This window comes from Nonomuraea spiralis (assembly GCF_014648435.1).
In the GTDB taxonomy this organism is placed as follows: domain Bacteria; phylum Actinomycetota; class Actinomycetes; order Streptosporangiales; family Streptosporangiaceae; genus Nonomuraea; species Nonomuraea spiralis.
Map to the genome: position 1 here is coordinate 1 of NZ_BMRC01000038.1, position 56,753 is coordinate 56,753.

The 56,753-nt window shown below is 72.1% G+C and carries 49 protein-coding genes and 1 rRNA gene (1 of these 50 running past the window's edge); 24 read left to right on the plus strand and 26 right to left on the minus strand.

Going from position 1 to position 56,753, the window contains the following annotated elements; translation table 11 throughout:
- The first annotated feature begins 118 nt into the window (after positions 1–118).
- A 5S ribosomal RNA gene (gene rrf / locus IEZ27_RS47280) occupies positions 119–235 on the plus strand.
- An 868-nt stretch (positions 236–1,103) separates the two neighbouring features.
- On the plus strand, positions 1,104–2,918 hold the full coding sequence (locus IEZ27_RS47285; RefSeq protein WP_189653234.1) for a tetratricopeptide repeat protein: 1,815 nt from the start codon (positions 1,104–1,106) through the stop codon (positions 2,916–2,918).
- Positions 2,919–2,996: 78 nt separating this feature from the next.
- Here IEZ27_RS47285 and IEZ27_RS47290 read toward each other — a convergent pair whose 3' ends face one another.
- From IEZ27_RS47290 to IEZ27_RS47315, 6 genes are all read right to left on the minus strand, one after another.
- On the minus strand, positions 2,997–4,469 hold the full coding sequence (locus IEZ27_RS47290) for a phosphodiester glycosidase family protein (RefSeq protein ID WP_189653235.1): 1,473 nt from the start codon (positions 4,467–4,469) through the stop codon (positions 2,997–2,999).
- Between the two features lie 190 nt (positions 4,470–4,659).
- Positions 4,660–5,043, minus strand: coding sequence for a cupin domain-containing protein (locus IEZ27_RS47295; RefSeq protein WP_189653236.1), 384 nt, complete (start codon positions 5,041–5,043; stop codon positions 4,660–4,662).
- Between the two features lie 5 nt (positions 5,044–5,048).
- Positions 5,049–6,080 (minus strand): DmpA family aminopeptidase, encoded by a 1,032-nt coding sequence (locus IEZ27_RS47300; protein WP_189653237.1) that lies wholly within the window; start codon positions 6,078–6,080, stop codon positions 5,049–5,051.
- Positions 6,077–7,693: a PucR family transcriptional regulator gene (locus IEZ27_RS47305; protein ID WP_189653238.1), complete on the minus strand. Its 1,617-nt coding sequence runs from the start codon at positions 7,691–7,693 to the stop codon at positions 6,077–6,079. The genes IEZ27_RS47300 and IEZ27_RS47305 overlap by 4 nt, the downstream gene beginning before the upstream one ends.
- A gap of 56 nt (positions 7,694–7,749) precedes the next feature.
- Positions 7,750–9,378, minus strand: coding sequence for an AMP-binding protein (locus tag IEZ27_RS47310; protein ID WP_189653239.1), 1,629 nt, complete (start codon positions 9,376–9,378; stop codon positions 7,750–7,752).
- A gap of 13 nt (positions 9,379–9,391) precedes the next feature.
- Positions 9,392–10,093 (minus strand): TetR/AcrR family transcriptional regulator C-terminal domain-containing protein, encoded by a 702-nt coding sequence (locus IEZ27_RS47315; protein ID WP_189653240.1) that lies wholly within the window; start codon positions 10,091–10,093, stop codon positions 9,392–9,394.
- Between the two features lie 55 nt (positions 10,094–10,148).
- On the opposite strand from IEZ27_RS47315, the gene IEZ27_RS47320 reads away from it, so the two are divergent.
- Positions 10,149–11,600: an MFS transporter gene (locus IEZ27_RS47320; protein WP_229824992.1), complete on the plus strand. Its 1,452-nt coding sequence runs from the start codon at positions 10,149–10,151 to the stop codon at positions 11,598–11,600.
- Here IEZ27_RS47320 and IEZ27_RS47325 read toward each other — a convergent pair.
- Positions 11,597–12,295, minus strand: a complete 699-nt coding sequence (locus tag IEZ27_RS47325) for an alternative oxidase (protein WP_189653242.1) — start codon at positions 12,293–12,295, stop codon at positions 11,597–11,599. The genes IEZ27_RS47320 and IEZ27_RS47325 overlap by 4 nt on opposite strands.
- 235 nt (positions 12,296–12,530) lie before the next feature.
- On the opposite strand from IEZ27_RS47325, the gene IEZ27_RS47330 reads away from it, so the two are divergent.
- From IEZ27_RS47330 to IEZ27_RS47345, 4 genes are all read left to right on the plus strand, one after another.
- A complete protein-coding gene (locus tag IEZ27_RS47330; protein WP_125649796.1) occupies positions 12,531–13,811 on the plus strand; it encodes an aspartate aminotransferase family protein in 1,281 nt (426 codons plus the stop codon).
- On the plus strand, positions 13,808–15,301 hold the full coding sequence (locus IEZ27_RS47335; RefSeq protein WP_189653243.1) for a CoA-acylating methylmalonate-semialdehyde dehydrogenase: 1,494 nt from the start codon (positions 13,808–13,810) through the stop codon (positions 15,299–15,301). Before IEZ27_RS47330 ends, IEZ27_RS47335 begins: the two co-directional genes overlap by 4 nt.
- 84 nt (positions 15,302–15,385) lie before the next feature.
- On the plus strand, positions 15,386–16,495 hold the full coding sequence (locus IEZ27_RS47340; protein WP_189653244.1) for an extracellular solute-binding protein: 1,110 nt from the start codon (positions 15,386–15,388) through the stop codon (positions 16,493–16,495).
- A 181-nt stretch (positions 16,496–16,676) separates the two neighbouring features.
- On the plus strand, positions 16,677–17,891 hold the full coding sequence (locus IEZ27_RS47345) for a saccharopine dehydrogenase family protein (RefSeq protein ID WP_189653245.1): 1,215 nt from the start codon (positions 16,677–16,679) through the stop codon (positions 17,889–17,891).
- A gap of 34 nt (positions 17,892–17,925) precedes the next feature.
- Here the strand turns inward: IEZ27_RS47345 and IEZ27_RS47350 are convergent, their stop codons facing one another.
- Both IEZ27_RS47350 and gabT read right to left on the minus strand, forming a co-directional pair.
- Positions 17,926–18,126: a hypothetical protein gene (locus IEZ27_RS47350; RefSeq protein ID WP_189653246.1), complete on the minus strand. Its 201-nt coding sequence runs from the start codon at positions 18,124–18,126 to the stop codon at positions 17,926–17,928.
- A 210-nt stretch (positions 18,127–18,336) separates the two neighbouring features.
- Positions 18,337–19,665, minus strand: coding sequence for a 4-aminobutyrate--2-oxoglutarate transaminase (gabT, locus tag IEZ27_RS47355; protein WP_189653247.1), 1,329 nt, complete (start codon positions 19,663–19,665; stop codon positions 18,337–18,339).
- 124 nt (positions 19,666–19,789) lie between these two features.
- Here gabT and IEZ27_RS47360 point away from each other — a divergent pair, with 124 nt between their 5' ends.
- On the plus strand, positions 19,790–21,418 hold the full coding sequence (locus IEZ27_RS47360) for a PucR family transcriptional regulator (protein WP_407672953.1): 1,629 nt from the start codon (positions 19,790–19,792) through the stop codon (positions 21,416–21,418).
- A 23-nt stretch (positions 21,419–21,441) separates the two neighbouring features.
- Here the strand turns inward: IEZ27_RS47360 and IEZ27_RS47365 are convergent, their stop codons facing one another.
- Positions 21,442–22,089, minus strand: coding sequence for a TetR/AcrR family transcriptional regulator (locus tag IEZ27_RS47365; protein WP_125647346.1), 648 nt, complete (start codon positions 22,087–22,089; stop codon positions 21,442–21,444).
- A gap of 313 nt (positions 22,090–22,402) precedes the next feature.
- Between IEZ27_RS47365 and IEZ27_RS47370 the strand changes: the two genes are divergently transcribed.
- Positions 22,403–23,830 carry an aldehyde dehydrogenase family protein gene (locus IEZ27_RS47370; protein WP_189653249.1) on the plus strand — a complete coding sequence of 476 codons (1,428 nt, stop codon included), beginning with the start codon at positions 22,403–22,405 and terminating at the stop codon, positions 23,828–23,830.
- A gap of 73 nt (positions 23,831–23,903) precedes the next feature.
- On the opposite strand, the gene IEZ27_RS47375 is transcribed toward IEZ27_RS47370, so the two are convergent.
- On the minus strand, positions 23,904–24,995 hold the full coding sequence (locus tag IEZ27_RS47375) for a trypsin-like serine peptidase (RefSeq protein ID WP_189653250.1): 1,092 nt from the start codon (positions 24,993–24,995) through the stop codon (positions 23,904–23,906).
- A 55-nt stretch (positions 24,996–25,050) separates the two neighbouring features.
- A complete protein-coding gene (locus IEZ27_RS47380) occupies positions 25,051–25,281 on the minus strand; it encodes a hypothetical protein (RefSeq protein ID WP_229824993.1) in 231 nt (76 codons plus the stop codon).
- A 472-nt stretch (positions 25,282–25,753) separates the two neighbouring features.
- Here IEZ27_RS47380 and dxr point away from each other — a divergent pair, with 472 nt between their 5' ends.
- From dxr to IEZ27_RS47400, 4 genes are all read left to right on the plus strand, one after another.
- Complete coding sequence (gene dxr / locus IEZ27_RS47385) at positions 25,754–26,944, plus strand: 1-deoxy-D-xylulose-5-phosphate reductoisomerase (RefSeq protein ID WP_189653251.1); 1,191 nt, start codon at positions 25,754–25,756, stop codon at positions 26,942–26,944.
- A gap of 40 nt (positions 26,945–26,984) precedes the next feature.
- Positions 26,985–28,154, plus strand: a complete 1,170-nt coding sequence (gene ispG / locus IEZ27_RS47390) for a flavodoxin-dependent (E)-4-hydroxy-3-methylbut-2-enyl-diphosphate synthase (RefSeq protein ID WP_189653252.1) — start codon at positions 26,985–26,987, stop codon at positions 28,152–28,154.
- Positions 28,155–28,283: 129 nt separating this feature from the next.
- On the plus strand, positions 28,284–29,864 hold the full coding sequence (locus IEZ27_RS47395; protein WP_229824994.1) for an alpha/beta hydrolase: 1,581 nt from the start codon (positions 28,284–28,286) through the stop codon (positions 29,862–29,864).
- Between the two features lie 36 nt (positions 29,865–29,900).
- Complete coding sequence (locus tag IEZ27_RS47400; protein ID WP_125647406.1) at positions 29,901–30,743, plus strand: GNAT family N-acetyltransferase; 843 nt, start codon at positions 29,901–29,903, stop codon at positions 30,741–30,743.
- Positions 30,744–30,786: 43 nt separating this feature from the next.
- Here IEZ27_RS47400 and IEZ27_RS47405 read toward each other — a convergent pair whose 3' ends face one another.
- Genes IEZ27_RS47405 through IEZ27_RS47410 form a run of 3 tightly spaced genes read right to left on the minus strand, consistent with a single transcriptional unit; the run spans position 30,787 to position 33,201 of the window.
- Complete coding sequence (locus IEZ27_RS47405; RefSeq protein ID WP_229824995.1) at positions 30,787–31,164, minus strand: DUF3037 domain-containing protein; 378 nt, start codon at positions 31,162–31,164, stop codon at positions 30,787–30,789.
- Positions 31,161–31,973, minus strand: a complete 813-nt coding sequence (locus IEZ27_RS54570; RefSeq protein ID WP_229824996.1) for a HipA family kinase — start codon at positions 31,971–31,973, stop codon at positions 31,161–31,163. Before IEZ27_RS54570 ends, IEZ27_RS47405 begins: the two co-directional genes overlap by 4 nt.
- A 49-nt stretch (positions 31,974–32,022) precedes the next feature.
- A complete protein-coding gene (locus IEZ27_RS47410) occupies positions 32,023–33,201 on the minus strand; it encodes an FAD-dependent oxidoreductase (RefSeq protein ID WP_189653255.1) in 1,179 nt (392 codons plus the stop codon).
- A 62-nt stretch (positions 33,202–33,263) separates the two neighbouring features.
- On the opposite strand from IEZ27_RS47410, the gene IEZ27_RS47415 reads away from it, so the two are divergent.
- Entirely contained in the window at positions 33,264–33,737 is a 474-nt protein-coding gene (locus tag IEZ27_RS47415) for a MarR family winged helix-turn-helix transcriptional regulator (RefSeq protein ID WP_189653256.1), read from the plus strand.
- 50 nt (positions 33,738–33,787) lie between these two features.
- Here IEZ27_RS47415 and IEZ27_RS47420 read toward each other — a convergent pair whose 3' ends face one another.
- Positions 33,788–34,657, minus strand: a complete 870-nt coding sequence (locus IEZ27_RS47420) for a TIGR03619 family F420-dependent LLM class oxidoreductase (protein ID WP_189653257.1) — start codon at positions 34,655–34,657, stop codon at positions 33,788–33,790.
- Entirely contained in the window at positions 34,654–35,901 is a 1,248-nt protein-coding gene (locus tag IEZ27_RS47425) for an LLM class flavin-dependent oxidoreductase (RefSeq protein WP_125647318.1), read from the minus strand. The genes IEZ27_RS47420 and IEZ27_RS47425 overlap by 4 nt, the downstream gene beginning before the upstream one ends.
- An 86-nt stretch (positions 35,902–35,987) precedes the next feature.
- Here IEZ27_RS47425 and IEZ27_RS47430 point away from each other — a divergent pair, with 86 nt between their 5' ends.
- The 3 genes from IEZ27_RS47430 (at position 35,988) to IEZ27_RS47440 (ending at position 40,496) form a co-directional block, all read left to right on the plus strand.
- Positions 35,988–36,812, plus strand: coding sequence for a TIGR03619 family F420-dependent LLM class oxidoreductase (locus IEZ27_RS47430; RefSeq protein ID WP_189653258.1), 825 nt, complete (start codon positions 35,988–35,990; stop codon positions 36,810–36,812).
- 9 nt (positions 36,813–36,821) lie between these two features.
- Positions 36,822–38,333 carry a serine/threonine-protein kinase gene (locus tag IEZ27_RS47435; RefSeq protein ID WP_189653259.1) on the plus strand — a complete coding sequence of 504 codons (1,512 nt, stop codon included), beginning with the start codon at positions 36,822–36,824 and terminating at the stop codon, positions 38,331–38,333.
- A 108-nt stretch (positions 38,334–38,441) separates the two neighbouring features.
- Positions 38,442–40,496: a serine/threonine-protein kinase gene (locus IEZ27_RS47440; RefSeq protein ID WP_189653260.1), complete on the plus strand. Its 2,055-nt coding sequence runs from the start codon at positions 38,442–38,444 to the stop codon at positions 40,494–40,496.
- A 15-nt stretch (positions 40,497–40,511) separates the two neighbouring features.
- Here the strand turns inward: IEZ27_RS47440 and IEZ27_RS47445 are convergent, their stop codons facing one another.
- Together IEZ27_RS47445 and IEZ27_RS47450 are read right to left on the minus strand one after the other, a co-directional pair.
- Positions 40,512–41,642: a Gfo/Idh/MocA family protein gene (locus IEZ27_RS47445; RefSeq protein ID WP_189653287.1), complete on the minus strand. Its 1,131-nt coding sequence runs from the start codon at positions 41,640–41,642 to the stop codon at positions 40,512–40,514.
- A 3-nt stretch (positions 41,643–41,645) separates the two neighbouring features.
- A complete protein-coding gene (locus tag IEZ27_RS47450; protein WP_125647300.1) occupies positions 41,646–42,167 on the minus strand; it encodes a TetR/AcrR family transcriptional regulator in 522 nt (173 codons plus the stop codon).
- Positions 42,168–42,265: 98 nt separating this feature from the next.
- Between IEZ27_RS47450 and IEZ27_RS47455 the strand changes: the two genes are divergently transcribed.
- Positions 42,266–44,497 (plus strand): MMPL family transporter, encoded by a 2,232-nt coding sequence (locus IEZ27_RS47455; protein WP_189653261.1) that lies wholly within the window; start codon positions 42,266–42,268, stop codon positions 44,495–44,497.
- Positions 44,498–44,540: 43 nt separating this feature from the next.
- On the opposite strand, the gene IEZ27_RS47460 is transcribed toward IEZ27_RS47455, so the two are convergent.
- The 4 genes from IEZ27_RS47460 to IEZ27_RS47475 all read right to left on the minus strand — a co-directional run bounded on the left by IEZ27_RS47460 (position 44,541) and on the right by IEZ27_RS47475 (position 47,177).
- Positions 44,541–44,873, minus strand: a complete 333-nt coding sequence (locus IEZ27_RS47460) for a hypothetical protein (RefSeq protein ID WP_125647294.1) — start codon at positions 44,871–44,873, stop codon at positions 44,541–44,543.
- A 17-nt stretch (positions 44,874–44,890) separates the two neighbouring features.
- The gene (locus IEZ27_RS47465; RefSeq protein ID WP_189653262.1) at positions 44,891–45,535 is read right to left on the minus strand and encodes an ArsR/SmtB family transcription factor; all 645 of its coding nucleotides are present in this window, start codon (positions 45,533–45,535) and stop codon (positions 44,891–44,893) included.
- Positions 45,535–46,026 (minus strand): cupin domain-containing protein, encoded by a 492-nt coding sequence (locus IEZ27_RS47470; protein WP_189653263.1) that lies wholly within the window; start codon positions 46,024–46,026, stop codon positions 45,535–45,537. The genes IEZ27_RS47465 and IEZ27_RS47470 overlap by 1 nt, the downstream gene beginning before the upstream one ends.
- Before the next feature lie 62 nt (positions 46,027–46,088).
- Positions 46,089–47,177 carry an alcohol dehydrogenase catalytic domain-containing protein gene (locus tag IEZ27_RS47475; RefSeq protein WP_189653264.1) on the minus strand — a complete coding sequence of 363 codons (1,089 nt, stop codon included), beginning with the start codon at positions 47,175–47,177 and terminating at the stop codon, positions 46,089–46,091.
- A 130-nt stretch (positions 47,178–47,307) separates the two neighbouring features.
- Between IEZ27_RS47475 and IEZ27_RS47480 the strand changes: the two genes are divergently transcribed.
- The 3 genes from IEZ27_RS47480 to IEZ27_RS47490 are packed head-to-tail and all read left to right on the plus strand — an operon-like array spanning position 47,308 to position 51,926.
- Positions 47,308–48,540, plus strand: coding sequence for an ABC transporter substrate-binding protein (locus IEZ27_RS47480; protein WP_189653265.1), 1,233 nt, complete (start codon positions 47,308–47,310; stop codon positions 48,538–48,540).
- A complete protein-coding gene (locus tag IEZ27_RS47485) occupies positions 48,537–51,185 on the plus strand; it encodes an ABC transporter permease subunit (RefSeq protein ID WP_189653266.1) in 2,649 nt (882 codons plus the stop codon). The genes IEZ27_RS47480 and IEZ27_RS47485 overlap by 4 nt, the downstream gene beginning before the upstream one ends.
- Positions 51,186–51,926 (plus strand): ABC transporter ATP-binding protein, encoded by a 741-nt coding sequence (locus IEZ27_RS47490; protein WP_189653267.1) that lies wholly within the window; start codon positions 51,186–51,188, stop codon positions 51,924–51,926.
- On the opposite strand, the gene IEZ27_RS47495 is transcribed toward IEZ27_RS47490, so the two are convergent.
- The gene (locus IEZ27_RS47495) at positions 51,918–52,646 is read right to left on the minus strand and encodes a dienelactone hydrolase family protein (RefSeq protein ID WP_189653268.1); all 729 of its coding nucleotides are present in this window, start codon (positions 52,644–52,646) and stop codon (positions 51,918–51,920) included. The two genes, IEZ27_RS47490 and IEZ27_RS47495, sit on opposite strands and share 9 nt — an antisense overlap.
- 46 nt (positions 52,647–52,692) lie before the next feature.
- A complete protein-coding gene (locus tag IEZ27_RS47500; protein ID WP_189653269.1) occupies positions 52,693–53,586 on the minus strand; it encodes a LysR family transcriptional regulator in 894 nt (297 codons plus the stop codon).
- A gap of 72 nt (positions 53,587–53,658) precedes the next feature.
- Between IEZ27_RS47500 and IEZ27_RS47505 the strand changes: the two genes are divergently transcribed.
- Both IEZ27_RS47505 and IEZ27_RS47510 read left to right on the plus strand, forming a co-directional pair.
- A complete protein-coding gene (locus tag IEZ27_RS47505) occupies positions 53,659–54,315 on the plus strand; it encodes a type 1 glutamine amidotransferase domain-containing protein (protein WP_189653270.1) in 657 nt (218 codons plus the stop codon).
- 119 nt (positions 54,316–54,434) lie between these two features.
- Positions 54,435–55,400 carry an alpha/beta hydrolase gene (locus IEZ27_RS47510; protein WP_189653271.1) on the plus strand — a complete coding sequence of 322 codons (966 nt, stop codon included), beginning with the start codon at positions 54,435–54,437 and terminating at the stop codon, positions 55,398–55,400.
- Here the strand turns inward: IEZ27_RS47510 and IEZ27_RS47515 are convergent.
- The gene (locus IEZ27_RS47515; RefSeq protein ID WP_189653272.1) at positions 55,378–56,469 is read right to left on the minus strand and encodes a helix-turn-helix domain-containing protein; all 1,092 of its coding nucleotides are present in this window, start codon (positions 56,467–56,469) and stop codon (positions 55,378–55,380) included. The genes IEZ27_RS47510 and IEZ27_RS47515 overlap by 23 nt on opposite strands.
- Before the next feature lie 66 nt (positions 56,470–56,535).
- Between IEZ27_RS47515 and IEZ27_RS47520 the strand changes: the two genes are divergently transcribed.
- Positions 56,536–56,753 carry the start of an acyl-CoA dehydrogenase family protein gene (locus tag IEZ27_RS47520; RefSeq protein ID WP_189653273.1) on the plus strand. The gene runs 883 nt beyond the window's last position, so only the first 218 of its 1,101 coding nucleotides appear in the window; its start codon is at positions 56,536–56,538; its stop codon lies beyond the right edge, outside the window.

The window sequence follows — 56,753 nt, forward strand, 5'->3', positions numbered from 1 at the left end:
GTGTGGAGCTGACCGGTACTAATAGGCCGAGGACTTGACCTCAAAGCTTTCTTGCTCGCGTCCACTAGGCAATTCTGAGACAGCAAACGGCGTTGTTCGTTTGACAGTTTCATAGGGTTACGGCGGTTATGGCGGGAAGGAAACACCCGGTTACATTCCGAACCCGGAAGTTAAGCTTCTCTGCGCCGATGGTACTGCACTCGGGAGGGTGTGGGAGAGTAGGTCACCGCCGGACAATCTTTTGGGAAGGGCTCCGACTTCGGTCGGGGCCCTTTCTGCGTTTACGGGGAATTCTGTGGCGGTGTGCTGCGATGAGGTGCCACACGCGAACAGGGTCGTTGCCAGTGGCCGAGGCGGCCTTCGCTCTGCTCCGCCCTCGACCGTCCGGCGGCCGATGGCCGAGGGGCCGGTGGCGGGTAGCACGTACTGCGCGGCACTCTGAGGCCCTCGGCGACGCCGGGGGTGCCGAACGTTCTGGCCCTGAGGGGGCGGTGCTCTGCTGTGGGTGTTGGGCGAGGTCAGGGTTGGTCATGGACCTTCCAATCTCGCTAGGATACTCAACGTAATCGCGTCACTCTGTATGGGTGACCGCTTCTCCCCCTTCCAAGCAGTCAGCGCGCCGTAGTCGCCGGCTACTGGTGTGGACGTTCACGTCGATCTCCGTCGGGTTGGTGGCCGCGGGGGTCGTGGGGATCTTCGCTGAGCCGTTACAGCTGGAGCTTCTGGACAAGCGGGCCAGCGTCGTCAGCATGTTCGTGGGTGTGGCGGGGTTGTTCATCGCGGGGGTCGGGCTGTGGGCGCAGCTGCGGGCCGCGGTGGTGGCTTCCGATGACGGTGATCCTGCCGGGGGTGCCGGGCGGGCCGGGGGCGGTTCGGGGCAGGTGGGCGCTGGTCACGGCGGTTCGGGGCCGGCGGATGCGCGTCGGGGTGGTGCCGGTGGCGGTGGTTCCGGGGAAAGTGGGGCCGGGCGCGGTGGTCTGGTTCCGCCGGGGGCTGCTGAGGGCGCCAAAGCGGATGGGGGTGGGGGGCAGGCGTCCGGGACGGCCGTCAGTGGCGACAGGTCCACGGCGGTGACCGGGGGGCATGTCGAGGTCATCGGTGATGTGCATCTGCCGTCTCGGCCGCGGGTGGCGACGCGGCCGGTGCAGCTCGCGCCGCGGCCACCGCAACTGGTGGGACGCGACGAGACCGTGGCGGAGCTGCGGGAGCGGCTGCTGGGGAGCGACGTACGGCCGGCGGTGGTGGCCGTGCACGGGCTCGGCGGCGTCGGCAAGACCAGCCTGACGCTGGAGTACGCCTACCGCCTCCAGCAGGAGTACGACCTCGTCTGGCAGTTGCCGGCGGCCGAACCGGCGGTGTTGTCGGCGGCGTTCGCCCGGCTGGCGGCGCTCATGGGCTTACGGGAGCTGGGCGCGGACGCGGCGGACCCGGTCGACCAGGTGCATGCCGCGCTGGCGGCGCGTACGGACCCGTGGTTGTTGATCTTTGACAACGTGCCGGAGGCCGAGGCGTTGTTGCCGTTCCTGCCTCCGGTGGGGCCCGGGCATGTGCTGGTCACGAGTCGTTCCGGGCGGTGGCCGCGGGATCAGGGGCTGGAGCTGCCGGTGCTCGATCTGGTGAGCGCGGCGCGGCTGCTGCTGTCGAGTTCGGGGCAGGACGACGAGGTGGCGGCGGCCGACGTGGTGTCGGAGCTCGGGGCGTTGCCGCTGGCGCTGGAGCAGGCCGCGGCCTACATGTCGGAGACCGGGCTGGCGCTGTCGGAGTACCTGGATCTGCTGCATCATCAGCGGGCCGAGTTGCTCGCGCAGGGGCAGGCGTGGGGGTATCGGGAGCGGGTGGCGTCCACCTGGCAGTTCGCGTTCGAGCGGCTGGCCAGGACGAGTCCGCAGGCCATCGCGCTGCTGCGGCTGCTGTCCTGCTACGCGCACGAGGCGATTCCGTCCCATCTGTTGTTGTCGCCGTTGGAGCGGTGGGCGCCGCGCGAGCTGTTCCGGGCGGACGTGCAGCGGCGGCGGGCCTACGGGCGCATTCCCGGGCCGCCGGCGCGGTTGCTGCGTGACGTGCATCCGAGCGTGCTGGTGATGATGCGGGCGCTGCCGCGTGACACGCTCAGGATCAACGCGGCGTTGACCGCGTTGCGGCGGCACAGCCTCATCGGGCCGCCCGTGGACGGCGCGGTCACGGTGCACCGGCTGGTGCAGGCCGTCACGCTCGACCAGCTCTCGCGGCGGGTGCAGCGTCGTTGGCGAGAGGTGGCGGCGGTGCTGGTGGAGGCCGTGCTGCCGGACGATCCGGGGCAGAAGGCACGCTGGCCACGGTACGCGAGGTTGCTGCCGCACATCCGGACGGTGCTCGGCCCGACCTCGCCCGGCATGGACAAGACGGCCCGGTATCTGGGGGCGAGTGGCGATTACCGTACGGCGAGGTCGTTGTTTCAGGAGATCGCCGCCGCGCTCGCGGCGGCGCTGGGCCCGGAGGAGGGGGCCACGCTGACGGCCCGGCACGAGCTGGCGCTCTGGACGGGCGAGGCGGGCGATCCGACGGCGGCCCGCGACCAGTATGTAGCGTTGCTGCCTGTCTATGAACGGGTGCTCGGTCCCAGACACCCGCACACCCTGACAACCCGGCACAACCTCGCCCAGTGGACAGGCCGGGCGGGCGATCCGGTGGCGGCCCGCGACCAGTACGCGGCCCTGATCCCCATACGGCGCTGGGTGTCGGGCCCCGAGCATCCGGACACGCTGACCACGCAGGCCAACCTCGCCCAGTGGACCGGCCAGGCGGGGGACGCGGCCGCGGCCCGCGACCAGTACGCGACGTTGCTTCCGGTACGTGAGCGGGTGCTCGGGGCCGGGCATCCGGCGACGGTCACCACGCGGGAACAGCTTGCCCACTGGACGGCCCGTGCCCGCCCTTAAGGGGCGAGGGACCGCCGCAAGGGCCGGTCCGGGGAGCCGGGGCGCGAGGGGGCGAGCCTGCCCCTCGCGCCCCGGCCGCTACTGGGGAAGGACGAGGAGGGCGTCGCCGACGCCGCGCTCCACGCCGTCCGAGGGCCGGTTGACCAGCTTGTTCGACACCACCATCGCGGAGGAGCCGCCGCCGTCCAGGTTGATGGCCTGGACCGCGCCGAGCCAGCGCATGAACTGGGCGGCTTCGTGGAAGTTCGCGCCGATGGTCACGCCGGGCTGGCGGCCGTCGATGGTGGCCAGGATGAGGCTGCCGTTCCTGGTGACGCCGAGCAGGGTGCGCGGGTGGCGGCGGAGGATCATGTTCACGGAGTCGTGGCCGTCGCGCTTGGCGGTGATCTTCACGCGGCCGTTGCGCACCAGGCCGACGCCGCCCGCGATCACGTTCAGGTCGGGGGTCAGCTTGAGGGCTTTCCTGGTACGCAGGTCGGTGACCTTCGTGTCGATCTTGACCGTCCAGCCTTCCCAGGCGTGCTCGTCGAGCCATTCGGCGGACGTGCCCTGGCCGTGCAGGACGCGGGTGCCCTTGGCGATGGCAGCGCCGCTGGTGCGCACGGCGACCGCCTTGCCGTTGGCGTCGAGGACGATGTCGGTGCCGCCGGCGGGGGTCTTGGCGCCGTACTCCTCGGTGTAGAGGACGGCCTCGTCGGTGGCGGCGGCGCGGTTGACGCCGTTGAGGACGAGCTTGTCGCCGTCCTGGGAGATCGCGGTGACGTCGGTCTTCAGCTCGGTGATGCGGGCGGTACGGCCCTGGAGCACGACGGCCGAGCGGCCCGGTACGGCCTCGCTGAGCAGCCGGCCGGCGACCACGGAGGCGCCGACGGGCTCGCCGCGCAGGTTCTTGGCGGTGTGGATGTTGAAGAAGCCGCCGTTGACGCCGACCACCGCGTTGCGCGCCTTGGCCATCGAGGAGACCGTCTCGCGCTTGGCGACGCTGGTGCCGAGCGAGGCGGCGTACGAGCCGCGGAACGTCCCGGCGTCGATCATGACGACCTTGGCGTCCCAGGGGCCGGTGGTCTTCAGGCCGTCGTCGCCGAGGTAGTCGACCTTGACCTTCAGGCCCGCGTCCTTGAGCGTCTTGGCGGTCTCGTCGGCCTTCGCCTTGTCCTTGAAGGACCACAGGCCCACGCGGACCATGTAGACCGTCTGGGAGGGGGCGTCGGCCACGCTGGGCCGGATCACCTTCTGCAGGCTGGGCGCCTCCCCGGCCGCCTCGACCTCGGCGACCTTGGCCTGGGCGGTCTCCAGCGCGCCGTAGTCGCGGCCGCTCGGCATCAGCACGGTCACCGTGTAGCCGTCGGTGGAGCTGCCGGCCTTCACGTCGTACAGGTCGATGCCCTGCGTCACGGCGGTCAGCGTCTTGGTGGCGGCAGGCTGGGCGCCCAGCGGGAAGTTGGCCGACGGGAACTTCACCGCGAGCCGGCCCGCCGAGGCGGGCAGTGTGGTGATGACCGTGAGCGTGGCGGCTATGGCCAGGCCGCCGGCGAGGGTGCGTCGCGACATGAACTCTCCAGAGGGCGGAAAAGGGACCGAACTATCCTGGCGAGATCAAGGTCCCGAAGTCAGCCGAACGCGCCAAACGGCTCAAGAGGTTACGAGATTGACACCCATCTCAGATGATATTGAGTTATGACACGTACTCGCGTGCGGAGGTCTCCCCGCTGCCGGGGGAGATGCGGACGGTGATGGGGTTCTAGGCGGACTGCCGGGACTGGTACACCTTGCGCAGCGTCTCGTGCACGATCCACGTCGTACGCGCGCCCTCGGCCAGCAGGCAGACGTCTCCCGGGCCGACCTCGATCGTGGTGCCGCCCTCGACGGCGATCGTGGCGCGGCCGGACAGCACCACGAAGATCTCGTCGGTCTCGACGTCGGTGACGACGCCGGGCGTGATCTCCCAGATGCCCCGGCCGCCGCCGAGCTCCAGCGACGACGTGGCGGGGTCGCCGGCGACGATCTGCTCGGGGGCGAGCTCGTCGGGGGTCAGCCGTACGTCGTGCACGGGCACGGAGAACGCGCCCGCGGCCGCGATCATGCGGCCGAGGTCTTCGAGGTCGGGCATCAGGACATCGGACATGTTGCTCATTTCACCAGGTCGGCGAGGCGGGCGCCGTCGATTGCGCGGGCTGTGAAGCCGTTCGCGCCGGTCATCGTACCGGCGGCGACCATCGCGTTGACGATGGCCTCCTCCGTTGCCTCGATCGCGGCGTGGTAGAGCGGGTCGAGGCGGGCGTCGGCCAGCACCTTGACCTCGAACACGCCGGGGCCGCCGGCGTCCACGGCGTTGGAGGGCAGGCCGCGGTTGCCGGTGGCGAAGCAGATGAAGCCGTCGCCGCTGGAGCTCTCGCCCGCGCCGCCCGTCCTGGCCACGCCGAGGCCGGCGCGCTGGGCCAGCTTGCGGCACTGGTGGGGCAGCAGCGGCGCGTCGGTGGCGACCACGGCGATGATCGACCCCGCGCCCTCGGGGCCGCCGGGTACGGGCACGTCGTCCATGACGATCGGGCGGCCGTTGACGGTGAGCCGGTCGCGGCGGCCGTGGTTGGCCTGGACGAGCACGCCGACCGTGTAGCCCCCGGCCACGCGGGACGCGGTGCCGATGCCGCCCTTGAAGCCGTGGCAGATCATCCCGGTGCCGCCGCCGACCGAGCCTTCGGGCACCGGGCCGGACGAGGCGTCGTGGTAGGCGCGTTCGACATGCTCGGGGCGTACGTGCTGGGCGTCGATGTCGTTGAGCAGGCCGTCCCAGGTCTCGGCCACGACCGGCAGCGACCAGGCGCCCGCGCCCCGGCCGCCGATCTCCAGGGAAACCAGCGCGTCGCGTACCACGCCGACGGAGAACGTGTTGGTCAGGCCGATCGGCGAGTGCAACTGCCCGAAGTCGGTCAGGTAGGGCAGGCCGGTCATCTCGCCGTTGCCGTTGAGCCAGTGGTGGCCGGCGTAGACGGGGGAATCGTAGGCCGACCCCGGGCCGGGACGTACGACGGTGACGCCCGTACGGGCGGTGCCCTCGGTGAGCGTGGTGTGGCCGACGAGGACGCCGGGCACGTCGGTGATCGCGTTCAGCGGACCGGGGGTGCCGGCGCCGACGACGATCCCGTGATCGCGAGCTCTCAACGGTTCTCCCTGCGGAAGGATTCCAGCGCCAGCAGCGCGACGTGCAGTGACAGGCACGACTCGACGTCGTCGAGGTCGGTGTCGAGGATGCGTTCGAGGCGGCGCAGGCGGTCGTAGAAGGCGGGCCTGGACAGGTGGGCCTTCTGCGCGGCCACGGCCTTGTTGCGGCCGGCGTCGAGGTAGGTGCGCAGGATCCGGGTCAGGTCGCCGCCGCGCTGGGCGTCGTGGGCCAGCAGCGGGCCCAGCTCGCGTTCGGCGAACGTCTGCAGCCGGGCGTCGTCGCGCAGCAGGTGGAGCAGGCCACGCAGGCGCAGGTCGGGCAGGCGGTAGAAGGCACGGCCGTCCGGCTGGCGGACGGCCACGTCCGCGACCTGCTCGGCTTCGAGGAAGCTGCGCCGTACGTCGCGGATGGACTCCACCACCGACCCCGCGGCCAGCACGAACGCCGAGCCGGGCCGCCACAGCACGCGCAGCCGCTCGGCGAGCGCGGTGAGGGCGGGCTCGGCGTGGGTGCGCGGCGGGAGCGGCAGCAGGACGCCGATCCGTTCCTGGTCGAGCGCGCCGACCAGGGCGGGCAGGCGGGCGTCGCGGCACGCGGCGGCGGTGGCCTCGGCCAGCTCGCCGAGCTGTGCCTGGCCGTCGAGCGCTTGGTCGGCGGGTTCGGTCGGGCGGATGACGACGCTGATCAGCTTGCGTCCGGTCAGCGGCACGCCGACGGCGCGGGCGCGGGCCGCGGCCTCGTCGGGGTCGGCGTAGGCGTGGGTGAGGATGCCGGTGATGATCGTGCCGTGGGCCTGGCGTTCCAGGGACTCCTGGTGGCGTTCGAGCAGGCGGCCGAGGGCGAGCGTGGTGGCGGCGCGTTCGGCCAGCACCATCTCACGCGGTGTCGGTGGGGTCTCGCAGAGCAGGATGAGCCGTCCCCAGTCCTGGCCGCGCGCGCCCACGGTGGTGACCAGCCAGCCCGAGGCCGGGTCGTACGCCGTGCGCTCGGCCGGCGCCACGCCCCGCGACCTGCTCTCCCACCCGGCCAGCAGCGCGCCCGCGTCGCGCCCGGCGGACTCGCAGGCCAGCACCTGGTGGGCCAGGTTCTCCAGCAGCACCGGGCGGCCGGACAGCCGGGCGACCTGGGCGAGCACCTCGGCCGGCGAGGCGCCCTCGACCGACAGCTCGGTGAAGACCTCGTGCAGCTGTTCGGAGGCGCGCAGCTCCTCAAGCTGGATGTCGATGATCCGGGCGTGCACGGACTCGGTGATCTGCACGAACGGCGTCTCGCGGGCCAGCACGATGACCGGCAGGCCGTGTTCCTCGGCCGACTTGACCACCGCCGGCGGCAGCTCGCTCAGGAACCTGCGGCCGAGCTCGACGATCAGCCCGGAGGCGCCGACGGAGGCGAGCTCGCCGATGTAGTCGGCGAGCTTCTCCGGGTCGTCGGGCAGCGCGACGCCCGTGGTGAGCACCAGCTCGCCGCCGCGCAGCAGGTGGGCGATGTCGGCGATCTCGCCGACGTGCACCCACCGCACCTTGCTGTCGAGCCGGTCGGCGCCCGCGACCACGCGCGGGCTGCCCCGGCGTACGGTCTCCAGGGCGAGGACGTCGGCGATGGTGGGCAGCACGGGCCGAGCCTAGCCGATCAGGCTGTAAAAACGGTCATACGACCATATACACACTGTCACAGGTTGAACTCCTCCTCGCGGTACTCGCCCTGAGGTTCGCGCACCCGCAGCTCCACCCGCCGGATCTTGCCGGAGATCGTCTTCGGCAGGTCGGCGAACTCCAGCCGCCGCACCCGCTTGTACGGCGCCAGTTCCCTGCGGCAGTGCTCGAAGATCGACCGCGCGGTGTCGGCGCCGGCCTCGTACCCGGGCGCGAGCATCACGTACGCCTTCGGCACGGACAGGCGTACCGGGTCGGGGGCGGGCACGACGGCCGCCTCGGCCACGGCCGGGTGCTCCAGCAGCACGCTCTCCAGCTCGAACGGCGAGATGCGGTAGTCGGAGGCCTTGAAGACGTCGTCGGTCCGGCCGACGTAGGTGATGTAGCCGTCCTGGTCGCGGGTGGCGACGTCGCCCGTGTGGTAGAAACCGTCGCGCATGGCCTCGCCGGTGCCGCCGACGTACCCGGCCATGAGGCCCAGGGGGCGCGGGTCGAGCGGCAGGCAGATCTCCCCGTCGTCGCCGGGCTCGCCGGAGATGGGGTCGACGAGCACGATGTCGTAGCCGGGCAGCGGGCGTCCCATCGATCCGGGCTTGACCGGCTCGTCCGGTACGTTGCCGATCTGGGCGGTGGTCTCGGTCTGGCCGTATCCGTCGCGGATGGTGATGCCCCACGCCTTGGCGACCTGGTCGATGATCTCGGGGTTGAGCGGCTCGCCCGCGGCCACGGCGGTGCGCAGCGGCAGCTTCCAGGCCGCCAGGTCCTCCTGGATGAGCATGCGCCAGACGGTCGGCGGCGCGCAGAACGTGGTGACGCGCTCGTCGCGCAGCACCTCCAGCAGGGCTCGGGCGGAGAAGCGTTCGTAGTTGTGGATGAGCACGGTCGCGCCGGCGTTCCAGGGGGCGAACACGTTGCTCCAGGCGTGCTTGGCCCAGCCGGGCGAGGAGACGTTGAGGTGCACGTCGCCGGGGCGCAGGCCGATCCAGAACATGGTGGACAGGTGGCCGGCCGGGTAGGAGGCGTGAGTGTGCTCGACCAGCTTGGGCTGGGAGGTCGTGCCGGAGGTGAAGTAGAGCAGCAGGGTGTCCTGCGCCCTGGTGGGGGCGTCGGGGGTGAAGTGCTCGTCCGACTCGTACGCCTCGTGGTAGGGCAGCCAGCCGTACGCGTCGCCGACCGCGATCCTCGTGAACTCGCCGGCCCCGAACTTGCCCGCGTCGGCGGCGTTGGCGATCACGTGGGCCACTCCGCCGCGTTCGAGGCGTTCGCCGATGTCCTTGGCCGTCAGCAGGGTCGTGGCCGGGATGATCACCGCCCCGAGTTTCATGGCCGCCAGCAGGGACTCCCACAGCTCGGTCTGGTTGCCCAGCATGAGCAGGACGCGGTCGCCCCGGCGTACGCCCTGCTCGTGCAGCCAGTTGGCGACCCGGTTGGAACGGGCGGACAGCTCGGCGAAGGTGTAGGAGACCCGGCCGCCGGGACTGACGATGGTCAGGGCCGCGGCCTGCGGCGTCTCGGCGGCCAGCACACCGTCGAACCAGTCGAGCGCCCAGTTGAACTCCTCGGCCCGCGGCCAGCGGAAGTCGCGGCGGGCCGTGGCGTAGTCGGCGTTCAGGAGAAGGTCGCGGGCGGCGCGGAAATCGCTCATGCCACGGATCCTGCTACGTCACCAGCCGCCGCTCAAGGCCGTCGAGCACCGACACGAGCCCGAAGTCGAACGCCGTGGCGCGGACGACCGCCGGATCCTCGTACGCCTCCATGGCCAGGCTCTCCAGCATGTCGGGGAAGTCGGCCGCGGCCTTGGCGACCAGGCCGCGCATCTCCTCGGCGTCGTAGTCGTAGTCGCCGACGGTGACGTCCCAGGCGATCTCGGGGAGGGTCATGCCGTAGACGAAGGCGGTGACGGCGGCCACGGCGTAGTCGACGTCGAGGCCGCGGAAGCCGGCCGCCTTGAACACCTTGCGCATCCGGTCGGAGGCCGTCAGGGCATGGGGGCCGAGCGCGGGCACGTGGCCGAGCAGACTGGCCGACCAGGGGTGGCGCAGCATGACAGCGCGCATGCTGTAGGCCCAGGAGGAGGAGGCGTCGCGCCAGCCCACCTCGTGGGCGTCGGGGACGGTCATCTCGGCCCAGATCTGGTCGTAGGCGAGTTCGAGCAGTTCGTCCTTGTTGGCGACGTACCAGTAGAGGCTGGTGGCGCCGGCGCTCAGCTTCGCGCCGAGCTTGCGCATGCTCAGACCGGTCAGGCCCTCCTCGTCGAGCAACTCCATCGCCGCCCTGACGATCTCCTCGCGGCTGCGGGCCGGGGTGGCGGCCTTGCGGGGCTCGCGGAACCAGACGGAGGTGAACTGCTTGCCGGTCATGCCTCAAGGATAAATGCTCTCGCACAGTGTGCGAGAGTTGTCGTACGCTGTGCGGGTGACCTCGAACACTGTACGAGACCCCCGACGCTGGTGGGTCCTTGTCGTTCTCTGCCTGTCCTTGCTGGTGCTGACCGTGGACGGCACCGTGCTGAACCTGGCGATCCCGTCCCTGATCGAGGAGCTGGGCGCGACCCCGTCCGACATCCAGTGGATCCTGGACGCCTACGTGCTGGTCTTCGCCGGGTTGCTGCTGACCGCCGGCAGCCTGTCCGACCGGTACGGCCGCCGCCGCTTCCTCGTCATCGGCCTGGCCTTCTTCGGCGGCGCGTCGCTGCTGGCCGTGCTGGCCGCCGAGCCCTGGCAGGTGATCGGCGCGCGGGCGCTGATGGGGGTCGGCGGCTCGATCCTGATGCCCTCGACGCTCTCCATCCTGATGACCGTCTTCGAGGAGGACGAGCGGCGCAAGGCCATGGCCATCTGGGGAAGCGTGGCGATGCTCGGCGTGATCGCCGGGCCGACGCTGGGCGGTTTCCTGCTGGAGCACTACTGGTGGGGCTCGGTCTTCCTGCTCAACATCCCGATCGCGGTGCTGGCCATCGTGGCCGCCTTCGTCCTGATGCCCGAGACCCGCAGCACCGGACGCAAGGTCGACCCGGTGGGCGTGGTGCTCTCGATCGTGGGCCTGACCTCGGCCGTCTACGTGATCATCGAACGGGAGTGGAACATCGCCTTCATCGCGCTGGCGGTGGTGTCGCTGGCCGCGTTCGTGATCTGGGAGCGGCGGGCCGAGCACCCGATGTTGCCGCTGCAACTGTTCAGGAACCGCAACTTCAGCGGCGCGTCCTTCTCGATCCTGCTGATGTCGTTCGGCGCGGGCGCCGTGATGCTGATGCTGACCCAGTACCTGCAGTTCGTGCTGGGCTACGGTGAGCTCCAGGCCGGTCTGGCCATGCTGCCCCAGGCGGCGGCGGCCGTCATCTTCAACGGCGTCGGCGCGGCGCTGGGCAAGAAGGTGTCCAACCGGGTGCTGATCTCGGCCGGACTGGTGGTCATGTCCGTCGGTTTCGTGGTGATGGCGCTCACCACCGGCTACCTGCCGCTCATGGGCGGGCTGGTGCTGATGGGCGCGGGGGCCGGCCTGGCCGGGCCGTCCGCCTACGCCTCGCTGATGGGGGCGATCCCCCTGGAGCACGCCGGCGTCGGATCCGCGCTCAACGACACCGTGCAGCAGGTGGGGCTGGCCATGAGCATCGCCGTGCTCGGCAGTGTGCTGGCCGGCGTCTACACCTCGGAGATGCCGCTCGACGCGCCCGCGGCGGCCCGCGAGTCGATCGGCGTCGCGGAGCGGCTCGGGCTCGGCGAGGTGGCCGACCAGGCCTTCACCACGGCCGTGCACTTCGGGTCGTGGGTCGGGGCCGGGTTCAGTGTCGCCGCCGCGCTGCTCGCGCTGGTCGTGCTGCGCCCGGCCGCCCCCGTCGCGGCCGCTCCCGAGCTCGCCGAGGTCTAGCGGACGCGGGGCTCACGCATGCTCTCCAGGCTGTCGAGCTTGTGCACGCGCTCGTCGTGGCCGATCTGCCGGAGCAGGTCGGCCACCGAGCGGTAGCGGCCGTACTCGTCGGCGTACGTGCCGGGGTCGGGGACGAAGTCCAGGTCCGGGTTCTCGGCCACGAACGTCATGTACTCGTGCTCGGCGTGGTCCTCGAACTCGGCGTTGAGCCGGTAGCTCCAGTCCGGCCGGACCAGGAACAACATCCACGACACGTGGTAGTAGAAGAACGCGATCAGCCAGGGCGCCGCCTTGTGCAGCAGCAGGCTCTGACGCTGCCCGGCGCGCTGCACGAGGTCCTGCACGATCAGCAGGTGCCACTGCTCGTTGTCCTGGTCGGCACGGGCCTCCACGATGCGCTCGAAGACCCTCCTGGCCAGGGCCGAGCGGCCCGCGTGCCGGTGGACGGCCCAGTAGCCCATCCGCTCCCACGCCTGGTACGGCACCCGGGCGATGATCTCCAGCATGGCGAACTTCGTGTACGAGCCCTTCTTGCCGTACAGGAGGTCGACGGGCTTGAACATCATCCGCGCCAGCAGGCTGTAGTTCATGCGCGGTGTGTCGAGGGTGTCCTGCTGGGCGCGGCGGAGCTGGTCGCGGTCGAGCTTGGGCGGCCCGGCGGGCGCCTCGGGGCGATGGTCGATGGTGACGGTCATGTCGGTCTCCTCGGTTCGTCGATGATCCGATGGTGGCCGAGCGGGCCCCGCCGGGTCGTCGCCCGTGAGTGGTCAATCGCCGTGCCTCTGGGGGCGTACCGAGGGTCCGGCGCGTACGCCGCCAGGCGCACGGGAGATCCCCTAGGGGGAGGACTTACAGCTTGTAAGGTGATTTGACCGTGTTCCGACAGCCTGCCGCTGGGAGGATGAGCAGGAGAACGGGATACTCGGTACCATGTCGGAGCTACTCGCGCGCCACCGGGCGGTCATGCCCAACTGGCTGGCCCTCAACTACAACGAGCCCATCGAGATCGTCAGCGGCAAGGGCAACCGCGTCATCGACGCCGACGGCAAGAGTTACCTCGACTTCTTCGCCGGGATCCTGACGAACATGATCGGGTACGACGTGCCCGAGGTGCGCGACGCCGTCGAGCGCCAGCTCTCGACCGGCGTGGTCCACACCAGCACCGTCTACCTGCTGCGCGGCCAGGTCGAGCTGGCCGAGAAGATCGCGCGGCTCTCCGGCATCCCCGACGCCAAGGTGTTCTTCACCAACTCCGGGACGGAGGCCAACGAGACCGCCCTCCTCCTCGCGACGTACGCCCGAAAGACCGACCAGGTCCTCGCCATGCGCCAGAGCTACCACGGGCGCAGCTTCGGCGCGGTCAGCGTCACCTCCAACCGGGCCTGGAAGAACAACTCGCTGTCCCCGCTCAACGTGCACTTCCTGCACGGCGCCGACCGGCACCTCACCCAGTTCAAGGGCCTGTCCGACGCCGACTACATCAAGGCGTGCGTGGACGACCTGCGCCACGTGCTGGCCACCTCGGTCTCCAACGACGTGGCGGCGCTGATCGCCGAGCCGATCCAGGGCGTGGGCGGGTTCACGATGGCCCCCGACGGCCTGTTCGCCGCGTACAAGGAGGTCTTGGACGAGCAGGGCATCTACCTCATCTCAGACGAGGTGCAGACGGGCTGGGGCCGTACGGGCAGCGCGTTCTTCGGCATCCAGAACCACGGCGTCACCCCCGACATGATCACCTTCGCCAAGGGCCTGGGCAACGGCTTCGCGGTCGGCGGCATCGTGGCCCGCGGCGACCTGATGGACGGCCCGCACGCCGTGGGCCTGTCCACGTTCGGCGGCAACCCCATCTCCATGGCCGCCGCGAACGCCACCCTCGACTACGTGCTCGACCACGACCTCCAGGCCAACGCGGCGCGGACCGGCGACATCATCATCGGCGGCCTCAGGAAGGCGGCCGAGCGCCTGCCCATCGTCAAGGACGTACGCGGCAAGGGCCTGATGTTCGCCGTAGAGCTGGAGAGCCCGGCCCAGGCCGTCCGCTTCATGGAGGAGACCAAGAAGGCGGGCCTGCTCGCGGGCAAGGGCGGCCTGTACGGCACCGCCATCCGCATGGCCCCGCCCCTCACCCTCACGGTCGAGGAGGCCACCGAGGGACTCGGCATCATCGTCAACGCACTCGAAGTCATCAACGCAGAGGCAGCAGCTCAGTGAAGTCGGTCAAGCATTGGATCAACGGCGCCCTGACGGACGGGGGTGGCCGGACCGCGGAGATCTTCAACCCGGCCACCGGCGAGGTCAGCGGGCACGTCGCGCTGGCGTCGGCGGCCGACGTGGACGCGGCGGTGGCGGCCGCGGCGGCGGCGTTCCCGGCCTGGCGCGACGCCTCGCTGGTCAAGCGGGCGCAGGTGCTGTTCCGTTTCCGTGAGCTGATGGACGCCCATCGGGACGAGCTGGCCGCGCTGATCTCGGCCGAGCACGGCAAGGTGCACGCCGACGCGCTGGGGGAGGTGGCGCGCGGGCTGGAGGTGGTGGAGTTCGCGTGCGGGATCCCGCATCTGCTCAAGGGCGGGTTCTCCGAAGGGGTCTCCTCACGGGTGGACTCGTACTCGATGCGGCAGCCGCTCGGGGTGGTGGCGGGGATCACGCCGTTCAACTTCCCGGCGATGGTGCCGATGTGGATGTTCCCGGTGGCGATCGCGTGCGGGAACGCGTTCGTGCTGAAGCCTTCGGAGCGGGACCCGTCGGCGTCCCTGCTGATGGCCCGGCTGTGGCAGGAGGCGGGGTTGCCGGACGGCGTGTTCAGCGTCGTGCAGGGCGACAAGGTGGCCGTGGACCGGCTGCTGGAGCATCCGGACGTGGCCGCGGTCTCGTTCGTGGGGTCGACGCCGATCGCGCGGTACGTGTACGAGACCGGCGCCGCGCACGGCAAGCGGGTGCAGGCGCTGGGCGGGGCGAAGAACCACATGCTGGTGCTGCCGGACGCGGATCTGGACCTGGTGGCCGACGCCGCGGTGTCGGCCGGGTTCGGGTCGGCGGGTGAGCGGTGCATGGCGATCTCGGTGGTGCTGGCGGTGGACCCGGTCGGGGACGAGCTGGTACGCAAGATCGTCGAGCGGGTGGAACGGCTCGTGGTCGGTCCCGGCGACGATCCCCGCTCGGAGATGGGACCGCTGGTCACCCAGGCCCACCGCGACAAGGTCGCCTCCTACCTCGACCTCGGTGTCGAGGAGGGCGCCAAGCTGGTGGTGGACGGCCGGGAGACGGCGGTGCTCGGCGGCCGGGGCTCGGGGTTCTGGCTGGGGCCGACGGTGCTGGACCACGTGCCGGTGGGATCGCGGACGCACACCGAGGAGATCTTCGGCCCGGTGTTGTCGGTGGTGCGGGTGTCCTCCTACGAGGAGGGCCTGCGGGTGATCAACGAGGGCGTGTACGGCAACGGCACGGCCATCTTCACCAACGACGGGGGCGCCGCGCGGCGTTTCCAGCACGAGGTGGAGGTCGGGATGGTCGGGATCAACGTGCCGATCCCGGTGCCGATGGCGTTCTACAGCTTCGGCGGGTGGAAGTCGTCGTTGTTCGGCGACACGCATGTGCACGGCAGTGAGGGCGTGCACTTCTACACGCGGGGGAAGGTGGTGACCTCGCGCTGGCTGGATCCCTCGCACGGCGGCGTGAACCTCGGCTTCCCCACGAACGGGTAACTCGTCCTCACGGCCGGGAGGGACCGGCGTCCCTCCCGGTCCCGTCCCCGGTAAGCTCCAGCACACCGGACAAGGGGGGACATCGTGAAACGCCGTCGCACATCCGCCATGGCGCTGGCCGTGGCGGCGCTGGTCACCGGCACGGGCGCGACGTCCCCGACCCCCAAGGCGACGCCGTCCCCCACGCCCACGGCCACCCAGAGCGACGGCACGCTGCAGATCCTCACCTACCGCGGCTACGCCGAGTACGGCGGCGTCAGCCCCAAGGCCAACTGGGTCGGCTCCTTCGAGAAGGAGACCGGCTGCCGCATCGCCCGGCTCGACACCGTGCGCACCGCCGAGGAGATGGCCGCCAAGGTCGGCGAGCGCCCCTACGACGTGATCTCGGCCGGCCCGGTGCTGGCCGGCGACCTGATCGCGCGTAAGCAGGTGCAGCCGGTCGACCCGGCCAAGGTGGCCGGCTACGACGACCTCGACGAGCGCTTCCGCGAGATGGGTGAGGTGTCCGGCAAGGTCTACGGAGTGCCGTATTTGTGGGGTTACCACGAGTTCGTCTACGACGCGGCCAAGGTCAAGGGCGCGAGCCTGGATCGGGCGTTCGCCTCCGACCGGGTCGCGTTGCGCGACAGCCCGATGACGATCGCCGACGCCGCGCTGACCGACAACACGGTCAAGGACCCGTACGAGCTGAGCCGGGCGCAGTTCGACCGGGCCGTGGCGCTGCTCGGGCAGCACAAGGACCGCACCTACTGGAAGAAGCCGATCGACCTGGTCAAGGGCTTCGCCACCGGGTCGCTGGATTACGCGCAGGCCACACCGTACTATCGCCTGCTGCTGGAGAAGGCCGGGAAACCGGTCAAGGCGGTTGCCGCCAAGAAGACCACCGGCTGGCTCGACTCCTGGATGCTCGGCGCCAACCTGCCCGACACCACCTGCGCCTACCGCTGGCTGACCTGGATGACCTCGGCCGACGCCCAGCGTGACGCCGCCTCCTGGGTGGGCCTCGCCCCGGCCAACGACAAGGCGTGCAAGGGCCGGGGCAAGTCGATCTGCGACGTCTACGGGGTCGGCGACGCCAAGCGGCTGGCCCGCGTCGCCTTCGCCGTCCGCCCGCCGGGGGATTGCCGCGGCGAGGACGGGGAATGCACTGATTACGCCGTCTGGGCCAAACAGTGGGACGCGCTTGCCGGATAGGTGAGATCGCAGCCCCCCGCTTGACCCCATCGCGGGCGCGCTCTTCCCCCGGGTGCGCCTGCCGAGACGCCCCGGGCCTTCCCCCCGTCCCGGGGCGTCTCGCTGTTCTCCGGAGCTTCTTCCTGCATGTTCTCGGCCCAAAAATTCGACTGAATGACCAGTCAGTGAGTATGGTCTCTTCATGAGAATCATGCTCGTCGGCGCCGGAGGCGTCGGCTCCGCCGTTGTCCCCATCGCCGCCCGCCGACATTTCTTTGAACACATCGTGGTGGCCGACTCCCAACAGAGCCGGGCGGCCCGCGCGGTCGCCGCCGTGGACGACCCGCGGTTCACCGCCATCCAGCTCGACGCCTCCGACCGGGACCAGGTCGCCGCGGCGCTCCGGGAGCACCGCTGTGACGTGTTGTTCAACGCGGTCGACCCGCGCTTCACCATGCCGCTGTTCGAGGCCGCGCTGGAGGCCGGGGCCCACTACCTGGACATGGCGATGTCGTTGTCCAAGCCGCATCCGCGCGAGCCGTACCGCAAGCCCGGGGTGAAGCTCGGCGACCGGCAGTTCGAGCGCGACGGCGAGTGGCGCGGCGCGGGCCGGCTCGCGCTGGTCGGGATGGGCGTCGAGCCGGGGCTCGCCGACGTGTTCGCCCGCTACGCCGCCGACCACCTGTTCGAGGAGATCGACGAGATCGGCATCCGGGACGGCGCCAACCTCGTGGTGGACGGCTACGACTTCGCGCCCACGTTCTCCATCTGGACCACGATCGAGGAGTGCCTGAACCCGCCCGTCGTCTGGGAGGACGGCCAGTGGCGCACCACCGAGCCGTTCAGCGAGCCGGAGGTGTTCGACTTCCCCGACGGCATCGGGCCCGTGGAGTGCGTGAACGTCGAGCACGAGGAGGTGCTGCTGGTCCCGAGGTGGATCCCGGCCCGGCGGGTGACGTTCAAGTACGGGCTCGGCGAGGAGTTCATCGGCGTGCTCAAGACGCTGCGCAAGCTGGGCCTCGACAGCGCCGACAAGATCAGGGTGGGCGGCGCGGAGGTGGCGCCGCGCGACATGGTGGCCGCGAGCCTGCCCGACCCGGCGACGCTGGGCGCCCGCATGCGCGGCAAGACCTGCGCGGGCACGTGGGTCAAGGGCACCGGCAAGGACGGCTCGCCGCGCGAGGTGTACCTGTACCACGTGGTGGACAACGAGTGGTCGATGCGGGAGTACGGCTCCCAGGCCGTCGTGTGGCAGACGGCGATCCACCCGGTCGTCGCGCTGGAGCTGGTCGCGACCGGGGTGTGGAAGGGCGAGGGCGTGCTCGGCCCCGAGGCGTTCGACGCGGTGCCGTTCCTCGACCTGCTGCGCGAGTACGGCTCGCCGTGGGGCCTGCGCGAGGCCGCGGCGGCGGCCTGACGGCCGGGCATCGGCTGACGGCCGGGGGCCGCGGCTAGCGGCTCGGGAAGGCCACCACGGTCGCCATGGGAGCGGGCAGGAGCGCCTCGGCGCATTCGGTGCAGGCGAGCACGGAGGAGTTGTCGGGCAGCTTGCCGACGCGGACCCGGGGCCGCGGCCACCGCTTGTGACAGACCACGCAGGCGTCGCCGTCGCGCTGGGCCAGGCTCAGGCCCTCAGGGTCGAACGTCAACATACTCCGTGCCGTTCTGGTGGGACCCCAGTTCATCACGCTCCCAGCTGCCATCGCCCCTCCGCATGTCCGGATCCGTTATAACCCTGACCGAGGCCGTGATCGTCTAGCTGAGCGTCAAGCCAGGGTGAATTCTCTACCCGAGTGACATCTGTTACACACACAAAATCGGGCATCCAGCCGCAAGCTGGATGCCCGATTTTTCGGTCTTTGCTACAGAGCGGAGATGGCCTTCTCCAAGATCCCCAGGCCCTCCTCAAGCAGGTGCTCGGGCATGACGAGCGGGGGCAGGAAACGCAGCACGTTGCCGTACGTGCCGGCGGTCAGGACCACCAGGCCCTCGGCGTGGCATCGCTTGACGATCTCCTGGACGGCGGCCGGGTCGGGGTTCTTCGTCCCGGGCTCGACCAGCTCGATCGCGATCATCGCGCCGCGCCCGCGCACGTCGCCGATCACCGGGAACCGCTCCTGGAGCGCCCGGAGGCGGGGGAGCATGATCTCGCCGATGCGGCGGGCCTTGGCGACCAGGTCCTCCGACTCGATCGTCTCCAGGACGCCGAGCGCGGCCTCGCAGGCCAGCGGGTTGCCGCCGTACGTGCCGCCCAGGCCGCCGACGTGCACCATGTCCATCAGGTCGGCGCGGCCGGTCACGGCGGCCAGCGGCAGGCCGCCCGCGATGCCCTTGGCGGTGCAGATGATGTCGGGCACGACGCCCTCGTCCTCGCAGGCGAACAGGTCACCGGTGCGCGCGAACCCGGTCTGGACCTCGTCGGCCACGAACACGATGCCGTTCGCCCGGCAGAACTCGGCGATCCTCGGCAGGAAACCCCGCGCCGGGACGATGAAGCCGCCCTCGCCGGCGATCGGCTCGATCACCACGGCGGCCACGTTCTCGGCGCCGACCTGCTTGTTGATCTGGTCGATGGCCTGCGCGGCGGCCTCCTCCGCGCAGTTCTCCGCGCCCGTCGGCCAGCGGAACGGGTAGGCCAGCGGCACCCGGTACACCTCGGGCGCGTACGGGCCGAAGCCCTGCTTGTACGGCATGTTCTTGGCGGTCATGGTCATCGAGAGCAGCGTGCGGCCGTGGTAGCCGTGGTCGAACACCACGACGGCCTGCCTGCTGGTGGCGCTGCGGGCGACCTTAACCGCGTTCTCGACGGCCTCGGCGCCCGAGTTCACCAGGAACGTACGCTTCTCGTGGTCGCCGGGGGTCAGCTCGTTGAGCTTCTCGCAGACCTGCACGTACGACTCGTACGGGGTGACCATGAAACAGGTGTGCGTGAAGTCGGCCACCTGCTTCTGGACGCGCTCGACGACCTTCGGCGCGGAGTTGCCCACGTTGGTCACGGCGATGCCGGAGCCGAAGTCGATCAGAGAGTTCCCGTCGGCGTCCTGCACGATGCCGCCGCCGGCGCGGGTGACGAAAACCGGCAGCGTGGTGCCGATGCCGGACGGGACGGCGGCCTGCTTGCGGGCCAGCAGCTCCTGCGACTTGGGGCCTGGGATCGCGGTCACGAGGCGCCGCTCCTGGGGAATGCTCATGTGCTCGACGCTACGTCGGCCTCCCACCTGCGCCGATACGTCGATATGGCACACTGGGGGTGCTCGCCTTTGCCGGAATGGACAAACTCGTATGGCACCTTCGCTGCGCACCGTGGTGCGACGGATGGGTTTGCGTCCGCTGGCCGGCGCGGCGGCCCCCGACGCGCTCGACGTGGCGGTGCGCTGGGTGGCGGTCAGCGAGCTGGAGGACCCGACCCCGTTCCTGGAGGGGGCGGAGCTGCTGCTGACGACGGGCATCCGCCTCGAAGGCGACCTGACTGGATATGTCGCCCGGCTGGTGGGCCGTGGGGTGGCCGGGCTCGGCTTCGGCGTCGGGCTCTCCCACGAGCACGTGCCCGACGCCCTGGTCCGGGCTGCCGACGCGGCCGGGCTGCCGCTGTTCGAGGTGCCGCGCGAGACGCCGTTCATCGCGATCGGCAAGGTGGTCAGCGAGTTGCTGGCGGCCGAGCAGTACGACGAGATCACCCGGGCCTTCGCCGCGCAGGGACGGCTCACGCGGGCGGCGCTGCGGCCGGAGGGCATGCACGCGGTCATCGACCGGGTGGCCAAGGAGATCGACGGCTGGGCCGCCCTGCTCGACGAGACGGGCGAGGTCCGCCATGCCACCCGGGGCGCGGACGTGCCGGTGGTGGCGGCCGAACTGCGCCGCCTGCGCTCCGGCGGCCGCGGTGGTCCCGGTGGTCCTGAGGGTCCCGGTGGTCCCGGGCGGCCTCAGCCCGAGGCGGCCGGCGACGGTGAGCGTCCGCAGGCCGGTGCCCAGCCCGGGGAACGGGCTCGCGGGGGTGCGCAGGCGGGGGAGCGGGCTCGCGGGGCTGTGCAGGCGGGGGAGCGGGCCCGTGGGGGTGCGCAGGCGGGGGAGCGCATGCCGGCCAGCCTCTCGTTGTCCGGGCCCGGTGAGCACATCGTGATCCAGCCGCTCGGCGGCGGTCCCCGGCCGCGCGGCTTCTTCGCGGTCGGCGCCCGCAGGCCCTTCTCGCCGGTGACCCACACGGTGATCAACGCCGCCGGCTCGCTGCTCACGCTCGCCATGGAGCAGGGCAGGGCCCAGCGGGAGGCCGGGCGGCTGCTGCGTTCGGCCGTCCTTGAGCTGCTGCTCGGCGGGGCCGTGGAGCAGGCGCGCACGGTGGTCGGGCCGCTCGGCGCCCGGCTGCCCGGCGAGCCGCTGGTGGTCCTGGCGGCGGGCGCGGGAGCGCTGGAGACCCTGGAACCCCACGGCTTCACGGCGCTGCTCGACAACGGCGACCAGGGTGCTGGCCAAGGCGAGGGTGGGCCGGTGGTTGTCTGTCTGGTGGCAGAGGCGCAGGCGGAGAAGGTGGCGCGGGAGGTGGAGGGGGCGGTCGGTCTCAGCTCACCCTGCCGGTACGACGGCCTGCGCTCCGGGCTCGACCAGGCCCGCCGCGCGCTGGCCCGCAGCGACGGCGGCCCGGTGCGCTTCGCCGACCTGGCCGGACAGGGCCTGCTCGAACTGCTGGACGCCGACGCCCTGCGCGCGTTCTCCGGCGCGCTGCTGGCCCCCCTGACCGCCTACGGCTCCCGCGCCGACCTCATCGAGTCGTTGCGCGCCTACCTCGACAGCAACGGCCACTGGGACGCCGCCGCCCAGCGCCTCGGCATCCACCGGCACACCCTGCGCTACCGCATGCGCCGCGTCGCCGAACTCCTCGGCCGCGACCTCGACGACCCGGGCGTGCGCGCCGAACTCTGGCTCGCCCTGGAGGCGGCCCGCCGCTGACCCGGGCGCCGGCCCGGGTACGGTCAGCGGCCGGGAGCGGACGGCAGGCTGTCCTTGTCCACCAGGTAGCAGCAGATCGTGGCCAGCGTGACCGCCTCGTACGTGCGATCGTCCCGCAGGTGGCCGGCCCGTTCGAGGCTGATCGCGCCCTGCGCGGCGGCCCACAGCGCGTCGGCGATCTTGCGCGGCTGGGTCGGCACGAGGTAACCGGCCGAGATGCAGTCGGCGATCACCCGGTCGAGGATGTTCAGCGCGGCGCGGGCGAGGGTCCTGGCCCGTTCGCTGGGCTCGAAGCCGGGGATGGCCCGTTCGAACATCAGGCTGTAGTAACCCGGCTCGGTCAGGCACGCCTGGCGGTAGGCGGGGCCGAGCGCGGTCAGGTACTCCAGGGGGTTGCGCCGCTGCGGGACCGCCTCCAGAAACCGGCGGAAACGCTCGAAACCCTCCAGGTACAACGCCTCGGCCAGGCCCTCCCGGTTGCCGAACATCGTGTAGATGACCGTCGTGGTGCAGCCGGCCTCGGCCGCGATCCGGCGCATGGTCAGGCTGTCGGGCCCCTCGCTCCGGAGCAGGTTGACGGCCACGTCGAGCAGGCGGGAGCGGAGTTCGTCGTGAGTGGCGCGTTCGCCGAGCAGGTAGGCGCCCTGAAGACCCAGCGGCGTCGAGGTCATGCGACCTCCCCAGCGACCAAGGAGCTCTCCCCAGCGACCAAGGAGCTCAGCGTCCTTGTGACCTCACGCTGTTCGGTCACGGGGCCCACGCCTTTCTGAGTCGGGGGCCCACCGCGCTGGAGACCCGCACCCGATGACTTAGCCATGGCGGAGATCGCTCAAACCACTCCGCATGGTAAACATCCCGAATTGGGTCTACTTCCGTTACATCATGGGTATACACCAGAGCTTGTACTTAACGGTGAGCGCTCATGGGAGTCTTGTGCACCGTGGTGTAAATCCCCGGTCTCCCGCTTGGCATAACGTCGTGGGTATGGACGTGCGTACCTTCTGGCTTGCCGGCCGGCCCGCCACCGGCGAAACCGATCTCACCGTGACCAATCCCCATGACGGTCGTGCGGTCGGCCGGTACTCCGTACCGACCGATGCCCAGGTCGAGGAGGCCGTCGCGGCCGCGCACGCGGTCTCGCGCGAGGCCGCCGCGCTGCCCGTGCACGTACGTGCCGAGGCCCTGGCCCACGTCTCGCGCCGGCTGGCCGAGCGGGCCGACGAGATCGCCCACCTGATCACCGCCGAGAACGGCAAGCCGATCTTCTGGGCCCGCGGCGAGGTCAACCGGGCCGTCTCCACGTTCCGCTTCGCCGCCGAGGAGGCCCGCCGCTGGTCGGGCCAGGCGCAGCGGCTCGACACCGAGCCGGCCGCCGCGGGCCGCCTCGCCTACGTCTCCCGCGTGCCCAAGGGGCCGGTGCTGGCGATCACCCCGTTCAACTTCCCGCTGAACCTGGTCGCCCACAAGGTCGCGCCCGCCATCGCCGTCGGCGCCCCGATCATCGTCAAGCCCGCCCCCGCCACGCCGCTGTCCTCGCTGGTCCTCGGCGAGATCCTGGCCGAGACCGACCTGCCCGCGGGCATGTTCTCGGTGCTGCCCGTCCAGAACGAGCGCGCCGCCGCCCTCGTGGACGACCCCCGCCTGCCCGTGGTCTCCTTCACCGGCTCCGCGCCCGTCGGCTACTCCATCGCCGACCAGGTGCCGCGCAAGCACGTGACCTTGGAGCTGGGCGGCAACGCGGCGGCCGTCGTGCTCGCCGACGCCGACCTCGACTGGGCCGCGCAGCGCGTCGCCCTGTTCTCCAACTACCAGGCCGGTCAGAGCTGCATCGCCGTCCAGCGGGTGATCGTCGAGCAGCCGGTCTACGACGCGTTCGTCGAGCGGCTGCTGCCGGCCGTGGCCGGGCTCGTGACGGGTGACCCCGCCGACGAGAAGACGCAGGTGGGGCCGCTGGTGTCGGAGGCCGCCGCCGAGCGCGTCGAGCAGTGGGTCAAGGAGGCGGTCGCCGGCGGCGCCCGCGTCCTGGCCGGGGGCACCCGCGAGGGCGCCACGGTCGCGCCGACGGTGCTGGCCGACGTCCCGCACGACGCCAAGGTGGCCTGCGAAGAGGTCTTCGGCCCGGTCATGATCCTCCAGCCGGCCGCCTCGATCGACGAGGCGTACGCGATGGTGAACGACTCCAAGTACGGCCTTCAGGCCGGCGTGTTCACCCGTTCCCTCGACGCCGCGTTCCGGGCCAACCGGGAGCTGGAGGTCGGCGGCGTGATCATCGGTGACGTGCCGTCGTACCGGGCCGACCAGATGCCGTACGGCGGGGTGAAGGACTCCGGCATCGGCCGCGAGGGTGTGCACTCGGCCATGGAGGACCTGACCTACGAGAAGGTCATGGTGCTGACCGGCCTGTCGCTCTGAAACCCGGGAACCCCCGGGCCAGGAGGGCACGGGGGTTCCGTGAAACGCCGTGGCGGGCCGCCGGGCGCCGGTCTCAGGCGCGTTCGGCGGTCGCGTAGACCGCCTTGGCGGCCTCGCCGAAGTACGGGCCGTACATGGTGTGCTGGTCGTCGCTGTACTTGAAGCTGCTCAGCGACGTGATCGTGCCGCGTCCGGTCATCGGGTCGAAGTCGGACATCCAGGGGCCGCCGCTCGACCCGGCCGTCATGGCGCAGCCGAGCCCCTGGTCGTGCGTCTGCTTGTACGGATCGTCGCGCAGCCGCCCCGCGCAGTAGACCAGCCGGTCGCCGTCGTAGGGCGGGTCGGCCGGGTAGCCGAAGCCGTAGGTCTGGCCGCCGCGCCGGGCGTTGAAGGCGATGTCCTGGGTGCCCACCACGTCGGCGACGTGCCGGCCGCCCGAGGTGGTCAGGGCGACCATGCCCACGTCGTGGTTGTCGTCGGCGGAACGCGACCAGGGCGCGGCGACGAACATGCGGCGGGCCGCGTACTGGCCGTAGGGCTGCTCGCCGCCCCTGCCGTAGCCGGGGACGAACGTCCAGTTCTCGGCCCATTCGCCCTGGCCGTCCTTGACGCAGTGGCCGGCGGTGACGACGAGGTCCTTGCTGGCGCTGCTGACCGTGCTGGCCGAGCAGACGAAGTCGGCGCCCGCCAGCGTCAGGAACACCCGGCCGGTGGTCCTGGTCACGGCCCCGCCGGTGCTCCAGCGCGAGCCGATCGTGCTGGCCTGCGGCCTGGACGACGCCTGATGCCGGCGGCCCAGGTTGATCTCGGTGTGGCCACCGGACACGTCCGGCCTCGCCTGTACGCCGCCGTGCCGGGTCATGCCGCTGAGCAGGTCGCCGGTGACGGGGTCGAGCAGGCCGCGGCCGTCGGTCACGGTGTCGAGCAGGCCGATGGGAAGGGCCGCCGCCATGCGCTGCGGGGTCCAGTAGCCGAGCACGCGCCGCTGCTCGGCGTCGCCGCGGGCGGCCTCGTGCTCGACCACCAAGGCCTCCCGGGCCGCGGAGTGCTGCACGGCGGCGGGACGATCAACCTGCTGCTGGCCTGGGACCGCGCCGAGGATCGTCGGTCCCATCAACCCCGCGATCAGCGGAGCGGCCGCGAGCAGGGGGTTGCTCAGAGTCATGGCCCCCGAGTGTGCACCACGAGATGTGTTCTTGTGGCTACTTTCCGTAAATTGATCAGACTGCGTTGGTGTTTTGCGCGGCTTGGTAGACGGCCTGGGCTTCGTTTCCGAAATATGGGCCGAACATCCAGTTGAGGGCGAAGTTGTATGTGAAACTGTTGACGGAATTCTGCGTGCCGAGACCGGTCGACTCGTTGAGGTTCGGCATCCAGGCGCCGCCGCTCGCGCCGCCCATCTTGACGCAGTGGCCGGCGGTCAGCACCACGCTCTTGTTCGCGCTGGTCACCGCCGAGCCCGAGCACGAGGCGCCGCGCCCCTGATAGGTGAAGAAGACACGGCCGGTGGTCCGTACGACGGCGCCGCCGCCGTTCCAGGGGGCGCCGGAGCTCGCGGCCGCCCGGGACTGCCGTCCGCCGCTCCGGCCGCCCGTGGGCGGGGCCTGCCATGGGGTGCCAGCGACGGGTTCGCCGGGTTCGGCCGCTGCGCCGCGGGGTCGGGGAGCGGGGCGAGGCCCCCGGCGGCCAGGGCGAGGAGGGGGAGCAGGGCAAATCTGCGGTGCATTACGTAACCTCCCGAAACCGGATCCGGGGTTGGAAGGTAGCCGCACGATTATCGGGATTTCTCAAGAAATGCGCATTCCGATATAGCGATATTCAGGCATAAATGGCTTGCATTATCTCGCGTCACATAAGAAGCGAGATCGGGCTCTTGGGCCCCTCACGTGCCCGGCAGCCCCCGGCAGCGGGGACAATGGACGGGTGCATGCAAAGACCCTCCGCTCCGTCGTCGTGCTCGGCTCCACCGGCTCGGTCGGCACTCAGGCCCTCGACGTCATCGCCGCCAACCCTGGCGGGTTCAAGGTCGCCGGGCTCGCGGCCGGGGGCGGCCGGGTCGACGTGCTGGCCGCGCAGGCGGCCGCGTTCGACGTGGAGGTCGTCGCGGTGGCCGACGCCGCCGCCGTCCCGGCGCTGAAGGAGGCGCTGGCCGCGCGCGGGGCGTCCCCCGTCGTGCTGGGCGGCCACGAGGGCGTCGCCGAGGTCGCGGCCTGGCAGTGCGACACCGTGCTCAACGCCATCACCGGCGCCCTGGGCCTGACCTCGACGCTGGTCGCGCTGGAGGCGGGCCGCGCACTCGCGCTGGCCAACAAGGAGTCCCTGATCATCGGCGGGCCGCTGGTCAAGCGGCTGGCCAGGCCGGGCCAGATCCTCCCGGTCGACTCCGAGCACTCGGCGCTGCAACAGTGCCTGTGGGCCGCCGGCCCCGGCGGTTACGACCCGTCCGGCGTCCGGCAGCTCGTGATCACCGCCAGCGGCGGCCCGTTCAGGGGCATGAAGCGCGAGGAGATGGCCGACGTCACGCCCGAGATGGCGCTGGCCCACCCCACCTGGTCCATGGGCCCCGTCATCACCATCAACTCCGCCACCCTGGTCAACAAGGGGCTTGAGGTCATCGAGGCCCACCTGCTGTTCGACCTCGGCTTCGACCGTATCGAGGTGGTGGTCCACCCGCAGTCCGTGATCCACTCCATGGTCGAGTACGTCGACGGCTCCACCATCGCCCAGGCCAGCCCGCCCGACATGCGCCTGCCGATCGCGCTCGCGCTGGCCCACCCGGCCCGCGTGCCGGGCGCGGCCAGGCCCGTCGACTGGACCAAGGCCCACACCTGGACCTTCGAGCCGCTCGACGACACCGCCTTCCCGGCCGTCGCGCTGGCCAGGCACGTCGGCGCCGAGGGCGGCACCGCGCCCGCCGTCTACAACGCCGCCAACGAGACCTGCGTCGAGGCGTTCAGCAGGGGCGGCCTGCGCTTCCCCGCGATCGTCGACACCGTCGCCAAGGTCGTCGAGGAGCACCGCGTCACCCCGGCCTCCAGCGTGGAGGAGGTGCTGGCCGCCGACGCCTGGGCCCGGGCACGTGCGGCCGAACTCACAGCCGGGCAGTCCTTCTAGCTACCTAGACTGGGTAGCGTCGTCACACCTAAGGGTAGAAATGTCTTCTGTAGCACTTGGCATCCCGACGGTCCGCCCCAAGCCGCTCGCCGAACGCCGGCACTCCCGCCAGATCATGGTCGGCAGCGTTCCCGTGGGCGGCGACGCGCCCGTCTCCGTCCAGTCGATGACGACGACGGTCACCGCCGACATCAACGCGACGTTGCAGCAGATCGCCGAGCTGACCGCGTCCGGCTGCCAGATCGTGCGCGTGGCCGTCCCGTCGCAGGACGACGCGGACGCGCTGCCGATCATCGCGAAGAAGTCGCAGATCCCGGTCATCGCCGACATCCACTTCCAGCCGAAGTACGTGTTCGCGGCCATCGAGGCAGGCTGCGCGGCGGTCCGCGTCAACCCCGGCAACATCAAGAAGTTCGACGACAAGGTGGGCGAGATCGCCAGGGCGGCCGCCGACCATGGCGTGCCGATCAGGATCGGCGTCAACGCCGGCTCGCTCGACCCCCGCCTGCTCCAGAAGTACGGCAAGGCCACGCCCGAGGCGCTGGTGGAGTCCGCGCTGTGGGAGTGCTCACTGTTCGAGGAGCACGGGTTCAGGGACATCAAGATCTCGGTCAAGCACAACGACCCGGTCGTGATGATCAACGCCTACCGGCTGCTCGCCGCCAAGTGCGACTACCCGCTCCACCTCGGCGTCACCGAGGCCGGCCCCGCCTTCCAGGGCACGGTCAAGTCGGCCGTGGCGTTCGGCGCGCTGCTGGCCGAGGGCATCGGCGACACCATCCGCGTCTCGCTGTCCGCGCCTCCGGTCGAGGAGGTCAAGGTCGGCGCCCAGATCCTGGAGTCACTGGGGTTGCGCGAGCGGGGGCTGGAGATCGTCTCCTGCCCGTCGTGCGGCCGGGCCCAGGTAGACGTCTACACGCTGGCCGAGCAGGTCCAGGCGGGCCTGGAGGGGCTCAAGGTCCCGCTGCGGGTGGCCGTCATGGGCTGCGTGGTCAACGGCCCCGGTGAGGCCCGGGAGGCCGACCTCGGCGTCGCGTCCGGCAACGGCAAGGGCCAGATCTTCGTCAAGGGCGAGGTCATCAAGACCGTGCCCGAGTCGCAGATCGTCGAGACGCTGATCGAGGAGGCGCTGCGGCTGGCCGACGAGATGGGCGTCGAGGTCGACCTCGACGACGACGACGTCTCCGGCCCGCAGGTGACCGTGGGCTGAGTGCCCCGACGGCCCGGTCACCCGTAGCAATGGGCCCATTACAAAGTGGCAAGTGTTTCCCCATACCCAGAGTCATGACCCGGTTGCTCGCGGGAGCATCGCAGGGCCATGACATGGGGGAGGGGCTGGGTGAAGCGGGTATTCAGTGTTGCCGTCGGCATCGCGGTGCTGGTCGCCGGGGTGGTCAGCGCGGACGGTGTGGCGTCGGCCGGCAGGGGCGTGGCTCTGGGGGCGCAGGAGGTGGACTGGGGGCCCTGCCAGGCGAAGGAGGGCAAGACGCTCCCGGCGAACCTGGAGTGCGCCACCGTACGCGTGCCGCTCGACTACCACGACCCCTGGGGGCAGTCGATCAAGCTGGCGATCAACCGCATCAAGGCCAAGGTGTCCAGGGACGGCAACCATCTCGGCACGCTGCTGATCAATCCGGGCGGGCCGGGGGCCTCGGGCCGGGACCTGACCGAGTTCGTCTCGAACGGGTTGCCGAACCGGCTGGGTGAACGCTACGACGTCGTCGGGTTCGACCCGCGCGGGGTCGGCGGCAGCGAGCCGTCCCTCCACTGCGTGGACCCCGGCACCTACTACCGCGCGCCGCGGCCGGACGCGGTGCCGCACTCGGCGGCCGACGAGACCAGGCTCCTGGCCAGGGCGAACGAGTACGCCGCAAGCTGCGGTGACTTCTGGGCCTGGATGTTGCCCCACCTGACGACCGAGAACTCGGCCAGGGACATGGACACCATCAGGGCGGCGCTGGGCGAGGAGAAGATCAGCTACCTGGGCTACTCGTACGGCACCTACCTCGGCGCCGTCTACGCGACCCTGTTCCCGCAGCGGGTCAGACGGCTCGTCATGGACAGCACGGTCGACCCCGGAGGCGTCTGGTACCGGTCGAACCTGGGCCAGGACGTCGCCTTCGAACGCCGCCACCGCGCCTTCCTGGCCTGGACGGCCCGCCACAACGACGTCTACCGGCTGGGCGGCACGCTGAAGCAGACCTCGTTCGCCTACTACGCCATGCGCGACCGCCTGCGCACCCGCGCGGCCGGCGGCGTGGTCGGGCCGAGCGAGCTCGACGACACCTTCACCCTGGCCGGGTACACCGACCGGGTGTGGCCGGAGTTCGCGCGGGCCTGGTCCGCCTACGTCCGCAAGGGCGACGTGAAGCCGCTGGTCGACTCCTACAACCGGCGCGGCAAGAACGACGCCGACGACGAGAACGGCTACGCCGTCTACCTCGGCGTGCAGTGCCGCGACGCGGCCTGGCCGCGCGACTGGACCAGGTGGCGGACCGACATGACCGCGCTGCACCGCCGGGCGCCGTTCCTGACCTGGCCGAACGCCTGGTTCAACGCGCCCTGCGCGTTCTGGAGGGTGAGGGGCGGGACGCCGGTCGCGGTGCACGCCTCGCCGAAGTTGCCGCCGGTCCTGATGTTGCAGTCGCGCGACGACGCGGCGACGCCGTTGCGGGGGGCGCTGGCCATGCACCGGAGATTCCCGCGGGCGGGCATGGTGATCGACGAGGGCGGCAACCACGGCGTGTCGCTGGCCGGCAACCGGTGCGTGGACGGCTACCTCGCGGCGTACCTGGCCGACGGCACGCTTCCGGCGCGGACCGTGTCCTGCGCGGCCCTTCCGGACCCGAGTCCGGCCGCCCACATGGCGTCAGGAGGCGTGCCGGGTCACGATCGGCTCACCGACGTGCTCACCCGTTGAGCTAATCGGGGGTCGTTCGCGTAGTCTGACCATGTGATGCTGCGTACATCGGCGTCGCGCGTGCTCGACGACAGCGACCGGGACGAAGTTCTCGCCCTGCTTGACTGCGATCCGGTCGCCAACGTCTTCGTCTCCTCCCGGGTGCGGGCCGTCGGACTCAACCCGGCGCGTCTCGGCGGGCAGATGTGGGGGTTCGGGCCGCGCGGCGGGCTCGTGTCGCTCTGTTACGCCGGAGCCAACATGGTGCCGGTCAACGCCGGCCCCGAGGCCGTGCACGCCTTCGCGGACCGTGCGCGCAAGCAGGGGCGCAGGTGCTCGTCCATCGTGGGGCCGGTCGAGGCGGTGTCCCTGCTGTGGGAGCGGCTGGAGCCGCACTGGGGCAGGGCGCGCGCCATCCGGTGGGCGCAGCCGGTCATGGCGACCTCCGCCAAGCCGCCCGTACCGGCCGATCCGCTGGTGCGTCGGGTGCGGCCGGAGGAGTTCGAGATCGTGTTGCCGGCGTGCGTGGCGATGTTCACCGAGGAGGTGGGCGTCTCGCCCAATCTCGGCGACGGAGGCGCGCTCTACCGCACCCGGGTGGCCGAGCTGATCCGCATCGGCCGCTCCTACGCGCGCATCGACGACGGCCGGGTGGTGTTCAAGGCGGAGGTCGGGGCGGTCACGCCACAGGCCTGCCAGATCCAGGGTGTGTGGGTGGCCCCCGAGCTGCGCGGCAAGGGCCACGCGGTGGCGGGCATGGCGGCGGTCGTGGAGGCGGCGATGAGCTGCTTCGCCCCCGTGGTGTCGCTCTACGTCAACGACTTCAACCATTCGGCGCGGGCCGTCTACCGCAAGGTGGGGTTCCGCGAGGTCGACACCTTCATGTCCGTGTTGTTCTAGCGGAGCGCCGTCCCGCCCGCGCGGACGGGCGGCGGGCGTGCGGTCAGAGGCGTACCAGCTTGTCGAAGAGCCGGGCCAGCTCGGTGTCGGGGTCGGCGGTGAGCCCCGCGTGCACCGGGCCGGTCTGGACGATCGTGCTGCGCGGCGCGGTCAGCCAGCGGAACCGGCCGCCCAGCGGCTCGGCGGCGAGAGGGCCCGGCCGGTCGCCGCAGGCCAGCTCGTACGCGCTGAGCGCGTTGCGCACCCCGTCGACGTCGGCACCCGGGTCGAGGGCGCGCAGGCGGGCGGGGTCGAGCTGGACGCGGGCACACAGGTAGTCGCGCGGCTGGCAGTAGAGCAACACGCCGGCGTTGATCAGCTCGCCGCGCTCGACCTTGGGCATGACGCGGATCACCGCGTACTCGTAGACGTCTCTGGTCACCGGCTGCCTCCCCGCCAGAACTGGCCGACCGACCCGGGCCCGGACGTGCCGCGATCCTTCGCCGGGCCGCGTTTCAGCCACTCGCGCGGCCCGTGCGCGCGCCGCAGCAGATGGTCGGCGTAAGCCTCGCGCACGGCCCCCGCCGAGTCGAACCCCGGCTCGTCGTCGAGCCATTCGTCCGGCACCAGGGCCGTCACCTCGTCGAGCAGCTCGCGGGTGATCCGCCCGGCCAGGTCGTCGCCCGCGCCCTCCACGTCGGGCGCGAACGGCGCGAGCACGTGGTCGCCGGCGTCGAACACGCGCTGCGGGTCGGCCGTGCGCCAGTTGTGGTGGAACCACAGGGCCGCGCCGTGGTCGATGAGCCAGGTGTCGCGGTGCCAGACCAGGAGGTTGGGGTTGCGCCAGCTCCGGTCGACGTTGTGGATCAGGCCGTCGAACCACACCACCCTGGAGGCGAACACCGGGTCGGGGATCCAGCCGAGCGGGTCGAACCCGAGCGCGCCGGGCAGGAAGTCGATCGCCAGGTTGAGGCCGGTGCTGGCCTTGAGCAGGTCTTGGACCTCCTCGTCGGGCTCCCGGATGCCCAGCTGCGGGTCGAGGTCGATGAGCTTGAGCTCGGGGGTGCGCAGCCCGAGCCGGCGGCCCAGCTCGGCGGCGATGATCTCCGCGACGAGCACACGACGGCCCTGGCCCGCCTCGCGGAACTTCACGACGTACGTGCCGAGGTCATCGGCCTCGACGACTCCGGGCAGCGACCCGCCCTCCCGCAGCGGGGTCACATATCGGGTGGCTGCGATCTTTTCCAGCACGGCACGAGGCTATCGTCCTCGCGACCCCGTTCCGTAACCCCGGCCCGGTTCAGCCCGCCGGGGGACGGCCGGGGCGGGCGAAGGGGGCGAAGGGCTGCCGCAACGAGGCTTCGACGGCGGTGAACGCGTAGTCGAGCATGGCGCGTTCGTAGGCCGACTTCGCCTCGGCGAGCGGGCGGCCCTCGGCGGCGGCCGCGGCCAGGCGCGCGGTCAGGGTGTGGGCGTCGCGCAGCGCGACGTTCGCGCCCTCGCCGCGTCCCGGGCTCATGCTGTGGACGGCGTCGCCGAGCAGGGTCACCGCTGGCTCGTCCCAGGGGCGTACGCGTCTGGCCGAGTGGGTGCGGACCAGGAACGTCGCCTCGGGGTCGGCCTGCTCGACGATCCGGCGTACACCCTCGTGCCAGCCGGCGACCGTGGCGAGGGCGAGCCGGTGCAGGTCGGCGGGCGTGGTGTGCTCGGGCTGGGGGCCCGGGGCGGTCAGCGTCCAGGAGAAGTAGCCGGGGACGTCGGTCAGCTCCAGGCCGGGGGCGTGGCGGGCGGCGGCCTCGTCCACGGGGGTGAAGGGGCGGCAGGTGGCGACGGACAGAGCGGTGTGGTCGCCGGCGGTGACGCGGTTGAAGCTGTCGACCAGGTCCGGGGGTGTGGCGGCCAGCAGGGCGGGGGTGAGGTCGGTCCGGCCGTACAGGGCCCAGTCGAGCCGGTCCACGACGGCTTCGGGGAGGAGCTGGGCGCGTACGCGGGAGGCGACGCCGTCCGCGCCGGCCAGCAGGTCGCCGTCGGTCGTGGAGCCGTCGGCGAAGCGGGCGCGGACGGCCGCGCCGGGCAGCGGTTCGTACCGGGTGAACTCGGTGCCGAAGCGTACGTCGAGGCCGGACAGGAGGATCTCGCGCAGGGTGAGCCTGTTGACGCCGAGGCCGTCCACGCCGGGGAGCTGCGGAGGGATGTCCTTGGAGAATTTGGGGACCAGGCGGGTGTCCATGAAGGTCATGCGGGTGGCCGGGCGGATGGAGGTGGCCACGGCCAGGTCGTGGAGGTGTGCGGGCAGGCACGCCCGCAGCGCCCGCGCGCCGGTCTCCTTGAGGCTGATGCGGTAGCCCTGGGGGCGGTGGCCGGGCGAGGGGTCGCGTTCGAACACGGTGACCTCGAAGCCGGCCTGGCGCAGGCCCTGGGCCAGGGATAACCCGCCGATGCCGCCTCCCACGACGATGATGTGAGCAGAAGTGTCCATGGGTTCGACGATAAGTGATAGCTGTCGCGACAGTAAATGCCTTTGCCAGCTATTCTGGGGGCGTGACCGACGATGGTGTGCCGACGTCCCCGTTCGAGCTGGTGCTGGGCGGCGGGTCGCTGCTCGTGCAGGTGGGGCGGGAGCTCAACACCGAGACCGAACGGCGGCTGGCCCCGCTCGGGCTCACCGCGCAGCAGGCGGCGCTGCTGCTGCACGCCGCGCGCGGGCAGAGCACGCCCGGCGTGCTGAAGGGCCGGCTCGGCACGGACACGGCGGGGATGACCCGGCTGCTGGACCGGCTGGAGGCCAAGGGGCTGCTGCGGCGGGTCCGGCGGGCCGAGGACCGGCGTTCGGTGGTGATCGAGCTGACGGACGAGGGGATGGCGCTGGTGCCCCGCCTGCCGCCGATCTTCGGCGGGGTCAGCCGCCAGGTCTTCTCGGGCTTCTCGGAGGAGGAGATCGGGCAGGTCACGGGCATGCTGCGGCGGATCATGGCCAACCTGACGGAGGGCGGCGCCGCCCCGCCCACGGGGTGAACGCCCGCCACCCCGCCCCCGGCCTCGGCGGCCGGGGGCGTGGGCCTGGGTCAGAGTTTGGCGATGATCTCTTCGGCGAAGCGTTCCATGGTGGCGATCTTGAGGTCGAGGGTGTCCTCGCCGTACCGGGCCTTCTCCTCGGGGGTGGCCAGCCACCAGGGCGCGGCGAGGGTGGCGGTCACGCCCTTGGCGGCGAAGCGGCGGTAGGTCTCGGCGTCCGGCAGCACGGCCAGCGGCGCGACGATGTCGAACGGGCCCGTCCTGCCGTTCTCGTCGAGGTGGCGGCGGAGCGTGTCGAGCACCGGGTCGAGCTGCTCCTCGGTGTAGATGCGGTTGCCGAGCCAGCCGTCGCCGAAACGGGCGGCGCGGCGCAGGGCCGCCTCGCTGTCGCCGCCCACGTAGACGGGTACGGGCCCGGCCGGGGTCGGGGAGATGGACAGGGGCGGCAGGCCGTCCAGGGTGACCGTCTCGCCGGACCACAGGGCGCGCAGCTCGGGCAACATCCGGTCGAGGCGGCGGCCCCGGGTGTGGAAGTCCTGGCCGGTGCCGACGAACTCCTCCTCGCACCAGCCCACCCCGACCCCGAACGTCACCCGTTCCCGCGACAGCACGGCCGCCGTGGAGACCAGCTTGGCCACGGTGAACAGATCGCGGGCCGGGGCGATGTAGACGTTCGGCGAGAAGCGCAGCGTCGTGGTCACCGCGGCCATCGCGCCGATCGTCACCCACACGTCGGGCCAGTGCGTCTCGGCGGTCCAGCGGGGCGCGCCCGACCGCGAGTACGGGTACCGCGAGGCGAAGTCGGCGTAGAAGAGGTGGTCCGACAGCGTGAAGGTGTCGAAGCCGCAGCGTTCGGCCGCCCGCGCCAGCTCCACGTACTGGTCCGCCGGGACGAACGAGGCCCCCAGCCACATCTTCATCGGAACTCCGGGGCGACCTTGGTGGCGAACAGCTCCAGGTTGCGCTTGACCGTGTCCAGCGGGAGCACGCCCTGCTGCCCCTGCATGTACAGGCCGAACCACTCCAGGTCCGGCATCCGGTCGAGCATGCGCTGGATGCCGCGCTTGACGTCGTCGGGCGTGCCGAACAGCGCCATCTCCACGTCGTTCATGCGCTTGGCGTCGCCCTTCTCGGGGGAGATGGGCTTGTGCTTCTCGTCCTCCTTCTTGCGCAGCACCTCCAGGTAGCCGAACGGGCCGAAGAAGGCGGCGAAGTCCTTGGGGATGCTGCGCCCGAAGGTGTTGATCGCCTCCTCGGTGGTGTCCGCGATGCCGACGATCTTGAGGATGCCGGTGTGCTCGCCGAGCTTGTAGTCGCGGCCCTGCCTGGCCGACTCCTCCTGGTAGAGCTTGGCCTTGGCGGCGTGGTCGTCGGGGTTGGGGGTGAACATCCACGGCAGGATGTCCTCCTGCGCGGCCCTGATGACCGAACGGTCGGAGATCGTGAACGGCTGCCACAACTCCGGATGCGGATTCTGGTACGGCCGCGGGCAGACGGAGACGGCCTGGATCTTCCCGTCGTCGGACACCTCGCCGGGGGCCCCGAAGGTCTTGGTCCATTCCATCGCGGGCCAGCCCTCGATACCGTCGTAGGGGTACGGCACCTCGTAGTCCAGCACGTCGGACTTGTAGCGGAGGGTCTCCTGCGTCCACGCCATCTTCATGATCTTCAGCACCTCGCCGAAGACGTCGAAGTTCCGGGTGTCCGAGGCCGAGCCGTCGGACCGGGCGGCGGCCGCCTGCCAGCGCTGGCCGAGGACGTTCATCCAGCGGTTCTGGTAGCCGCGGGCCACGCCCAGCCGCAGGCGGCCCTTGCTGAACTGGTCGAGCAGCGCCACGTCCTCGGCGGCCCTGATCGGGTCCCAGGCGGGCAGCACCATGCCGAGCGGGGCGAGCAGGATGCGCTCGGTCCGCGCGGCGAGGTCGGTGAGGAACATCAGCGGATTGACCGAGAACTCCATCCCCTCCGAGTGGAAGTGATGCTCGGTCATCATCAGCGCGTCGAACCCGATCTGGTCGGCGTGGACGGCTATCTCCCGCACCTCGTGCAGCAGCCGCTGATACGACTCGGTGTCGCGTCCGATGGGACGCCGTGCCTTGGCGTTCTCCTCGGCCGCGTATCCAGAGCCTGGAATCTGCGGGTTCAGGAAGATAGAGAACTTCACCGGGAACCTCTTTCCGCGGACGTCGCCTTGCAAGCTACCCTGGAAATCTTAGCCGAGCAATCGCTTGGTTGACATGAGGAGTGCGTATGAGGCTGGGTGTCACGATGTTCGCCACGGATCTGGCCATGCCCGTCCAGGACCTCGCGGCGGCGGCCGAGGAGCGCGGGTTCGACTCGCTCTACCTGCCCGAGCACACCCACATCCCGGTCAGCCGCCGCACGCCGCCCGCCGGAGGGCAGGCCGAGCTGCCCGAGGAGTACAAACGCACGCTCGACCCGCTGGTCGCGCTCTCCTTCGCCGCCGCCGCCACCCGGCGGCTGCGCCTCGGCACCGGCATCCTGCTGGCCGCCCAGCGCGACCCGATCGTGACCGCCAAGGCCCTCGCCACCCTCGACCACCTGTCGGGCGGGCGCGTGGTGGTCGGCGTCGGATTCGGCTGGAACGTCGAGGAGATCGAGAACCACGGCGTGCCGTACGGGCGGCGGCGCGCGGTCGCCCGGCGCAACGTGCTGGCCATGCGGGCCTTCTGGCGGGACGAGGTGGCCTCCGCCGAAGGACTCGAACCGTCCTGGTCGTGGCCCAAACCCGCGCACGACCTGCCCGTCTACCTCGGCGGCGCCGCCGGGCCCAAGCTGTTCGCCCACATCGCCGAGTACGGCGACGGCTGGCTGCCGATCGGCGGCAAGGGCGTCAAGGACGCGCTGCCCGCGCTGCGCGAGGCGTGCGAGAAGGCCGGGCGGCCGGAGGCTGCCAGGGTGATCCCGTTCGGGACGCGGCCCACCAGGGAGAAGCTGGACCACCTCGCCGGGCTCGGCGTCGAGGAGGCGGTGGCCACCCTGCCGAGCGGGCCCGCGGACGTCGTGCTGCCCGTCCTCGACGAGTACGCCGCCCTTCTGGAGGCGATGTCATAATGGCGGCCTATGTCCGAGCTTCGTGCTGATGACCCGCGACGGCTGGGGGACTACCAGCTCACGCGCAGGCTCGGACAGGGCGGCCAGGGCGTCGTCTTCCTCGGCCACTCGGCGTCCGGGGCGCAGGTCGCGGTCAAGCTGCTGCACGCGAGCCTGTCGAAGGATCCCGTCGTACGGCGCAGGTTCCTCGGCGAGGCCGAGGCGGTGCGCCGGGTCGCGGCCTTCTGCACCGCCCAGCTCCTCGACGCCGACCTCGACGGCGACCGGCCCTACCTGGTCAGCGAGTACGTCGAAGGCCCCTCGCTGGGCGAGCACGTGGTCGAAAAGGGGCCGCGACGCGGTGGCTCGCTCGACCGGCTGGCCATCGGCACCGCCACCGCCCTGGGCGCGATCCACCGGGCGGGGGTCGTGCACCGCGACCTCAAGCCGGGCAACGTGCTGCTCAGCCTCGACGGGCCGCGGGTGATCGACTTCGGGGTGTCCCGGCTGATGGACGCCGCCGCCACGACCACCAGGTCGCCCATCGGCACCCCGGCGTACCTGTCGCCCGAACGTATCAACGGGGAGGCGGCCGGGCCGCCCGCCGACATGTGGGCGTGGGGGCTGACCGTGGCGTACACGGCCGGGGGGCAGCACGCGTACATGGCGGACACGTACCAGGAGATCCTGGCGCGGATCCTGTACGGCAGGCCCGACCTGCGCGGGTTGTCGGGGCGGTTGCGGGAGATCGTGGAGGCGTGCCTGGCCCCTGATCCGCGCGACCGGCCGGACGCCGAGGCGGTGCTGCGCGCACTGCTCGGGCAGGACGCCGTCACGGGCGACCCCCTCCCCTCTGGAGCCCTCGCCGCCACCACCCCCTCCCGGCCCCCCACCACGGAACCCCTCGACACCCCGACCGTCACCTACGAGCGCGCGCCTGGAACCACCCCGGCGACCACCCCCGGAACGACGCCCGGAACGACGCCTGGGAAGGCGTCCGGGGAGACGCCCGGGAAGGCGCCCGCGACCACGCCGGCGGCCGGTGGGGCCCGGCGGGTGAAGGCGTGGCAGGTGGTGGTCGCGGTCGCCGGGATCGCGATGGGGGCGGCCGGGTTCGTGTTCTGGTTGCGCGGAGCCCAAGGGCCGGGCCTGGACGGCACCTGGAAGGGAGCGGCCGAGCAGAACGTCACCCCGACGTCCGCCACCACCGGCCCACCCGCCACGTCCGCCGATCACACCCTGGACGGCACCTGGACGGGCTCCGCCGAGCACCCCTCCGCCCAGCGGGTCTTCCCGGTCGAGCTGCGCCTGCGCCCCGGCGGGTCGAGCATGCGCTGGGGCGCCGACCTGCACTGTTCCGGACGGCTCACCCCCACCAGGAGCGCCGTCGTGTACGTCCTCGACCAGGTCGAGGGCAAAGCCTGCCACCCGGGTACGGTCCGGATCGTCCCCTCGGACGACCCCAACCAGATCCTCGTCAAGGTCACCCGCTCAGGCGCCGACACCGTCTCTTACACGGGCAAGGTGTCCCGGACCTCCTGACCGGCTGTGTCACGGTCAGGCGGCGATTGCGGTGCGCACGGTTGACTGAACGCGGGCCGTTGCTTTCAGTGGAGAGCAAGTAGGGGTGGCGGCGAGGGGAGGCGCCCCGTGCCAACGGCGCAGCCGCTCAGAACGGGGGACCCGCACAGACTCGGCGACTACGAGCTCGCCGGACGGCTGGGCGAGGGCGGCCAGGGCGCGGTGTTCCTCGGTTCGAGGGGTGGGGAGAGGTACGCGGTCAAGCTGCTGCACGGGCCCGTCGGGGACGAACGCGGGGCGTTCCTGCGGGAGGTGGAGCTGGCCAAGCATGTTGCGCGGTTCTGCACGGCCCAGGTGATCGACGCCGGGTTCGACGAGGGCCGGCCGTACATCGTGAGCGAGTACGTCGACGGGCCCTCGTTGCACCGGGAGGTCTCGCTGACCGGGCCGCGCCACGGCGGCGCGCTGGAGCGGCTGGCGGTCGGCACCGCGACCGCGCTGGCCGCGATCCACCGGGCGGGCATCGTGCACCGGGACTTCAAGCCGCAGAACGTGTTGCTCGGCCCCGACGGGCCGCGGGTGATCGATTTCGGCCTGGCCAGGGCGCTGGACGCGGCGGCCACGGTGACGAACAGGGGGGTCGGCACTCCGGCGTACATGGCTCCCGAGCAGATCACCGCCTCTGCCGTGACCGGGGCGGCCGACGTGTTCTCCTGGGGCGCGACGATGTGCTTCGCGGCCAACGCGAGCGCGCCGTTCGGGCAGGACTCGGTGGCGCCGGTGCTGCACCGCATCCTGACCGCGCCGCCGGAGCTGGGACGTCTGGACGGGCGGCTGCGGGTGCTGGTCGCCGCCTGCCTGGACAAGGACGTCAGGAACCGGCCGACCAGCAGGGAACTGCTGTTCGCGCTGCTGGGCGACTCGAACGAGACCCCCGCCGAAACACCGGGGCCGCCGCCGGGTTCGGTGCCGGGCCTGCCGTCGGGTCCGCCGTCGGGTTCGGCGTACGGGTACGTGCCGCTGGTGCCCGGGCAGCGGCCGTCCGTGCCGCTGGCCGAGCCGGAGGCGACCGGCGCGGCCGATGCCTACCGCCTGCGCTCCCGGACGGGCCGCGCTCCCGACGGCCCCACCTCGAGCACCCCGGGCACTCCGACCGCCCCGGGCATGTCGGGCGGGATGGGGGCGTCGGGCGGGGGGAGGGGGCGGCGGGCTGGGTGGGGGCGCGCTGAGTGGGTGCGGGCGGGGTGGGTGCGGGCGGTCGTGGCGGTGTGCGCGGCCCTGGCCGTGACCGGGGTCGTGCTGCTCACCGTGATCGTGCCCGCGGTCTCCGGCGGCCACCGTTCCGGCCAGGCGGCGGGGGCGTTGCCGTCCGCGCCGTCCAGGTTGTCCTCGTCGTCAGCGTTGTCCCCGTCGAGCTCGTCCCCGGCGCGCCCGGCGGCGTCCGCCTCCTCGCGGCCGGTGGGCAGGCCGTCGGAGCGGGAGCGCGTACCGACCGCCGAGCCTCCCTCGGCGCGGCCGGTGACGACGGTCGCGGTGCCGTCGCTGACGGGTCTGGACCGGGCCGACGCGGCCAAGGCCGTCAAGCGCGCCGGGCTGACGGTCGGCGTGGTCACCGAGTCCGACTCGCCGCAGGCGATCGGCCAGGTGCTCGGCAGCACCCCGGCGGCCGGCACGGTGGTGGACCGGGGGAGCGCGGTCGCGCTGCGGGTGTCGGCGGGGGTGGTGGTGCCGTCCGTCGCCGGGCGGCAGCGCAAGGCCGCCGAGGCGGCGCTCGCCGCCGCCGGGCTGGAGGCCGGCGCGGTCACCCGCGCCTGCTCCGACCAGCCGGACGGCCAGGTCCTCGCCACCCGGCCCGAGGCCGGCGCCCGGGTGTCCGGCGGCGCCGCGGTGGCGCTCACCCTGGCCCGCCAGGGCGTCGAGGTGCCGTCCGTCGTGGGACTGTCCCGCGCCGACGGCAGGGCCGACCTGGTCGCGGCCGGGTTCACGGTACGGGCCCGCACCCAGGTCGTGGACGACGACTCCAAGGCGGACACCGTACTGAGCCAGAGCCTCGCCCCCGGGACCTGCGCCGGGTCCGGCGACGTGGTCGTGATCACGGTTGGCGTCGCCGCCCAGTCGGGCGGCCCCGAGGAGCCCACGCAGACCCCGACCGGCCCCGCCACCGACCCCACGGCGGGGCCGTAGCCCCTCGGCCGCCCGTCAGGGGGCGGGGAGTGGGACGGTTTCGCCGGTCAGGCGGGAGTGTTCGGCGGCCCAGGCGATGAGGTGGCTGTGCAGGCTCTCGGCGGGCGAGGAGAGGATCGGGGAGCGGTCGCCGGTCTCGACCGCGGCCAGGAACGCCGCCACCAGGCCCTCGTCGCCCCCGCCGTGCCCGCCTCCCGCCGTCCCGTCGCCCGGCGGCCGGGTGTCCAGGGTCTCGGAACGGCCGGTGACGAAGTCGTGCACGGTCAGGTGGACGCCGTCGCCGTCGATCGAGCCGCGGGTTCCGAAGATCCGGGTCTGCCGGTGCCCGGACGGGGTGAAGGCGGTCATGGTGAACGAGGCCGTCGCCCCGCCGTCGAACTCCAGGTTCACGACCTGGTGGTCGACCACGTCGTTGTCGCAGGCGTACACGCACCTGCCGTACGGGCCGGTGCGCAGGGCCTCCAGGACACCCTGTTCGGAGACGTCGTCGGTGAGCACCGACAGCGGCCAGACGTCCTGACCGGCGAGCGGCAGGTAGATGCGCGCGGCCGAGTACGGGCAGCCGGGCTCCACCGCGCAGTCGAGGCACCGGTCGGCGGCCCCGGCGGGCCGGTTCTCGGGACGGAAGTGGTGGAGGCCGCCGAAGGAGGAGACGCGGGTGACCCGCCGGCCCGTCAGGTGCACCAGCCAGTCGAGATCGTGGCACGACTTGGCCAGCAACATGAACGTGGACTCGTCGGCCCTGCGCCAGTTGCCCCGCACGTACGAGTGGGCTTGGTGCCACCAGCCGACCGGCTCCAGGTGTTGCACGCTGACGACCTCGCCGACGCGCCCCGCGTCCAGCAGCTCCTTCAGAGCCCTCGTGTACGGCGTGTACCGCAGCACGTGGCACACCGCGAACACCGCCCCGGAACGTTCGGCGGCGGCCACGATGGCCCGGCAGTCGTCCTCGGTGACCGCCATCGGCTTCTCCAGCAGGATGTGGTAGCCCAGTTCGGCCAGGCGCAGCGCGGGCTCGACGTGCTCGCGGTCCTGGGTGGCGATGACGACCGCGTCCGCCTGGCGGGGCAGGGCGGCCAGCTCCCGCCAGTCCGCGTAGCCGGTCGCGCCGGGGAAACGCGCGCGGCGGCCGTCCAGCGGGAAGATCCGCTAGAACGCCGGCGCGGACTCCAGCATGACCGCGACGACCTGCTCCTCGGGCAGGTCCATGGTCTTGACCACGCCCCACTGCAACGCCCCGAGCAGGGCCCAGCACCTGATCCTGGCCTCGGGCCCCGGGTCCGCGCCCGCGAGCTTGGCGAAGATCTCGTCCCGGAACGTGCCGACGACCGCGCGTTCGGAGTCGGGCGGCACGGTGTCGTCGGCCGCCAGGTCCTCCATGAACAGGCGGATCACCGCGCGGTGCCGTACCGCGAAGACGACCAGGGCCTCGACGAACGCCTTCCGGTCGGGGAAGCCGGTGTCGAGCAGTGTGATCATCTCGGCGGCGGCGGGGGAGAGCAGTTCGGAGGCCAGGCGGTCCTTGGGGTGGAAGTGGTAGGCGACGGCGGTCTTGGTCAGCCCGACGGCGGCGGCGATGTCGGCCAGCGAGGTGCCCGCGTAGCCGCGCTCGGCGAACAGCTCGCGCGCGGCCGCCAGGATCCGGGAGCGGGTGTCGTCGGGTGTGGTCATCGTCTCATTTCCCACGGGATCCGGAATTTCCGTTGTTCCCCGTTTTATCGTAGTCCTGTACGACCGTACAGGACGGCCGTCGGGCAGGGGCGAGGACGATGACGCGGTTTCTTGGACTGCTGGGTGGCTGGTGCGCGCGGCACGGGCGGATCGTACTGGCGTTATGGGTGGTCCTGGCCGCCGGCCTGATGGGCGGCAGCCTCGCGCTCGGCCGTCCGGTCAGCAACGACGCCTCCATCCCGGGCACCGACGCGCAACGCGCGCACGACCTCATGAAGGAGGGCTTCGGCCCCGGCTACGCCACCGGCGGAACCGTGCAGCTGCTCCTGTACTCCCCGGACGGCAAGCTCACCGAGGAGCCGCGCAAGCAGGCCGTCGAGCGCTCGGTCGCCGCGATGCGCACGATGCCGCACGTCGTGCAGGTGGACACGCCCTTCCGCAAGGGCGGCATCGCCTCGAACCTGCAGATCGGCGTGATCACCGTCAAGATGCAGGGCAACGACCCCGACAAGGCGGGCGAGACCACGCAGGCTCTGGCCGACGCCGCGGCCCCCGCCAGGGACGCCGGGCTGGAAGTGGTGGCCGCCGACGACTCCAACCCGGCCAGCAAGGAGATCAAGACCGGGCCGAGCGAGGTCATCGGGGTGATCTGCGCGCTGCTCGTGCTGGTCTTCGCGTTCGGGACGCTGGTGGCCGCGATGGTGCCGATCTTCGCCGCGCTGGTCAGCGTCGCGACCGGGCTCGGCGTGATCGGCCTGCTCGGGTACGTCGTGGACATGCCCAAGCAGGCCGGGATCATGTCCACGATGATCGGGCTCGGCGTCGGCATCGACTACGCGCTGTTCCTGTTGTCGCGGCACCGCAAGCTGCTGGCCGACGGAGTGCCGGTGGTGGAGTCCGTACGCCGGACGGTGGCCAGCTCGGGCGGGGCCGTCGTGTTCGCCGGCGGCACGGTGATCATCGCGTTGAGCGCGCTGATGCTGGCCGGGTTCCCGCTGCTGAGCACGCTCGGCTGGGTGACCGGCATCTCCGTCGTCTTCGCCGTGCTCACCTCGGTCACGCTCGTGCCCGCCCTGCTCGGGCTGCTCGGCCATCGCGTCAACGCGCTCAGGATTCCGCTGGTGCGCGGGCGTTCGTCCACCCGAGGCGGGGGCTCCGGCTGGGCCGGGCTCGGCGCGTGGGTGGCCCGCAGGCCGTGGCGGGTGCTGATCGGCAGCGTCCTCGTGCTCGCCGCGCTGGCCGCGCCCGCGCTGGCGCTGAAGCTGGGGCCCCTGGACGAGGGGTACGCGGCCAAGGACTCGCCGGGGCGGCGGGCGTACGAGCTGATGGCCACGGCCTTCGGGCCCGGCAGCAACGGCCCGCTGATCGTGGTCGCCGAGCTGCCGGAGAAGGTGTCCGGCGCCGGGGACGCGACCGTGAAGCGGATCGCGGACGAGGTCGCCGGCATCGACGGGGTCGCCCACGTGTCCGACCCGAAGGTCAACTCCTCCGGCCGCTCGGTCCTGCTCCAGACGATCAGCGACTACGCGCCGAGCGACCCGCAGGCGGCCGAGGTGGTCAGGCGGGTCAGGGACGTCTCGATCCCGGGCGTCCAGGTGCACGTCGGCGGCAAGGTGGCCGGCCTGACCGACGCCGGCGACCGCATGGCGGAACGCACCCCGCTGGTCATCGGCGTGGTCGTGCTGCTGAGCGCCCTGCTCCTGCTGCTCGCCTTCCGCGCGCCCGTCGTCGCGGTCAAGGCCGCGGTGATGAACCTGGTGTCCCTGGGGGCCGCGTTCGGCGCGCTGGCGCTGGTGTTCTCGATCGGCCTCGGCAGCGGCCTGGTCGGCATGGACGCCCCGGCGGACTCCTCCTACCTCCAGACACTGTTCTTCTCGGTACCGATCGAGAGTTACGTGCCGCTGATGTTGTTCGCGGTGTTGTTCGGCCTGTCGATGGACTACGAGGTGTTCCTGCTGACCGCGGTGCGGCAGGCCCACGTCCGGCACGGCGACAACAGCCGGGCGGTGGCCGAGGGGCTCGGCTCGACCGGACGGGTCATCACCTCGGCCGCTCTGATCATGGTCGCGGTGTTCGTGGCGTTCATCGCCTATCCGGACGCGATGGTCAAGACGTTCGGCGTGGGGCTGGCCGTGGCCATCGCGGTGGACGCGACCGTCATCCGCGGGTTCCTCGTACCGGCCACGATGGTGTTGCTCGGGCGGGCCAACTGGTGGTGCCCGCGCTGGCTGGACCGCCTGCTGCCGAACCTGTCGGTCGAGGGGCACGAGGAGGAGGACCCGGCTCCCCGGGCAGGGCGCGCGCAGGAGCCGGTGGGCGCCGGTCGCTAGGGTGCCGGATTCCGTGACGCGGCCGTCGCGGGGTCGGTCGGGGTCAGTCGGGGTCGTCGACGTGGCAGGCCGGGACCCAGCCGACGACCCCGGTGGCCGCGTCGGTGCCGTGGTGCCACAGGGTGCTGTCGTACAGGTCGTCGCACTGGTACCGCTCGTGTTCCTCCGAGTAGTCGGAGTCGAAGCCGTCGCCGGGGCGGCCCACGCCCACCTGGGCCGCGCCGCCCTTGGGCTCGCTCCAGATCGCCACCTCCGGGCTGCGGAAGTCGTAGCGGTAGCGGGCCTCGGCGGGGCCGGCGCCGCCCATGGTCAGGGCCGCGAGCAGGCCGGCCGCGACGGCTCCCCGCGCGAGGGTGCGCTCACTGTGGGCTTTCACCCGCTCACAGTACGCGCTCAGGCGAGCCCGCGCCCGGAGCGCCGCCAGCCGATCAGGCCGCCGTCCAGCGGGCGGGCGTCGAAGCCGCGTTCGCGCAGCAGGCGTACGGCCTCGGGCGAGACCACGCAGTACGGTCCGCCGCAGTAGGCCACGATCCGGGCGTCGGCCGGCAGCTCGTCCAGGTGGTGCTCCAGCTCCTCCAGGGGCACCGAGACCGCGCCCGGCACGTGCCCCTTCGCGTACGCGGACGCCGCCCGTACGTCGATGATCACCGTGTCGGGGTCGGCGAGCCTTTCGGCCAGCTCGTCCGCCGTGACGCCGGCCAGGTCGCCCAGCCGCTCCTGTACGGCCCCGCGCAGGTCGGACAGCCGGTCGTGGGCGAAGTGCTGGAGGGTGCCCAGGAAACGCGAGACCTGCTCGTCGGCCAGCCGGTAGCGCACCCGCGTGCCGTCCCTGCTGCTGGTGACCAGGTGGGCCGCGCGCAGGTGCTGGAGCTGGGCCGAGGTGTTCTTGAGCGGTACGCCCGCCGCCTCGGCCAGCTCCTCGACCGTACGCTCGCTCTGGTCGAGCACGTCGAGCAGCCGCAGCCGCACCGGGTTGGACAGCGCCTTGCCGATGCGGGCCAGGTGCCGGTAGATCGGCTCCTCCGGGAACTCCGGCATCAGGCCGGGTACTGGTCGTGGCGCAGCCAGAGCTCGGTCCACTCCTCGGGGCTGAGCTCCCGGCCGGTGACGGAGATCTCGGCCAGCTCCTCGAAGTACGCCTCGCGCGGCGCGCCGGGCGTGAAGAGGATCAACATCGAGGCCGGTTCGCCCGACTCGTTGCGGAAGGCGTGGATGCCGCCCTCCGGCAGGTGCAGGAAGTCGCCCGGCCGGCCGTCGGTCCACTTGATCCCGTCGTAGAGGCGCACGGTGCCCGACAACACGTAGAACGACTCGGTGATCGTGCGGTGGAAGTGCGGGGCCGGGCCGCTGGGGCGCGGGCCCATCTCCCACCGGTACAGGCCGAAGGCGCCGTTCGTCGAGCCGCCCGTGCCCAGGTAGTGGACGTTGGTGCCGCTCTTCATCGCCAGGTCGGGGGCGGCGTCGGCCAGGCGCAGGGTGCCGTTGGTCGTGCCGGATTCGGCCAGGTAGCGCTGCTCGGGGTACGACATGGGGAAATCCTCCAATATTCCAAAGAAAGTTAGAATATAGGAAGATCGGCCCGAGTGCGTCCTCAGAACGTGATGACCGTGCGGGCGACCGTGCCCTGGCGTACGTGGGCGACGGCCTCGTTGATCCGGTCGAGGGGCAGGCGTTCGGTGATCAGGCCGTCGAGGTCGAGCCGGCCGCGCAGGTACTGGGCGGCCAGCATGGGCAGGTCGCGGTGGGGCGCGGCGTCGCCGCCCTGGGTGCCCATGAGGCGGCGGGAGGAGAACAGCAGGCCGGTGTCCAGCTCCATCGGGTGGCCCTGGGGCGGGCTGCCGACCATGACCGTGGTCCCGCCCGGCTGGGTGGCGGCGAACGCCCGCGCCAGCACGCCGGGCACGCCGGTCGCGTCGAAGGCGTAGTCGACGCCGCCGCGGACCAGCGCGCCCACCTGGCGGGGCAGGTCGCCGGCGGTGAGCAGGTGGGTGGCGCCGAAGCGTTCGGCCAGCTTGAGCTTCTGCTCGGCCACGTCCGCGGCGATGATCGTGGTCGCGCCGGCCAGCACCGCGCCCTGGATGACGTTGAGTCCCACGCCGCCGCAGCCCACCACCAGGACCGAGGCGCCCGGCGGCACCTCGGCCACGTTCAGGACCGCGCCCACGCCGGTGATCACGCCGCAGGCCAGCAGGCACATGGCGTCGAAGGGGGCGTCCTTGGCGATCTTCACGCACATGGCCTCGGTGACCACCGCGTACTCGGCGAAGGAGCCGATGCCGATGAAACGGCGGGTCTCCCGGCCGTCCAGGGTGATCCGGGGCGGGCCGCCCATGATGGTCGGCAGCCGCAGCGGGCCCGAGCACAGGTGGAAGCGGCCCGAGCCGCAGTGGCGGCAGTGTCCGCAGGGGCCGCTCATGGCGATGATGACGTGGTCGTCCGGCCTGACGGTGGTGACGCCCGCGCCGACGCTCTCCACGACGCCCGCGCTCTCGTGCCCGAGGATGAACGGCGGCGCGGCCACCACCGGGCTCTTGCCGTCGATGGCCTTGAGGTCGGAGCCGCACACGCCCGACGCCCTGATCCGGACGCGCACCTCGCCGGGCCCGGGGTCGTCGATCTCCACGTCGCGGATCTCCATGGGCTCGTGGAACCCGGTCAGCACGGCCGCGCGCATCAGCATGCGCCCACGCTAGCCCGGGGCGCCGCTTGCGAGCAAGCGGTTGCTCGGGAGCCCGTTGACACCCCTTCCCGGCAAATCTACGCTCAGCGAAACCAAGCGAGCGCTAGGCCGAATCGCGAGGGAGAACAACATGGTACGGCGGGGCGCGGCGGCGCTCACCCTGACGCTGCTCGTCACCGGCTGCGCGGCCCAGCAGACCGGTACGGCCCAGTCGGGCACGGGAGTGACGGACACCACGATCAAGATCGGCGGCGTGCTGACCAAGACCAGCGCCAGCGGCTACTCGACCAGGGACGCCGAGATCGGCGCGAAGGCCAGGTTCGAACGCGCCAACGCCGAGGGCGGCGTCCACGGCCGCAGGATCGACTTCATCGGCGCCGAGGACGACGCCCAGGACGCGGCCAAGGGCGACGCCGCGGCCAAGAAGCTCGTGCAGAAGGACCAGGTGTTCGCCCTGGTGCCGGTGCACGCCCCGAACTTCGGCGGCGCGGCCTTCCTCGAACAGCAGGGCGTGCCCTGGTTCGGCTGGGCCACCGGGCCGCAGTGGTGCGGCACCAGGACCGGGTTCGGCTACAACGGCTGCCTGGCGCCCAAACAGGGTGCGGGCTCCCAGACGTGGTGGGGCAGGCAGATGGCCGACCTGCTCGGCGGCGCCGAGGGCAGGAGCGTCTACGTCCAGACCAGCGACTCCAGCGGCAGCAAGTACGGCGGCACCACTATCTCCCAGTCGTTCACCGCCGCCGGATTCAGGCTGGCCGGCGTGAACTCCGGCCTCCCGGCCGCCGCCCCGCCCCCCGACTGGCTCCCGTACGTCAACAAGATCATGACCTCGGACGGCGGCAAGGCTCCCGACGTCGTCGTGTCGGTGATCGCGGGCACCAAGTTCAACGTCGGCCTGTACTCGGCGCTCAAGCGGGCCGGTTACAAGGGCGTGCTCACCGACGCCACCAGCTACGACGTGGCCATCCTCAAGGACCAGGCCAGTGCGCAGGCGCTCGAAGGCGTGATCGCCGCGCCCATGTTCGAGCCGTTCGAGTCGCCCGCGCCCGAGATCGCCCAGCTCAAGAAGGACGTGGAGAAGGTCGCCCCCGGCACCGCGCTCACCCAGCACCTGGCGATCGGCTACTGGGCCGCCGACATCTTCCTCGACGTGCTCCGGCGCACCGGCAAGGACCTGACCAGGGAGAAGTTCCTGGCCACGGCCAATGGCGACTACCTGTACGAGAACCCCGGGTTCGGCCGCATCCGCTACCCGAGGGACCACAGCGAGCCGAACGGCTGCGGCGCCCTGGTCAAGCTGGCGGGCGGCGCCTTCCAGGTGGCCAGGCGGATGGCCTGCTTCGACAACGTGCCGCTGAAATGATCCTCCAGTACGTGCTCAGCGGCCTGGTCACCGGGGCCGTCTTCGCGATCATGGGCTCCGGCCTGACCCTGTCGTACGCGGCGACCGGGGTGTTCAACTTCGCCCACGGCGCCGTCGCCTTCCTGGCCGCCCTGCTGTTCCACGAACTCGTCGCCGCCGCCGGGCTGCCCGCGTGGCTGTCGGCGCTGGTGGCGGCCGGGTTGTTCGCGCCCGCGCTCGGCTTCCTGCTGCACCGGGCCATGTTCCGCGGGCTCGCCCAGGCGGGGGAGACCGCGCAGATCGTCGCCACGATCGGGCTCACCATCGCGCTGCCCGCGATCGGCCTGCTGGTCGTGGACCTGGCCGGGCTGCCCGGCGCGGACGCCACCTCGCTGCCGCGCGGCGTCGGCCCGCACCCGGCGCTCGGGTTCGACCTGCTCGGGGTGCGGCTGGACAGCGACCAGCTCATCACCTTCGCCGTCTCGGCCGTCGCGGCGGCGGGGTTGTGGGCGTTCATGCGGCACACGCCGTACGGGCTGCGCATGCGGGCCTCCGTGGACCGCCGCCGGCTGGCCACGCTGCGGGGCATCGACGTGGACGCCACCTCGGCGCTGGCCTGGATGCTCGGGTCCGGGCTCGCCGGGCTGGCCGGAGTGCTGGCGGTGCCGGTGCTCGGGCTGGACGCGACGGCGTACACGGTGCTGCTGTTCGCCTCGGCGACGGCGGCGGTGTTCGGACGGCTGCGCTCGATCCCCTGGACGTTCGCGGCCGGGCTCGCGCTCGGGGTCGTGCAGAACCTGGTCGCCGGGTACACCGACTTCCTGGAGGAGGTCACCGGGTTGCGGACCGCCGTACCGGTGATCCTGCTGTTCGCCGGGCTGGTGTTGCTGAACCGGTCGCGGGAGCGGGTGGCGGGCAGCGCCGCCGAGGACGTCCCGCCGCCCGACCGGCTGGCCGGGGTGCCCGTCTGGCGCAGGCGGCTGCCGTGGGCGGCGGGCCTGGTCGTGCTGGCGGCCTTCGCGCTGCTCGGGCCGCAGTACTACGTGGGCGTCGCGGCCCAGGGGCTGGTGCTCGCGCTGATCTTCTGCTCGTTCGTGGTGGTGACCGGGATCGGCGGCATGGTGAACCTGGCGCAGGCCGCCTTCGCCGCCATGGCGGCCCTGACCTGCGGGTGGGCCTTCGCCTCCGGGTTGCCGTTCGCTCTGGCGATCCTGCTGGGGGTGCTCGCCGCGGGGGCGGTCGGCCTGGTGGTGGCGCTGCCCGCGCTGCGGCTGGGCGGGCGGGTGCTGACGCTGGCCACGCTGGCCCTGGCGCTGCTGGCCGACCAGGTGTTGTTCCAGGTGGACGCCTTCAGCAACGGGACGATCGGGTGGACGCTGCCCGCGCTCGGGCTCGGCTTCGCCGACACCTCCGACCCGCGGGTGCGGGTGGCCGTGCTGCTGGCCCTGATCGGGCTGGTGGCGCTGCTGGTACGCAATCTGGAGCGGTCGGCGTCCGGGCGGGCCGTCCTCGCCGTACGGTCCGCGCCCGCGGCGGCCGTCACCTCCGGGTTGTCGGCGCCGCGCGCCAAGATCGTGTTGTTCGTGCTGGCGTCGGGTATCGCGGGGCTCGGCGGGGTGTTCTTCGCGATCTCCAAGGGGTCGATCACCGCCACCGATCTGCCCGCGTTCTCCGGGTTCGTGTGGCTGGCCGTGGTGGTGCTGCAGGGCGTGCGCCGGATCGGCGGGGCGGTGCTCGGCGGGCTGGTCGCGGTGGCCGTGCCGGAGCTGCTGGCGACCTGGGGGGTGTCCGCGCACGTCGGGTCGATCCTGTTCGGGGCCGGCGGCATGATCCTGGCCCGGCATCCGGACGGCGTGCTCGCCCAGTTCGCCGAGGCCCGGCACCGCCGTCGCGCCGCCGCCGTCGCGCCGGTCGCGCCGGTCCCGTCGGTCGTGGCGGACGTCCGCGCCGCCGTGCCCCGGCGGGCCGCGCCGGGCGGGGGCGGCTCGCCGCTGTTCGTGCTGGAGGACGTCGTGGCCGGCTACGCCGACTGCACCGTGCTGCGCGGGGTGACGCTGGAGGTGCGGCCCGGCGAGGTGGTGGCGCTGCTCGGCGCGAACGGCGCGGGCAAGTCCACCACATGCGCCGTCGCCGCCGGCGACCTGCCCGCGACCGGCGGACGCGTCCTGCTCGACGGCGTGGACGTCACCGCCTGGCCCGCGCACCGGCGGGCCCGCGCCGGCGTCCTGCTGGCCCCCGAGGGCCGGGGCGTGTTCCCGGGGCTCACCGTGGAGGAGAACCTGCGTACCTGGCTGGCGGATCCCGGGCCGGTCTACGACCGCCTGCCGCAGCTCGCGGCCCGCCGTACGGTGGCGGCGGGCGCGTTGTCGGGCGGCGAGCAGCAGCTCCTCACGCTGGCCCCGGCCCTGGTGCGCCCGCCGCGCGTGCTGATCGCCGACGAGCCGTCGCTCGGCCTCGCGCCCCTCGTGGTACGGCAGGTGTTCGACGTCTTCGCCGAGCTGCGCGACCGGGGCGTGGCGTTGCTGCTGGTCGAGGAGAAGGCCACCGAGGCGCTGGCCGTCGCCGACCGGGTCGCGTTCATGCGGCTGGGCGGCGTCACCTGGACGGGCCCGCGTTCGGAGGTGGACGGCGACCGGCTGACCGCCGCCTACCTGGGGGTGAGGTGAATGCTCGCGGTGGAGGGCGTGTCCGTGGCCTTCGGCGGGGTCAGGGCGCTGGACGGGGTGACGTTCGAGGCCGGGCCGGGCCAGGTCTGCGGCGTGATCGGCCCGAACGGCGCGGGCAAGACCACGCTGTTCGACGTCGTGTCCGGGCTGCGCAGACCGGTCGCGGGCCGGGTCAGGCTGGCCGGGCGGGACGTGACCGGCATGCCGGCGCTCCGGCGGGCCAGGGCCGGGGTGCGCAGGACGTTCCAGCGCACCCAGGTCTTCGGCCGGCTCACCGTGGCCCAGAACGTGCTGGCCGCGCTCGACTGGCACGGCGGTGGCGGCGGGCTGGCCGCCGACCTGGCCGGTTGGCCGGGCCGGCGGCGGATCGAGCGCGAACGCGGCACGCGCGTGGCGGAGGTGCTCGACCTGTGCGGGCTCACCCCGCTGCGCGACGCGTACGCCGCCGCGCTGCCGGTCGGGCAGCGCCGCCTGGTCGAGCTGGCTCGGGCGCTCGCCGACCGCCCGAGACTCCTGCTGCTGGACGAGCCCACCTCCGGCCTGGACGCCGCCCAGACCGCCCGGCTCGCCGAGGTCGTCAGGGCCCTGGACACGACCGTGCTGCTGGTCGAGCACGACATGAGGTTCGTCATGGAGATCTGCGACCGGATCGTCGTGCTGGACCTCGGCCGGGTGATCGCGTCCGGGACGCCCGCGCAGGTGCGCGACGATCCGGTGGTGCGGGCCGCGTACCTAGGCTGAGTGCCGCTCGGTGAAGGACAGGACGCGGCGCCAGGCGTCCTGGCAGACCCCGTCCCACTCCTTGAACGAGCGGTCGAAGAAGGAGTGGGGCGCGCCCTCGTAGACGTGGGTCTCGTGCTCGGTGCCCACCCGGTCGAGCGCCGCGGTGTAGGCGTCGAACTCCTCGGGGCTCGACACCGTGTCCGCGCCGCCCCTGAGCAGCAGCAGCGGCGCGCCCGGCCCGGTCGTGGGCTCGTCGATGAAGCGCAGCGCGCCGTAGAAGCCGATGCTCCCGGCCAGGCCGTTGCCCTCGGCGCCCTGGCGCCACGACAGCGCGCCGCCCATGCAGAAGCCCACCGTGAACACCGGGCCGTCACCGGCCAGCTCGGCGGTGGCCGCCGCCGCGTCGGCCTGCACCTGGTCGAGCTTGAGCTGGTTGACGTGGGGCGGGTAGTCGAAGTCGTCGCCGCGGTCGCCGCTCTCCTCGGTACGGCCGAAGTAGTCGATCGCGATCGTACGGAACCCCGCCTCGGCGAAGCGCATCGCGAGGTCGCGGTAGAACGGGTGCAGGCCGCGCACGTCCGGCATGATCACCACACCGCGGCCGTTCGGCTCGGCCGGGTCGGCCCGGTAGGCCATGAACCGGGTGCCGTCGGCGGAGGTCAGGGTGATCTGCTCGTGCGTGGCCACCTCGCCCTGGATCGGCGGGGCGGGCGGTCGGCTGTCGGTGGAATGACACATGTGCCCAGCATGCCCCAAGGTGATCGTCCACCATCTGATTTCGCCCTCAGTACGGCGGCGCCGCCCGGAACGCCTCCAGCAGGTGGGCCCGTACCCGTGCCACGGCCGTCCTGGCCAGCGCCCCCGACCGTACGGCCAGGTAGCCGGTGTTGATCGGCGGCTCCGCCGGTTCGGCCAGCACGACCAGCGTGCCCTCGGCCAGGTCACGCCGGCACAGGTACGCGGGCAGGACCGAGACGCCCGTCCCGGCCCGTACCGCGCTCAGCACGCCGCGCAGGTCGGGGATGACGACCTGCGCGGCCATCGACGGCCGCCGCCCGAAGACGGTCCGCCAGTAGCGGCGCACGATGGGCAGGTCCTCGGCGTAGGCCACCATCGGGACCGCGGCCAGCTCCTTGGGCCCGACCCGGCCCGGCGGCAGCGTGGCGGCCAGGGACGGCGCCGCGACCAGGACGAACTCCTCGTCGTACACCGGGTCCGCCCGCACGCCGCGCACCCGGGGCCGGATCGTGGACAACACCAGGTCGAGCCGTCCGGCCGCGAGGTCGGCCAGCAGGTCGTCGGCCAGGCCGAGGGTGGTGCGCAGCCGCAGCCCGTCCCGTACGAGCGGGGCGAGCATCGGCATCACCACCTCGCACAGGAACTCGGCCGGGCCGCCCAGGTGCACGGCCTCGTCCGAGGGCAGCTCCGACCCGGCCACCTCGTCCAGCGCGTCGAGGGCGGGGGCGATCCGGCGGGCCAGCTCGTCGGCCGCGGGGGTGGGCGCGACACCGCGTGGCAGCCGGTCGAACAGCGGCCGGTCGAGCGTCGCCTCCAGCGTCTTGACCTGGGCGGTCACCGCGGGCTGTGACAGGCCGAGCGTCTGCGCGGCGGCCGTGATGGAGCCGGTGCGGTGGACGGCGAGGAAGGTCCGCAGCAGGTCCAACGAGAGTGGCGACATATCACTATTCTGATGGCATGACTGATATTTCGCTATTTGTGGCTGATGGCGGCGCGCGGCGATCCTGGACGTATGAGCAAGCGCATTCTGATCGTGCTGACCAGCCATGACGACCTCGGCGGCGTGGAACGTACCGGATATTACGTGCCCGAGGCGGCCCACCCCTGGGAGATCTTCACCAAGGCGGGCTTCGAGGTGGACGTCGCCAGCGTCGCGGGCGGTGAGCCGCCGCGTGACGGCTACGACCCGGACGACCACGTCCAGGCCGCCTTCCTCGCCGCCGGCCTGCACCGCGACACCGCCCGCCTGGCCGGTGTGGACGCCTCCGCCTACGACGCCGTCCTGTACGCCGGCGGCCACGGCACCATGTGGGACTTCCCCGGCGACCCCGACGTCGCCCGCGTCGGCCGGGAGATCTACGAGCGCGGCGGCGTGGTGGCGGCCGTCTGCCACGGCCCCTCGGCGCTGGTCGGCCTGACCCTGTCGGACGGCTCTCACCTGGTGGACGGCAAGCGGGTGGCCGCGTTCACCAACAGCGAGGAGACCGCACGGGGAGTGGCGGAGGTGGTGCCGTTCCTGCTGGCCGACGCGCTGACCGAGCGGGGCGCCCGGCACGAGCCCGCCCCGAACTGGCAGGCCCACGTCGTGGTGGACGGCCGCCTGGTCACCGGCCAGAACCCGGCCAGCGCCGCCCCCCTGGCCGAACGGGTGGTCGGCCTGCTCGCCTGACCTCGCCGGACGGCGGGCGCGGTACGCGCAACGGCAGCCGGATGGCGGTTGCCGCACCCGCGCGCGGGAGCCGACGATCGAGGGGTACGGCAGGCCACACCCCGTGGAAGGAAGTCCGCATGGCGTTCCACCCCAATCTCGATCCGGAGCTGCGTACCGCGCTCGAACTCGCGCCGTTCCCGGCCTTCGACGTGACGGCACTGTCACCGGAGGGTCTGGCCGGGCAGCGGGCGCAGATGAACGCGATGCTGGCCGCGGCGCCGCCCGCCGAGACCGACGTCCTGATCGAGAACCGCCACGTCCCCGGCCCCGACGGCGAGCCGGACGTACGGGTCCGGATCTACCGTCCGGCCGAGGGGGGAACCGGCGGGCCCGGCCTCTACTGGATACACGGCGGCGGCATGATCTTCGGCGTGCCCGAGGTCGACGAGGCCGTGATGATCGACTACGTCGAGCGGCTCGGCGTGGTGGTGGTCTCCGTCGACTACCGCCTGGCGCCCGACCACCCGCATCCCGCGCCGGTCGAGGACTGCTACGCGGGCCTGGTGTGGACCGCCAAGAACGCGGAGGAACTGGGCATCGACCCCACCAGGCTGGCCGTCGGCGGGGCCAGCGCGGGTGGCGGGCTGGCCGCCGCGACCGTGTTGCTCGCCCGCGACCGGGGCGGGCCCGAGGTGGTCTTCCAGCTCCTGATCTGCCCGATGCTCGACGACCGCAACAACACGCCGTCGAGCCGGGAGTTCACCGAGGCCGTCGTCTGGGACCGGGCCGCGAACCTCTTCGGCTGGTCCGCCCTGCTCGGCGACCGGGCGGGCGGCGCGGACGTCCCGCCGTACGCGGCGCCCTCGCGGGCCGAGGACCTGTCGGGGTTGCCGCCCGCGTTCATCGACGTGGGCGAGCTGGAGGTGTTCAGGGACGAGGACATCGACTACGCCCAGCGGCTCTTGCGCGCCGGGGTGTCCACCGAGTTCCACCTCTACCCCGGGGCCTTCCACGGGTTCGACATCATGGTGCCGGACACCGCGCTGAGCAGGCGGGCGCGGGAGGGCCGGCTGGCCGCGCTCAGGCGGGCGTACCGGTTGTAGCGTTCGCGAGCAGGCGTACCAGGGCGAGGGCGAGGTGCGCGCGCAGGCGGCCGGCGGGGCCGGCGAGGGAGAAGCCGAGCACCGACTCCGCCCGCGCGATGCGGCCGGCCATCGAGCTGTGGTGCAGGTGCACCTCGGCGGCGGCGGCGCGTACGGACCCGGCCGCGCACAGCGCGCGGACCGCGAGCAGGTGATCCTCGCCCAGCCTGGCCATCGTCCGCACGTCGGCCAGCTCCGCGACGGCCGTGCCGGGCAGGTCGGCGAACAGCGCGAGGGCCCCGAGGTCGGTCCAGCGCACCACCCGGTCGTGCGGGCCGGTGAAACGCAGCGCGGTGCGGGCCTTGGCCCACGACTCGGCGGCGTGCGAACCGGGCAGCTCGGGGCCGATGCCCACGCGCGAGCCCTCGGGCAGCTCGCCGTCCAAGGTGGTGGCCACGAGTACGGCCTGGGTGTCGCCGATCCTGGCGGCGCGTACACGATGGCCCATGGCCCGCAGCCCGCCCGCGGCCGGATCATGGGGGAGCCCCTGGGGCGGGGTGTGGGGGAGGTTCGGGGGCGGGACGTGGGGGGAGGCGAAGGCCAGGGCCTGGAGCGGGGCGGACGGGGCGAACCCGAGCAGCCGCAGCGCCCGCGCCCGCTCCGCCTCGCCGGTCTCGGCCGAGAGCACCAGCTCGACCAGCGCCGGGTCCTGACCCTCGCGGGCCTGCGCGGCGGCGCGCTCCAAGGTCAGCTCGGCCGCCGCGGCGAACCGTTCGAGCACGATCTCGTCGAGGCCGTGCGCGGCGCCCTCGCGTTCCATCCACACGCTGCCCAGCCCGCCGCTCAGCTCCCTGACCTGCGACACCCCGACCTCGGGCGGGGCGGGCCGGCCGTCGGGCGCGACCCTGACGCGTTTGCCTGCGGCGGCGTCGAACAGGCCGGCCGGACACTGCGCCAGCCGCGCGGTGGCCGCGAGCAGCACCGGCACGGTCACGTGATCGCGCACCAGCGAGTCGAAGTAGGCGATGACCCGGACCGCGCTCTCGGCGTCGGCGTCGAGCGTGGACAGCCGGAGCAGAAGACCCTGCACGCCCTTCACAATAGGCGCGCGGGCGGCGGCCTGGCCAGGCGACCAAGCGTGCGCTAGGTTGGTTTCGTGGATCTCGACTTCTCCCCGGCCGAGCTGGACTTCCGCGCCGAGGTTCGCGACTGGCTGGCCGCCCACGTGCCGGAACGGCTCCCGCCCATGGACGGCCCCGAGGGCTTCGAGGCGCACCGCGCCTGGGAGGCGCTGCTGGCCGGCGAGCGGCTGTCGGTCGTCTCCTGGCCCCGCGAGTACGGCGGCCGCGGCGCGTCCCTGATCGAATGGCTGAT

Bases quoted from the DNA above. Each gene is read 5' to 3' on its own strand.
- ispG (WP_189653252.1), top strand. From the start codon at position 26,985: ATGTCTTCTGTAGCACTTGGCATCCCGACGGTCCGCCCCAAGCCGCTC.
- IEZ27_RS47365 (WP_125647346.1), bottom strand. From the start codon at position 22,089: ATGACCTCGACGCCGCTGGGTCTTCAGGGCGCCTACCTGCTCGGCGAA.
- IEZ27_RS47400 (WP_125647406.1), top strand. From the start codon at position 29,901: ATGCTGCGTACATCGGCGTCGCGCGTGCTCGACGACAGCGACCGGGAC.
- IEZ27_RS47485 (WP_189653266.1), top strand. From the start codon at position 48,537: ATGATCCTCCAGTACGTGCTCAGCGGCCTGGTCACCGGGGCCGTCTTC.
- IEZ27_RS47370 (WP_189653249.1), top strand. From the start codon at position 22,403: ATGGACGTGCGTACCTTCTGGCTTGCCGGCCGGCCCGCCACCGGCGAA.
- IEZ27_RS47290 (WP_189653235.1), bottom strand. From the start codon at position 4,469: ATGTCGCGACGCACCCTCGCCGGCGGCCTGGCCATAGCCGCCACGCTC.
- IEZ27_RS47375 (WP_189653250.1), bottom strand. From the start codon at position 24,995: ATGACTCTGAGCAACCCCCTGCTCGCGGCCGCTCCGCTGATCGCGGGG.
- IEZ27_RS47450 (WP_125647300.1), bottom strand. From the start codon at position 42,167: ATGACCACACCCGACGACACCCGCTCCCGGATCCTGGCGGCCGCGCGC.
- IEZ27_RS47350 (WP_189653246.1), bottom strand. From the start codon at position 18,126: ATGTTGACGTTCGACCCTGAGGGCCTGAGCCTGGCCCAGCGCGACGGC.
- IEZ27_RS47455 (WP_189653261.1), top strand. From the start codon at position 42,266: ATGACGCGGTTTCTTGGACTGCTGGGTGGCTGGTGCGCGCGGCACGGG.
- IEZ27_RS47310 (WP_189653239.1), bottom strand. From the start codon at position 9,378: ATGAGCGATTTCCGCGCCGCCCGCGACCTTCTCCTGAACGCCGACTAC.
- IEZ27_RS47480 (WP_189653265.1), top strand. From the start codon at position 47,308: ATGGTACGGCGGGGCGCGGCGGCGCTCACCCTGACGCTGCTCGTCACC.
- IEZ27_RS47345 (WP_189653245.1), top strand. From the start codon at position 16,677: ATGAGAATCATGCTCGTCGGCGCCGGAGGCGTCGGCTCCGCCGTTGTC.
- IEZ27_RS47430 (WP_189653258.1), top strand. From the start codon at position 35,988: ATGAGGCTGGGTGTCACGATGTTCGCCACGGATCTGGCCATGCCCGTC.
- IEZ27_RS47295 (WP_189653236.1), bottom strand. From the start codon at position 5,043: ATGTCCGATGTCCTGATGCCCGACCTCGAAGACCTCGGCCGCATGATC.
- IEZ27_RS47510 (WP_189653271.1), top strand. From the start codon at position 54,435: ATGGCGTTCCACCCCAATCTCGATCCGGAGCTGCGTACCGCGCTCGAA.
- IEZ27_RS47500 (WP_189653269.1), bottom strand. From the start codon at position 53,586: ATGTCGCCACTCTCGTTGGACCTGCTGCGGACCTTCCTCGCCGTCCAC.
- IEZ27_RS47315 (WP_189653240.1), bottom strand. From the start codon at position 10,093: ATGACCGGCAAGCAGTTCACCTCCGTCTGGTTCCGCGAGCCCCGCAAG.
- IEZ27_RS47470 (WP_189653263.1), bottom strand. From the start codon at position 46,026: ATGTCGTACCCCGAGCAGCGCTACCTGGCCGAATCCGGCACGACCAAC.
- IEZ27_RS47475 (WP_189653264.1), bottom strand. From the start codon at position 47,177: ATGCTGATGCGCGCGGCCGTGCTGACCGGGTTCCACGAGCCCATGGAG.
- IEZ27_RS47360 (WP_407672953.1), top strand. From the start codon at position 19,790: ATGGGTTTGCGTCCGCTGGCCGGCGCGGCGGCCCCCGACGCGCTCGAC.
- IEZ27_RS47490 (WP_189653267.1), top strand. From the start codon at position 51,186: ATGCTCGCGGTGGAGGGCGTGTCCGTGGCCTTCGGCGGGGTCAGGGCG.
- IEZ27_RS47410 (WP_189653255.1), bottom strand. From the start codon at position 33,201: ATGGACACTTCTGCTCACATCATCGTCGTGGGAGGCGGCATCGGCGGG.
- IEZ27_RS47495 (WP_189653268.1), bottom strand. From the start codon at position 52,646: ATGTGTCATTCCACCGACAGCCGACCGCCCGCCCCGCCGATCCAGGGC.
- IEZ27_RS47330 (WP_125649796.1), top strand. From the start codon at position 12,531: ATGTCGGAGCTACTCGCGCGCCACCGGGCGGTCATGCCCAACTGGCTG.
- IEZ27_RS47325 (WP_189653242.1), bottom strand. From the start codon at position 12,295: ATGACCGTCACCATCGACCATCGCCCCGAGGCGCCCGCCGGGCCGCCC.
- gabT (WP_189653247.1), bottom strand. From the start codon at position 19,665: ATGAGCATTCCCCAGGAGCGGCGCCTCGTGACCGCGATCCCAGGCCCC.
- IEZ27_RS47435 (WP_189653259.1), top strand. From the start codon at position 36,822: ATGTCCGAGCTTCGTGCTGATGACCCGCGACGGCTGGGGGACTACCAG.
- IEZ27_RS47465 (WP_189653262.1), bottom strand. From the start codon at position 45,535: ATGCCGGAGTTCCCGGAGGAGCCGATCTACCGGCACCTGGCCCGCATC.
- IEZ27_RS47505 (WP_189653270.1), top strand. From the start codon at position 53,659: ATGAGCAAGCGCATTCTGATCGTGCTGACCAGCCATGACGACCTCGGC.
- IEZ27_RS47420 (WP_189653257.1), bottom strand. From the start codon at position 34,657: ATGAAGATGTGGCTGGGGGCCTCGTTCGTCCCGGCGGACCAGTACGTG.